We start from the raw sequence: 54,431 nt of genomic DNA on the forward strand, positions 1-54,431 counted from the left end.
GTCCATTGCAGAAAAACTCAAGCTCGCGGCCGATACTTTCCGAGCAGTGAAATCCGACAGCCAGGCGACTCAGACGCTTGCTCTGCGTGACAAGGCTCTGCGCATTGCTGCACAGATGGATTCGATTTACCTGGAGGACGCAGCATGAACTGGATCCTAACCTCCACCGGCAAGCGCTTTGACCTGTTCGAACCTGACGCCGACATGATTGATCCACGGGACATCTCGCACTCACTGGCCCAACTGTGCCGCTTCAACGGACACACCCGCGAGTTTTACAGCGTGGCCCAACACAGCTGCATCGTCGCCGAGCTGGTGCCAGAAGAACACAAACTCGCGGCCTTGCTCCACGACGCGCCAGAGGCGTACCTGGGTGACATGACCAGGCCACTCAAACAGTGGATCAGCGCCTATCAACACTTCGAGGACTGTATCTGGTGGCGGGTTTGCGACCGGTTCGACATCGCCCCAGAACTCCCCGCCTGCATCTACAAAGCTGACCTGATTGCTCTGGCGACCGAACGCCGCGACCTCATGCCAACCGATCCGGCTATCTGGGATTGCTTGGTCGGCATCGAGCCCATGGTTGAAACCATCCGCCCATGGCCTGCAGCAGAAGCCCGCAACACTTACCACCAGCGTCTGATGGACCAACTCGCTATTGAACACCGGAGGAAAGCGGCATGAAGACTTACCAGGACAACACCAACACCATGCCCGCTTTGCTCCGCACTAGCGATGGTGTCGACACGCTAGAAACGAACAGTCTCTGCTGCGCAGCAGCAGGCATTATTGCTCCTTCCAGCGCCACCGCGGAGGCACTTATACCCCACGAAAAGCTGCGCAGGGCAGCGCTCGTTGATGCCACGCTAAACGCTCAGGAATGCCCGCTCGCGCAGCCTGTCGTGGGGTATAAACAACTTCGATCAGTGGCTCGCGAACTCCATGTTTATCAAAACATTCGTAGCAATGCTGATCTTTTGGGAGCTATGGCCCAGTACAGTTGCGCACCTCATCCTGTCCACATTGGGCTCGGAGAGGAGCCGGGCCATAACTGTGGCCTTCTCCAAGGCACCACGCATAGCCATGAACGGTTCGACCATATCCGGCAGAGGGAGATCGACCGGGTTAACAGCCCTCATAGCAATCAAATGTTCTTCGGCCTCTGTGAGCACCTCAACTCGCTTGGCTATATCGGTCTCATGCAACGAATCGAAATTTACGAACAGCACATGGCTGACTTCGGAGGCTCGCCTGGCAATACCGCAGACAAGTCGAAATATAACTTCATCTCTCTGCCGGCGAGCTCGGGCGGTATCTCTCGCCTGTCTGTTCCCAATATAAAAAGCCGCGCCTACAGCCGCGATGCCTCCGAGAGCCTGAACCCACGCTGCTGCACTCTCCCTAGACCAACCAGTGAGAACCAGCGTAATTACAACTCCAACACAAAGGGCTCCAGGAGGAGACAGGAGGACTTTGCACACCGAACTGGTGTTGAACTTGATCTCTGTGGACCACATAAATGGCTCCCAGCCACTACACAAAAAAGGAGTTTGATCACTTTCGCCAACGCAGTCCATGAGGATAAAAGTCCAGCTCATTCTTTCTTTAGTAACGGACATTCCTCCCATTTACCCATGTTCTGCAATGGTAGGGAGATCGCTATATGAGCGCCGCCGAGAAACTTGACTTCCACATCACGCCCGGCGCTTGGTTTCGACAAGACCTGCTTTACCCCGTGTTCGGCCTGAGCACAGAGGCCGTCCGTAAATATCGCACGCGCGGGCTATGGCTTGAGGGCAAACACTGGCGTTACGACCCTGCCAACGTGATTGTATACAACCGTGCGGCCATCGAGCGCTGGATGGAAGGGAAGCCATGATCAACAAGATGCCGACCGGCGTTGAGATGAACGGTAAACAGTTACGCATCTGGTTCATCCTCAACGGCCAACGGTGCCGTGAGCCACTGGAGGGGATCGCAAAGGTCAACAAGGCTGCAATCGCCTATGCTGACAACAAGCGCCGCACTGTGCTCGCAGAGATCAAAGAGGGTCGCTTCGATTATGCGGCCCACTTCCCTAACTCACCTAGGGCTGTCATGTTCACGGGCACAGGAGGCCCCTCACTGAAACGCACCGTGAAGGAAGGCATTGACCGATGGTTAGAAGTCCAGCGAGCACTCAAAGCGTCAAGTACTGTGATCAACTACGTAAGCAAGGCTGGACACGTCGAAAAGAAGTTCGGTAAACGCCGAATCGTCGACATCAGCAAGAGCGATATCGAGTTGTTCCAGGCGCAGTTGCTCAAGCAAGGGTTAGCCCCAAAAACGGTGAATGATATTTTTACCGTGGTCCGAGGGGTTTGGGCTGACGCCTTCGGTGATGGGATCCTGAAAGCTAACGCTCTAGATAGGATCAGTAACGTCGGGGCCGACGTAGACCTTGAACACGCCGACCCATTCAGCCGCACAGAGATTGAAGCCATTGCTAAAGCAGATCCCGTTCGGCGGGCTGATGCCAGGATGATTGAGTTCAACTGCTGGGCAGGGCTTTCGCTATCCGAACTCATTGCACTTGCGATCGAGGATATCGACCTTGATGCAGGCCTGGTGCACGTGCGCCGGGCTCTTGTTGTAGGCGAGTTCAAGGTGCCCAAAGAAAGACCCAGGGTACGAATCGTCGAGCTGATTGATCCCGCGCTCGAACTGATGCGAGAGATTGTAGCTGCCGCTAACGAAAGCCCCGTTTCAGAAATTGCGGTGATTCAACGCGACAACATTACATCGAAAAAGATGAACGTCAGATTTCTTTTCCACAGCTCAACCAGCGGCTTGCTATGGAACAGCAAGACTTTGAGCAACTGGTTCACCGCTCACCTGAAGAAGGCGGAAGTTCGACATAGAGGCGCAAACCAGTGTCGTCATACCTTCGCCAGTCAGATGCTCTCCAGTTATGTACCTGTCGAATGGGTAGCCCGCCAACTCGGTCACGCTGATACCACGATGGTAAGAAAGCACTACGGGAGGTGGATACCGAAGGACACCAAGAGCATGGCGGGTATGGTGTCAAAGATGCTGGGGTTTAGAGAAGCGTGAATCGAGAGGGGGGGCTCCCCCCTCAATTAAGAAGGCTAACGATTGTCGGGATGAACCGCTTCGCTTATAACTTGAATGATTTCATCAGCATCCATGGTGCGCATCACGATATCGCGACGCATCGAATCAAATGCAGCATACATTCGCGCATACCGCTCAACGGACGGGCAGTGAGAGTTTCGGTTAGCGATCCCTTTAAATTCCGAAAACCGATCCAGTCGCTCCACCATGGTGTGGGCAATGCTCATGTAACGGCCTTCATTGTTCCCATCGTATCCTGCGAACGAAAGCCAAGCCGCCGCATGAGAAGACGACACGTCGACACGTTTTTTGTCTTCAGGAGATAGCTCGGCATACCCCGCTCCAATAAAAGAGAACATGTCGAAAACGTCCCCGACGAAAGCCACTTCGTCTGGAGTAGTAATTTCCGGAAACATCATTGGGTATGCCCAACCTAATACCCACATATCGTCGCAACTAACAGCTTGTTCTACGAGTACGGGATCCAACCCATCCTCAATGCCAAGCTTCGAAGAAATTTGGCAAAGCATGGTGATCGTGAGCTTTTCCATTGTTGTCGGCTTCAATTCCTATACTCCCTGTCGTTCAATTGAATGATGTCTCTGCACCACTCCAGAGCATCATCCAGGCATCATGCACAAAAGCAATTGAGATAGGAATGATTCGGCGCACTTACTTGAAGATAGAGTTGGCCCAGAACGGCTTGCCAGGCAAAGTTTATGCCCTAAAAATGCCCTAAACTAAAAGGCAAAAACGAAAAAGCCCCTGAAATTTTCAACCATTTCAGGGGCTTATTCGTATCTAATAATGGCGGAGAGATAGGGATTCGAACCCTAGGTACCGGTGAAGGTACAACGGATTTCGAATCCGTCCCATTCGGCCACTCTGGCATCTCTCCAACGGCGCGCATCATAACAGTGTGTTTCTCGGAAGCAAACCCCAAATGCGATTTTTTTCCGTGCTATCAGATGCTTGCGTCGATTAAAGCGGTACGCCCAGACGGTTGGCGACTTCTTCGTAGGCTTCGATCACGTCACCGAGGCCCTGGCGGAAGCGGTCTTTGTCCATCTTCTTCTTGGTGGCCTTGTCCCACAGGCGGCAGCCGTCCGGGCTGAATTCGTCACCCAGGACGATGGAGCCGTCGTGGAATACGCCGAATTCCAGTTTGAAGTCCACCAGCAGCAGGCCGGCGTCGTCGAACAGTTTGCTCAGAACTTCATTGACCTTGAGGGACAACTCTTTCATGCGCGCCAGTTGCTCAGCGGTGCCCCAGCCGAACGCCACCACATGGGATTCGTTGATGAACGGGTCGCCCTTGGCGTCGTCCTTCAGGAACAGCTCGAAGGTGTAAGGGTTGAGCTTGAGGCCTTCTTCAACGCCCAAACGCTTGACCAGGCTGCCGGCGGCGTAGTTACGCACGACGCATTCAACCGGGATCATGTCGAGCTTCTTGACCAGGCACTCGTTGTCGCCCAGCAGTTTGTCGAATTGGGTCGGAACACCGGCCGCTTCGAGCTTCTGCATGATGAAGGCGTTGAACTTGTTGTTCACCATGCCTTTACGATCAAGCTGTTCGATACGCTTGCCGTCGAACGCCGAAGTGTCGTTGCGAAACAGCAGGATCAGGCGGTTGGCGTCGTCGGTCTTGTACACCGACTTGGCTTTGCCGCGGTAGAGTTCTTCACGTTTTTCCATGATGGGCTCCGCTTGCTAAATGGTGGGCTAGGCGATGTGTCGCCAGTCGAGCCCTGAATCTTGATCGGCCAGTTGCAGCCAGTCCGGGTCGCACCCAAGGGTGTCGACAAAACATTGCCGGGCAAGCGCCGGCAGGTTGTTCTTGCTGCTCAGATGGGCCAGGACCAGGTGTTGCAAGTCTTGCCAGCCCAACTCATACACCAGGTACGCCGCCTGGTGGTTGTTCAAATGTCCCAGCTCGCCGCCCACCCGCTGCTTGAGAAAGAAGGGGTAGTGACCGCGCGCCAACAAGTCCCGGCAGTGGTTGGACTCGATCATCAAGGCATCGAGGTCGCGGTAACCGTCCAGCACTTTGGAGCAATAGGAACCCAGATCGGTGAGCACGCCGAAACGCCGTTCACCATCGCTGAACACGTATTGCGTCGGTTCCTGGGCGTCATGCGCCACGGCAATCACGTCAATGCTCAAGGCACCGATTTGAAGCTGTTCGCCACCGGCCAGGAAACCTGCAGGTTCAATGGGTTTGCGCATCCCGCGCAGAGTGCCGCGACTCAGGTACACCGGAAGATTGTAGCGCCGAGACAGCAAACCCACGCCATGCACGTGGTCGGCATGTTCGTGGGTCACCAGAATCGCGCTCAACTGCGCGGGGTGAACCCCCAGACGCAGCAGGCGCCGCTCGGTTTCTTTCAACGAGAAACCACAATCCACCAGCACGTACGTGTCGTCATGTGCGACCAGCGTGCCGTTCCCTTGGCTACCGCTGCCGAGAACGGCAAAACGCATCGGATCAGCCCAGGTTGTCCTGAATCACGCCCAACACTTTGCGCGCTGTATCAGCCGGCGCAACGGTGTTGATGTTCTTCTCGACGGTAACTTGTACGCTTTCGCCAACCTTGCTCAAACGAACCTGGTAACGCTCGGCACGGGTTTCGATCTCTTCCTTGGTCGGCGCGCTGCCGAACAATTTACCGAAGAAGCCTGGCTCGTCGTCTTTCTTCACGGCCTTTTCAGCCACGTTGATGTAGTACAGGCCCAGGCTGCGGTTAATGTCTTCAACACGCCAAGGGCCTTTTTCCAATGCGCGGCCGACGCTGGCCCAGGCACGGTCAAGGTCCTCACCCAGGTTCAGGACCACGTTGCCGCTGCCGTCTTCGGTGAGGCTGACGCGGTTAGGCGTGTCGTAATCACGTGCGGCGAGCAGGGAAACCGAACCACCCTTCTCGGAGATACGGCTCATGCTGGCGAGCATCTCGTCGACCAGCGCGGCGTCAACGCCCAGGTTGACCGAGCGCGGTGTGAAGTCGACATTGGCAGTGCTGCCGGCAGGACGCTCGGCGCTGACCACGTAGACTTCACTGGTGTTGCGCTGCACGCCGGGCTCGATGCGCACACGCACACGCGCTTCGCTGTCAGCCGCTACGCCGCCAGCCTGCAGGCGCTGGGCCATGTTGGCGGACAGTTCGCTGCCACGCTGCCAGGCAGTGGTGAACTCGCCGGTCTGCGGGTGCTGCTGGTCAATGCGAAAACCGTTGTCCTGGAAGAACTGCAGCGCCACAGGCCAGACTTCGGCAGGTGGGCGCTGAGCAATGATCCAGCGGTTGTCGCCGCTCTTCTGCAGGCTGTAATCGCTGGCATCCGCTACCGCCGAAATCGGCTGCGGGCGGGGCACCACGTACTCGCCCTTGGCGGTATCGTCGGCGACGTTGCGCGGAATCGGCAGCAACGGGTCAAGGCGCTTGGCGACATTGACGTCCGGCGGCAGTTGCATCGGTTTGGTTGCTTGCGCTTCCAGGTAATCGCTGCCGCGGTCACGGAAGTAGCCTTCCGGGCCCCAGATCCAACCGCAGCCACTGGTGCTGGAGATAATCAAGGCAAGTGCGGAAAGTCCGGCCAATCGCTTCATGCGTAGTGCTTCCTCAATTAAACCAGGACGCCGGACTGGCGCAGGGCCTGTCGCAGCGGTTCGTGACAGGCTTCGCTGAGACGGGTGAGCGGCAGACGGATACCGTCCGGCATCAGGCCCATCTCGAACAGCGCCCGTTTCACGGGGATAGGGTTGGATTCGATAAACAGTGTTTTGTTGAGCGGCATCAGCTTTTCGTGGATTTCACGGGCTTTTGCAGCGTCACCGGCGATGGCGGCGGCGCACATGTCGCTCATGGCGCGCGGGGCGACGTTGGCAGTCACGGAAATGTTGCCCTTGCCACCCAGCAGGATCAACTCGACAGCGGTGGCGTCGTCACCGGAATACAACAGGAAATCGCTGCTCACGCCGGCCAGGATGTCCTTGGCTCGCTGCAGGTCGCCAGTGGCTTCCTTGATGCCGATGATGTTCGGCACGGTGGACAGGCGGATCACGGTCGCAGCCTGCATGTCGCAAGCAGTGCGGCCAGGCACGTTGTAGAGGATCTGCGGGATGTCTACGGCTTCGGCGATGGCGCGAAAATGCTGGTACAGGCCTTCCTGGGTCGGTTTGTTGTAGTACGGGGTCACCAGCAGGCAGGCGTCGGCGCCGGCCTTCTTGGCGTTTTTGGTCAGCTCGATCGCTTCACGCGTCGAGTTGGCGCCCGTACCGGCGATCACGGCAATACGGCCCGCAACACGCTTGACCACGAATTCGATGACCTGAATGTGTTCTTCCACATCGAGGGTGGCCGATTCACCTGTGGTGCCGACCGCCACGATGGCGTTGGTGCCCTCTTGCAGGTGGAAGTCCACCAGTTTGCCCAGGCTATCCCAGTCGAGATGACCTTGTGCATCCATGGGTGTGACCAGTGCCACCATACTGCCCGCAATCATGCAACCGCTCCTGCCGGAAAAAGAGAGCCGTAATGGTACTGGCGCCAAGATGCTTGTACAAGCGAAGTACCGCGCGAGGATGCGTTCTGAACCAACTAAACGACGGGCAATGCCATCATTGGGCCAAAGCCTGGCTTGAAGCACGCTGAAATCAGACCGATCGCGTAATGAAAACGCCACCTCCTAGCCCTTGGCGACGCTTTTCGCTACCCTTCATCCTTTGATCGATACAGCCCACACGGTATCGACCGCTCATCGCTTTAGGAAGGCTGCATGTCCACCCCCACAGTTCGCGAACAATTCCTTGTTATCAGTGCCCTCGGCGCCAACCCCATGGAGCTGACCAACGTCCTGTGCCGCGCCAGCCATGAGAACCGCTGCGCCGTCGTGACCTCCCGCCTGACCCGCCATGGCGAGTGCAGCGCACTGGTCCTGCAGATTTCCGGCAGCTGGGACGCCCTGGCGCGCCTGGAAACCGGCTTGCCGGGCTTGGCCAAGAAGCATGATTTCACCGTCAACGTGGTGCGCAGTGCCGCGTTGGAAAACCGCCCGCAGGCGCTGCCTTATGTTGCCTACGTCAGCTCGGCCTACCGTTCGGACATCGTCAACGAGCTGTGCCAGTTCTTTATCGACCACAATGTCGAGCTGGAAAACCTGACCTGCGACACTTACCAGGCCCCGCAAACCGGCGGCACCATGCTCAACGCCACGTTCACCGTGACCTTGCCGGCCGGCGTGCAGATCAGTTGGCTGCGCGACCAGTTCCTGGATTTCGCCGATGCGCTGAACCTCGACGCACTGATCGAGCCATGGCGCCCACAGAACCCAATGTAAGGAAGTTTTCATGGCTGTAGTCATCGACACACCGGTAGCCGACTTCGAAGCCCAGGCCACCAGCGGCCAGACCTTCAGCCTGGCAGGCCTCAAGGGCAAGCAAGTGGTGATCTACTTCTACCCGAAGGACAGCACCCCGGGTTGCACCACCGAAGGCCAGGGTTTCCGCGATCAGTACGCTGCGTTCAAGGCGGCGAACACCGAAGTGTTCGGCGTGTCGCGCGACAGCGTGAAATCCCATGAAAACTTCAAGGGCAAACAGGCCTTTCCCTTCGAGCTGATCAGCGACAAGGACGAAGCGGTTTGCCAGCTGTTTGATGTGATCAAGCTGAAGAAACTGTACGGCAAGGAATACCTGGGCGTGGATCGCAGCACTTTCCTGATCGACAAGGATGGCGTGCTGCGCCAGGAATGGCGTGGCGTGAAAGTGCCGGGCCATGTAGATGCGGTTTTGGCCGCGGCGCAGGCGCTGCACAAGGCCTGAGTTCGCCCCGCAGCAGCTTGTTGTGGCGAGGGGCTTGCTCCCGCGGGGCGCGTAGCGGCCCTGAAAAACGGGAGCGCTTCGCACTCCAGCGCGAGCAAGCTCGCTCGCCACAATTGGATTGCATTACAACAATGGCGCGACGACGGGCTCTTGCCGTGGCCACGCATCGAGCACTGCCTTGAACAGCGTCGCCAGGGGAATCGCAAAGAACACCCCCCAAAATCCCCACAACCCACCAAACAACAACACCGCGCAGATAATCGCCACCGGGTGCAGGTTGACAGCCTCCGAGAACAGCAGCGGCACCAGCACATTGCCATCCAGCGTCTGAATAATGCCGTACACCGCCATCAGGTAGATGAACTGGTCACTCCAGCCCCACTGGAACAACGCGATCAGCATCACCGGCACCGTCACCACCACCGCACCGACATACGGCACCACCACCGACACGCCCACCAATAACGCCAGCAGCGCTGCGTAGTTCAGCCCGAGCGCAACGAAAGCAATGTAGGTGACGCCGCCACAGATGACGATCTCAATGACCTTGCCACGGATGTAGTTGGCAATCTGCCGGTTCATCTCCTCGGCCACGCGGGTGATCAACGCTCGTTCACGCGGCAGGTAACCGCGCACCCAGCGGCCGATCATTGCGCGGTCCTTGAGGAAGAAAAACACCAGAATCGGCACCAACACTAGATAGATCATGATGTTGACCAGCAACGGTAGGCTGGACAGAGAAAAGGTCAGCGCCCATTGCCCGAATTTTCCGATCTCACCGCGCGCAACATCGATGGCCTGCAGCACCTGCTCGTCCGACACCAGATGCGGATAGCGTTCCGGCAACAACAGCAACAAGGATTGCCATTTGGCGAGCATGCCCGGCAACTCGTTAAACAAGGTAATTAACTGATGCCACAACAACGGCAACACCACCACGATGAACACCACCAGCAAGCCCATGAACAAGGCAAATACCAACCCCACCGCTACCCCGCCCGGCAAGCGCAAACGCTCAAGCGTGGTCACCAGGCCCTGCATCAAATACGCCAGCACCATCCCCGCCAGCACCGGCGCCAGCATGCCCCCCAAGGTAAGCACGGCGGTAAAGGCCAGGAATAGCAGGACAGCCAACACCACAGCTTCTTCATCGGAAAAGTAGCGCTGAATCCAGTCTCGTAACACTTTGAACATCAATCAACCTCGGACGGTGAGTGCAAACGGTTCAGGCCTTGCGCAACCAATATTGGTAAACACCGGCGGCGTCTTCTTCGTGCAACAACGTGTGGCCGGCCAGCTTGGCGAAGGTGCGGAAATCACGCTGGGAGCCTGCGTCCGTGGCAATCACCTTGAGCACGGCGCCACTGGCCAACCGATTGAGTTCCAGCTTGGCCTTGAGCAGTGGCAACGGGCAGTTAAGGCCGCTGGCATCGAGTTCGGCATCAAAGGCTACAGCGTCGGTCATGGTTTTACTCCGGGCATGCATTTGGGCTGCTTAGAATATCTGGTCCGAAGCTCAGTGTCCGGCTACAGTAAGCTCTTTGTCGAAAGGCTCTGTGCATGACTTTTTTGCGCCCTACCCTGCTGACGCTGGCTTGCCTGCTGGCCTCTCCAGGCTTCGCTGACGACCTGCCGTCACTTGGCGACGCCAGTTCTGCCATTGTCTCGCCACAACAGGAATTTCAACTGGGTCGCGCGTGGCTGGCGTACCTGCGCGGCCAGGTCTCGCAACTCAATGACCCGCAGCTCAAGGATTACGTCGAAACCAGCGTGTACAAACTGGTCGAGACCAGCCAAGTCAATGACAGGCGCCTGGAGTTCATCCTGATCAACAGCCCGCAGCTCAACGCGTTTGCCGCACCGGGCGGGATTGTCGGGGTCAACGGCGGTTTGTTTCTGAATGCACAGACCGAAGGCGAATATGCCTCGGTACTCGCCCACGAATTGGCTCACTTGTCCCAGCGCCACTTTGCCCGCGGCGTGGAAGCGCAGTCACGCATGCAAATCCCGATGATGGCGGCTCTGTTGGGCGGCATCATCGCCGCCGCTGCTGGCGCCGGGGACGCGGGTATTGCTGCGATTGCCGGCTCGCAGGCGGCCGCAATCCAGGAGCAACGCAGGTTCTCCCGACAGAACGAACAGGAGGCTGACCGTATCGGCATCCTCAATCTGGAAAAAGCCGGTTACGACCCTCGCTCAATGCCGACCATGTTCGAGCGCCTGATGCGCCAATACCGTTTTGACGCCAAGCCTCCCGAGTTCCTGCTGACTCACCCGGTAACTGAATCGCGAATTGCCGACACCCGCAACCGCGCCGAACAAGCCAAACCTGGCGGCAAGGAAGACAGCCTGCGCTATCAACTGATTCGCGCACGCGTGCAATTGCAATACGAAGATACGCCAGGCCTCGCCGCCAAACGCTTCCAGGCGCAGCTGGACGAGAACCCGAAAAGCGATGTAGCGCGCTATGGCTTGGCTATCGCCCAAATAAAGGGAACAAAGCTCAAGGAAGCACGGGAAACCCTGGCACCGCTGCTGGCCAAAGCGCCCAATGACATCACTTACAACCTTGCACAGATCGAGTTGGACATCACCAGCAATCGCTTGCCCGATGCTCAGCAGCGCACTGATCGAATGCTCACTCAATATCCCGGCAACTATCCGCTGAATCAGGTGCGCGTGGACTTGCTGCTCAAGCAAAACCGTACCGCCGATGCGGAGAAGGCGTTGGACGGTTTGCTTAAATCCCGCCCTGATGATCCGGATGTCTGGTATCAAGTTGCAGAGACACGTGGCTTGTCCGGCAACATCATCGGCTTGCATCAGGCCCGCGCTGAATACTTTGCGCTGGTGGGCGACTTCCAGCAGGCCATTCAGCAACTGGACTTCGCCAAGCGTCGGGCGGGCAACAACTTCCCGTTGTCCTCACGTATCGACGCACGTCAACGTGAGCTGATCGAACAGGAACGCCTGGTAAAAGGCATGATGAGCTAAACCCATCGCCCACAAAAAAGCCCCGCCTTCGTCTATCGAATGCGGGGCTTTTTGTTGGATCAGACTAGCGGATTACTCGGCCAGCTTGAAGGTGATGAAGCTTGCACGCCCTTGACGCAACACGCGCATCGATACCGAGCGATTCTTCGGCAGCGCCTTGGCGATGTCGGTGAACTGCTTGGTGGAGTCGATGGCCTGATTGTTCAGGTGAGTGATGACATCGCCTGGCTGCAGGCCGATCAGGGACGCAGGGCCGTCCTGCACTTCCTTGATGACCACACCGCTTTTGAGGTCGAAGCTCTTCTTCTGCTCATCGGTCAGCTCGACAACAGCGATGCCCAGGCGGTTGCTGCTGCGCTCGGCACCGGGTTTGGCGTTGCCCAGAGCGTCCAGGGTTGCGCCTTCTTCCGGGATGGCGCCTACAGTCAGCTCAACCGTCTGGCGCTTGCCATCACGGATCACTTCCAGTTTGGCTTTGCTACCGGCCTTGAGTGCGCCAACCAAATGCGGCAGGTCAGCAGACATGATGATCGGCTGGCCGTTCATGCTCAGAATCACGTCACCGACTTGCAGGCCACCTTTGGCAGCCGGGCCATCGTCCTGGATCTGAGCGACCAGCGCACCGGCTGGCTTGTCGAGACCGAAAGACTCAGCGAGGTCCTTGTTCACTTCCTGAATCACTACACCCAACCAGCCACGGCTGACTTTGCCGCCGCTTTTCAGTTGGTTGGACACGTCCATGGCCACGTCGATCGGGATAGCGAACGATACGCCCATGAAACCGCCGGAACGGGTGTAGATCTGCGAGTTGATACCCACCACCTCACCCGCCAGGTTAAACAGTGGGCCACCGGAGTTACCCGGGTTGATCGGCACGTCGGTCTGGATGAACGGCACGTAGTTTTCATTTGGCAGGCTGCGGCCAATGGCGCTGACGATGCCCTGAGTCACGGTATGGTCAAAGCCAAATGGCGAGCCGATTGCGACGACCCACTGCCCGGCTTTAAGGTCTTGGGATTTACCCAGCTTCAAAACCGGCAAGTCTTTGCCTTCGATTTTCAGCAAGGCCACGTCGGAACGCGGGTCAGTACCCACCAGCTTGGCTTTCAGCTCACTGCGATCAGCCAGGCGCACAAGAATTTCGTCAGCATCGGCGATCACGTGATTGTTGGTAAGGATGTAGCCATCCGGCGAAATGATGAAACCCGAGCCCAGGGACTGTGCTTCACGCTGACCTCCACCGCCACCACGCGGCGCACGCTGCTGCGGCATGCCACGTTCGAAGAACTCGCGCAGCATCGGCGGCAGGCCTTCCAGGTCGGGCATCTGCTGGTTCGAGACTTTACGGTCCGGCAGTTTCTGCGTGGTACTGATGTTCACCACGGCAGGCGATGCCTGCTCAACCAGCTGGGTGAAATCAGGCAGCTCGGCCGCTTGCGCGGACACGGCCTGACCCAGCACCAGCACCGTGGCGACTATGGATAGGTAAGACTTCAAGCGTGGTATCGACATACAGCTCCCGTTACGACGAGCAGGGTTGAGCGACAGGGTTCAAGAAACGCCGAAAACTGCGACCGACATCTTTGTTCCGCGAACAAAACAAGGCCAGGGCCGACAAGCCCTGACCTATAAAAAACATGGGGATTATTTGCAAGTGAAAATGCTGATCCAGACATTTCATGCTCTCGGCAGCCAACCTGGCATGGGCGTAGGTTGAAAGGTCAAGATGAACATAGGATTAACGACTCACGGCTTGGCGACGGGCTTTTCACCGCGCACTGACAGCGCGATGCGTTCAGCCGTACCGATGGGTATTTCGCCGACGACGGTTACCATCACTTCGCCATCTACCGTATTCAACCGCCGGGATACAGCAACTGTAGGGCCGAGCTGAGTGCGGGTTTCCGTCACGCTCGCACCGTCGGTCGATTCAAGAAACACCGAAAATCGTGCAAGCCCGTCGTCATACATCAGGCTGTCGACAGTAGATTTGGTTTGGGCGTCTTTTCGGGAAACGCTGTTGGTCAGCTGGAAGCCAGGCGGTAGCCAATCCAGATGCCACGCCTGGGTGGCAGGCACTTGCGGGGCTTTGTTGCTGGTCAGGGCAATGGGTGTGCATTCGCCACTGGGCTGCAAATCGCGATCAGTCAGCGCTGCGGAAGTGTTCAAGCGCGTGAATTGGAAGCGCTCCAGCAACTGCCCCTGATCATTGAGCAGAAGAGACTTCAGCGGCAAGCCGGTTTCACGATCAAGATGCAACTCAAAGCCATAACGGTATTGATCACGCGGCGTAATCGACACGATCACTGCATTACGACCGGCCACACGCGATTTGCCGATAACGGCCAATTCGTAAAATTGAGTGAGTTTTTGCGGATCAAGTGCACGCGAGGGCGCATCCGGCGAATTACCGATGCCGGCAACGAGGGTGCCACTGACGCATCGGGTGCGACCGTCGACCCGGACAACTTCCTGAGCAGAGCCGTCGAGCTGCAACAACCGCTCGCTAACCTGACCATTCTGGACACGATGCCAGATGTCATGGGTAGAAAAACTGCCATTACGTTCGTAAACGAACGTGCCTTCGAAGCTTTGCTGCTGCTCTGCACGCCCAAGTCGATTAAGCCAGTCCTGCGCTTCATCGGCATGGGCGGATAGTGCAAACCAACTACTGAGCAAAAGCGTAAGGAGCGGTATGGCGCGCATAGGGCCCCTTAGCGGTTCAGCGGTTTTCCAGGCTTGCAGCACGAGCGTATGGCAGGGCGCTTTCAGTGCCTTTCAAAGCTGATTCCTGTGCGTGTTGGCGCAGGTAGCCTGGAAGACGCTGATCTTGCCAGCCGGATTGCCCCTGGAGTACACCATTGGCCATGGGGCCGGTGGTATCCGAGCTTTCCTTGTAGCCGGCCAATACCGCTGGACCTTTGACTTGCGGACCGGCCATGACCGGTTGCTGAGTCTGCTGAGCCAGTTCGGCGCCCGCGATTTCGTCCTGGTTGTACAGGCGAACACCCGCCAGCACAGCCACAGTCACCGAAGCAGCGACCGCCAAGCGACCCAGGCTACGCCATGGACCACGAGCAGCTTTTGCCGGAACGGCTTCATCAGCCAGCGCAGCAGAAACGGCCGCAGCAATATCCAGACGAGGGATTAGTAGATCCTTGTGCATCACCGCCCGAGCGACTTGGTAACGAGACCAGGTATCACGGGTTTCGGCATCATCAAATGCATTGAGCACTCGACGAAGTTCCAGTTCATCCGCTTCGTTATCCATCACTGCGGACAGCGATTCCTGCAGGGCATCACGACTCATGGCGGTTCCTCTCTTGGCTGTCGCCGCTGTCTTTAGTTTTCCTGCAACAACGGTTGCAAGGCTTTATCGATGGCTTCCCGGGCCCGGAAAATCCGTGACCTTACAGTCCCCACCGGACACTGCATGACGCTCGCAATGTCTTCGTAACTCAGACCATCGAATTCACGTAAAGTTAACGCTGTACGCAAATCTTCTGGCAGTTGCTGAATCGTGCGATGAACGGTGCCTTCGATCTCGTCGCGCAGCAATGCACGCTCCGGCGACTCGAGATCCTTGAGGCCGTGATCACCATCATAAAATTCTGCATCTTCTGAACTGACATCACTATCCGGTGGGCGGCGACCGCGAGAGACCAGATAGTTCTTCGCCGTATTAATGGCGATGCGGTAGAGCCACGTATAAAACGCACTGTCACCGCGGAAATTGCCCAGTGCACGGTACGCCTTGATAAAGGCTTCCTGTGCAACGTCCTGCGCTTCATGGGTGTCGTGCACAAACCGCACGATCAACCCGAGAATTTTGTGCTGGTATTTCAGCACTAGCAGATCAAATGCTCGCTTGTCGCCGCGTTGAACGCGCTCGACCAGCTGCTGATCCTCTTCCTGGGTTAGCATGAACACTCCTCGTTGTACTTGAAGGAGGCTTGCATAACTAAACGATCAGGCTTGCAAACATAGACTCGGACTTTTCGCAAAAGTTCTCCCCCTTCAAGCAAGTTTCCGGCACGCACTGATTTGGCACACACGAAAAACGCAGCGCGGGCGAAGCCGGCTGCGCGAATAATCTTGTCGCCGGTTTTCTGACGCGTCCGATGCTCCCGACGGGCCAATAAACTCAACGTTTTCCCAGCTTTCGGGCAACCTGCTATTGAGTCGGGGCTTATGCAAAAAGTTCCCGCGCCAACAACTGGCCGACTTTATCCCGGCTGTGCACCGTAATCTCACATTGCCACGAATGCCCCGCTATTGTGCCGCTCCCCCCCTCTATATACTAGTGGCCCGTGTGACCCTTTGATTCGCCGATCCAGGCGTCCTGTTTGCGCCACCCCTTCGGATCGCTTTTTGCGGAATCCCTCAAATGAGCCAACAGTTTCAACACGATGTCCTGGTGATCGGTAGCGGCGCAGCCGGATTGAGCCTGGCGCTGACCCTTCCCAGCCATCTGCGCATTGCAGTCCTGAGCAAGGGCGACCTGGCTAACGGCTCGACGTTCTGGGCCCAGGGCGGCGTTGCGGCGGTGCTGGATGACACCGACACCGTGCAGTCTCACGTCGAAGACACCCTCAACGCCGGCGGCGGCCTGTGCAACGAAGAAGCCGTGCGCTTCACCGTCGAGCACAGCCGCGAAGCCATCCAGTGGTTGATCGACCAGGGTGTGCCATTCACCCGCGATGAACACGCGGGCAGTGACGACGGCGGGTTCGAATTCCACCTGACCCGCGAAGGCGGCCACAGCCATCGACGCATCATCCATGCCGCTGACGCCACCGGTGCCGCCATCTTCAAGACCTTGCTCGATCAGGCGCGCCAACGCCCCAACATCGAACTGCTGGAGCAGCGCGTTGCCGTCGACCTGATCACCGAAAAACGCCTGGGCCTGGACGGCGAACGCTGCCTAGGCGCCTACGTGCTCAACCGTGCCAGCGGCGAGGTTGACACTTATGGCGCGCGCTTCACCATTCTCGCCTCAGGCGGCGCAGCCAAAGTCTACCTCTATACCAGTAACCCCGACGGCGCCTGCGGCGACGGCATCGCGATGGCCTGGCGCTCGGGCTGCCGGGTGGCCAACCTGGAGTTCAACCAGTTCCACCCCACCTGCCTGTACCACCCGCAAGCCAAGAGTTTTCTGATCACCGAAGCCCTGCGTGGCGAAGGTGCGCACCTGAAGCTGCCCAACGGCGAACGCTTCATGCAGCGCTTCGACCCACGGGCCGAGTTGGCCCCACGCGACATCGTCGCCCGCGCCATTGACCACGAAATGAAGCGCCTGGGTATCGACTGCGTCTACCTGGACATCAGCCACAAACCCGAAGCCTTCATCAAGACGCACTTCCCCACCGTCTACGAGCGTTGCCTGACCTTCAATATCGACATCACCAAAGGCCCGATTCCCGTGGTGCCAGCTGCGCACTACACCTGCGGTGGCGTGATGGTGGACAAGAACGGTCGCACCGATGTGCCCGGCCTGTACGCCATCGGCGAAACCAGCTTCACCGGCCTGCACGGCGCCAACCGCATGGCCAGTAACTCGCTGCTCGAGTGTTTCGTCTATGCCCGCTCAGCCGCCGCCGACATTCTCGAACACCTGCCACGCGTCCCCGTCCCCGCCGCCCTGCCCCGCTGGGACGCCAGCCAGGTAACCGATTCGGACGAAGACGTGATCATCGCCCACAACTGGGACGAGCTGCGCCGCTTCATGTGGGACTACGTGGGGATTGTGCGCACCAACAAGCGCCTGGCGCGGGCGCAGCATCGGGTGCGGTTGCTGCTGGATGAGATTGATGAGTTCTACAGCAACTATAAAGTCAGCCGCGACCTGATCGAGCTGCGCAACCTGGCGCAAGTGGCCGAGTTGATGATCCGCTCAGCCATGGAGCGCAAGGAAAGCCGAGGCCTGCATTACACCCTCGACTACCCGCAGATGCTGCCCGAGGCGCGCGACACTATTCTGGTGCCAGCCACCTACGGCGACTGAACTTCAGGCGAACCCGCAGGCGCCGATGCAGATCGGCAGCCTGCGAATCCCTCGGCACACAGATCGACCGCACACGCCATTCGCCCGGCAGGCGGTAGCGCAGCACGATGATCAGCGGCAAGGCCAGGCTGTCGGGACGCAACTGCACGCTATGCCAACCCCGATCACCACTGAACAACTGCCAGCCATCTTCGTCCCGGCGCAGGCCACGAATCGACGAACGGTGGGTCAGCAGGATATGTCGCGGCAAGGCCCACGCGGCATGCGCCAGGCACAACAGACTACCCAGGCTTGAATAAGGCAGATCGACAACAAACAAGGCACCCAACGCGAACAGCTGAGCGAGCAGATACGCCGCCAGCAACAGCCCGGAGGCCTGCCAGCGGCATTCAAACGTATTACTTGGGCTGAACACGGTCCAGAATCATCCGAACCATGCGCTGCAGCTCCGGGTCTTCGGACTCGGCGCGCTCCATGAACCAGCCGAACATGTCCTGGTCTTCGCAAGTCAGCAGCCTGACGTAGAGATCGCGATCCACCTTGTTAAGCGTCGCGTACACCTCTTTAGTGAAAGGCACCAGCAACACATCAAGCTCAAGCATGCCGCGGCGGCTGTGCCAGTAGAGACGATTGATTTCTACATCTTCGACCATGGAGCGCTCCTCAAATAGGCGGCAAGTATACAGACCCGACGGCACCGCAACACTCGGCTTTGGTCGCCCCACATGGAAACTATCCATTTACCGGGCGCCCCTCTATGATGCACCCATCACTTTTTTACCTGCGATGAACCATGGCTGACTCTGCTTTCTTCTGCCCCCTGTCACACGAAGGCGCTCTCGCCGTCCGCGGCTCCGACGCCGCCAAGTTCCTGCAAGGGCAACTGACCTGCAACCTCAATTACCTGAGCGAGACCCGGGCCAGCCTGGGTGCGCGCTGCACGCAAAAAGGGCGCATGCAGTCGAGCTTTCGCATTGTGTTGCAAGGTGATGGCGTGCTTCTGGCCATGGCCACCGAACTGCTCGAACCGCAGTTGGCGGACCTGAAGAAATATGCAGTATTTTCCAAATCCAAACTCACCGACGAAAGCGCCGGTTGGGCACGCTTCGGTCTGGCCGATGCGGATCAAGCCCTGGCCAGCCTCGGCCTTGAACTGCCGGCTGAAACCGACAGTGTCGTACGCACCGACACATTGATCGCCATTCGCGTCTCCCCCGGCCGCGCCGAACTCTGGGTGCCTGCCGATCTGGCCGAAACGACACGTAACCAACTGGCCGCGCAGTTGAAAGAAGCCGACCTGAACGCTTGGCTGCTGGGCCAGATCCGCGCCGGTATCGGCCAGGTCATGCCGCAAACCCGCGAACTGTTCATCCCGCAGATGCTCAACCTGCAAGCCATCGGTGGCGTCAGTTTCAAGAAGGGCTGCTACACCGGCCAGGAAATCGTCGCCCGCATGCAATACCTCGGCAAGCTCAAGCGTCGCCTGTATCGCCTGCGCCTCAATGCCGCTGAATTGCCCGAGCCAGGCACCCCGCTGTTCTCACCCAGCCATAACAGCTCAATCGGCGAAGTCGTGATCGCCGCAAAAGCTGACCAGTCGATTGAACTTCTGGCCGTGCTGCAAGCCGAAGCTGCCGACAGTGGCGACGTGCACTTAGGCACCCTGGAAGGCCCCGGCTTGCAACTGCTTGACCTGCCCTACCAACTGGACCGTGATCGAGAGATCCAGCGTTAATCGCCGTACCTTTTTTGCAGCACCCTAGAGAGCATGAATGAACAAGCTGGCGGAAAAAGTCCAACAGGCTTTGGTAACGGCCATCGATAACGATGACCTGGTTCTGCCGACATTACCGGAAGTGGCCCTGAACATACGTCAGGCCGCCGAAGATCCGGATATCAGCATCAGCCACTTGAGCAAAGTGATCGGTCGCGATACCGCCCTGTCGGCGCGCCTGATCAAAGTGGTCAACAGCCCTTTGTTGCGCGCCACTCAGGAAGTCACCGACCTGCACACCGCAATCACCCGCTTGGGCACCAACTACAGCAGCAACCTGGCAATCGGGCTGGTGATGGAGCAGATCTTCCACGCCCGCTCCGAAGCCGTTGAACAGAAAATGCGCGATGTATGGCGCCGCAGCCTGGAAGTGGCTGGCGTCAGCTACGCCTTGTGCCGCAGCCACAGCCAACTCAAGCCAGACCAGGCAGCGCTGGGTGGCCTCGTGCATCAGATTGGCGTTCTGCCGATCCTCACGTATGCCGAAGACCACTACGAGCTGCTGTCCGACCCGGTCAGCCTCAACCATGTGATCGACAGCATTCACCCGATACTGGGCGACAAGTTGTTGGGCGGTTGGGATTTTCCGGAAATGCTGGCGAATCTGCCGGGGCAATACCTGAACCTGGAGCGCGATTCTCCAAGCCTGGACTACATTGACCTGGTGCAAGTCGCGGTTCTGTATTGCCACCGAGGCACCAGCCACCCGCTAGCGGGCGTGGCGGTTTCCACGTTGCCCGCCATCAAAAAACTGCGTGTAGACCCTTACAGCGAAGCCCTGCGTGCCGAGCTGGATGAAGCCCGGTCGATGTTTTACTGATCAGCCGGCGATAAAACTCACACGCACCTTCAACCCCGCCAACTCACCATCGTGCAGGCTGATCTGTGCCAGATGCGCGCGGCAGATTTCGCCGACAATTGCCAGCCCGAGCCCCGACCCCACACCCTGCTGGCTGCGCCGATAGAACCGCTCAAACACCCGGTCACGCTCATCCAGGGGGATGCCCGGGCCGTCATCTTCGACTTCAAGAACAGCCGGCGCGGTGACCCGCAAGATCACATTGCCGCCGGGGGGCGTGTGGGCCAGGGCGTTATCCACCAAGTTGCTCAGCAGTTCATTCAGCAAAGTAGGCTCGCCACGCAACCACACCGGCTCATCCGCTTCCAACGCGAGGGCGACGCCACGCGCGTGGGCCAGCGGTGCCATCGCCATGCCGAGTTCGCGGGCCAGCTGGCTGAGGTCAAGTAACTGCGCGCCGCCTTCGGCAATTGCCCGGGCGCCGTTTTCAATACGCGCCAGGGACAGTAACTGATTGGCCAGATGGGTCAGGCGGTCGGTGCCCTGCGCAGCGGTTTCCAGAGTGCTGCGCCAGGTAGCCGGATCTTCGGCGCGCAAACCAAGCTCCAGGCGCGCCTTGAGCGCGGCCAACGGCGTGCGCAGCTCGTGGGAAGCGTCGGCAATAAACTGCGCCTGGCGCTCGAACTGGCCGCGCAAACGCTCGGTGAAGTGATTGAGGGAACGCACCAGCGGGCCGAATTCGTGCTGCACCTCCACCAGCGGCAAAGGCCGCAGGTCGTCAGGCTGGCGTTCTTCCACCGCCGTGCGCAGGCGCTCCAGCGGTCGCAGTGCCGCGCTCACGGCAAACCACACCAGCAACAACGCGCCGATGGCCAGCATGCCGAGGCGCAACAAAGTGTCAGCCATCAAGCTGCGCGCCATGCTTTCGCGCGCTTCGTCGGTTTCCGCCACGCGAATTTCCGCCATGCCATTCATGTTCGGCTCGGAAACCGCCTTGAGCAGGCTGACCACGCGTACTTGCTGGCCCTGATAGGTGGCGTTGTAGAACCGCGCCAATGCCGGGTAATCATCGGTGCGCGGCGTGCCGGGCGGAGGGCCGGGGAGGTTTTCGTAGCCGGAGATCAGCTTGCGGTCGATGTCATTGACTTGGTAATAAATGCGCCCGGCGCTGTCGTAGGCAAAGGTGTCGAGGGCCACATACGGCACGTTGGCGCTCAAGGTGCCATCCACCTGAGTGAGGCCAGCGGCGATGGTCCGTGCCGAGGCCAGCAATGTGCGGTCGTAGGCTGTGTCGGCGGCTTCGCGGCCGTTCCAGTAGGCGCTCATGCCGCTGGCCAGCATCAACACCACCAGCAACAGTGCCAGGTTCCACAGCAGTCGCCAGCGCAGGCTGCTGGGCTTATGCATCGCGGGCTTCCAGCAGGTAGCCCAAGCCACGGAAGGTCACGATGGCAATGGGCTGGCCATCAAGCTTCTTGCGCAAGCGGTGCACGTAGATTTCGATGGCATCGGGGCTGGCTTCTTCATCCAGCCCAAACACCTGGGAGGCTAGCTGCTCCTTGCTCATCACTCGGCCAGGACGAGCGATCAAGGCTTCCAACACCGCTTGCTCGCGGGAGGTCAGCGTCATCAGTTCACCGCCCACGGTGAAACGTCGAGTGTCGAGGTCGTACACCAGCACACCGCAGGCTTGCTGGCGCTCGCCACCCAGCACACTGCGGCGCAACAGCGCCTTGACCCGTGCTTCCAGCTCCGTCAGTTCAAAGGGCTTGGCCAAGTAGTCGTCAGCCCCCAGGTTCAGGCCGTGCACGCGGTCTTTCACATCACTGCGCGCGGTCAACATCAACACAGGCAGATTTTTCCCACGCGCCCGCAACCGCGCGAGCACCTCGAAACCATCCATGCGCGGCAGCCCCACATCGAGTACCACCGCCGCGTATTCCTCGCTGCTCAAAGCCAGGTCGGCGGCCACGCCGTCGTGCAGCACGTCGACGGTCAAACCCATGCCCTTGAGCGCCTGGGCGACACTTTCGGCAAGTTGCGGATGGTCTTCAACCAAGAGGACACGCATGGATGTTCACCTCATTCGGGCATGGTCGGCGCCACGCTTTGCCGGGCAGTTTACAGGCGCCGACTGCCCTGTGAAGCCCGAAAACATTGAAAGACAACTGAAAGGTTAGTGAAAGCTTCGCCCTTTAGCATCCAGCGACGGTGGGTAATGCCCGCCCAGCTGCCTGATCCGCAGCGCCCGAAAAACGCCTCGACGCGTTTTCGCCAAAATAAGAACAATAACGGAGTACGCAACGATGCTGTCGACCCAGCCCCAGGCCCGCCCGCCTGCTCGTTTTTCCCGTCTGTCCCAGACCGCCCTTGCCAGTGCCGCCGCCCTCGCCGGCTTTTCGCCGCTCAGCCAGGCTGCCTTTTTCGAAGACAGCAGCGGCACCCTCGAAACCCGCAACATGTACTTCAACCGCGACTTTCGCGACGGCACCAGCGCGCAACAATCCAAGCGCGATGAATGGGCCCAGGGGTTCATGCTCAACCTGCAATCGGGCTATACCGACGGCACCGTCGGCTTCGGCGTGGACGCGCTGGGCATGCTCGGCGTCAAGCTCGACTCCAGCCCCGACCGCACCGGCACCGGCCTGTTGCCGACGCACGACGATGGCCGCGCCGCCAACGAATACTCCAAGCTGGGCGTGACCGGCAAAATGAAAATCTCCGCCACCGAGTTGAAAATCGGTGCGCTGATCCCCGAACTGCCGATCCTCAAACCCAATGACGGGCGCATCCTGCCGCAGACTTTCAATGGCGGCCTGCTGACCTCCAAGGAATTCAAGAACCTGGTACTCACCGGCGGCCGTCTCGACAAGGCCAAGGACCGCGACGACACCAATTACGAAGACATCGCCCTCAATAACAAAAACGGTCGTTTCCTCAGCGGTGCCACCGGCAAGCACTTCAACTTCGGTGGCGCAGACTACAAATTCGCCGACAAGATCACCGGCAGCTACCACTTCGCCCAACTGGACGACGTGTACCGCCAGCACTTCCTCGGCCTGGTCGCCGCCCGGCCGATGGGCCCGGGCACCTTTGGTGCCGATGTACGCCTGTCCATCAGTGACGACACCGGCTCTGCCCGTGGCGGCAAGATCGACAACAAATCCTTCAGCAGCCTGTTCAGCTACGGCCTCAATGGCCATAAGCTCAGCGCCGGCTACCAGCGCATGTTCGGTGACAGCGCGTTTCCGTATGTGGATGGCAGCGACCCGTACCTCGTCAACTTCGTGCAGATCAACGATTTTGCCGGCGCCGAAGAGCGTTCCTGGCAGGCGCGTTACGACTACGACTTCGCCAAGCTGGGCATTCCCGGTTTGAGTTTCATGAGCCGTTACCTGTCGGGTGACAACATCAAGCTCAAGAACGGCGAGACCGCCAAGGAGTGGGAACGCAACAGCGAGGTCCGCTACGTGGTGCAAAGCGGCACGTTCAAGGACGTGGCCTTTCGCCTGCGCAACGCCACCTACCGCACCAACTATTCGGCGCGTGATGCAGACGAGGTTCGTGTACTCGTCAGCTATAGCGTCGCACTGTGGTAAGTGCACTCAGGCAAGCAGCAACTCATAACAACAAAGACGGAGATAACCATGACCTTTTCACTGCGTAAACTGGCCCTCGCCGCCGGCTGCATGATGTTCGCCGGCCAGTTGCTGGCCGCCGAAGAACCCAAGCGTCCCGAGTGCATCGCCCCCGCCTCCCCCGGCGGTGGTTTTGACCTGACCTGCAAACTGGCGCAAAGCGCGCTGGTCAACGAGAAGTTGCTGAGCAAGCCGATGCGCGTGACCTACATGCCTGGCGGCGTGGGTGCGGTGGCCTACAACGCGGTGGTTGCCCAGCGCCCTGCCGACGCCGGTACGTTGGTGGCCTGGTCCAGTGGCTCGCTGCTGAACCTGGCCCAGGGCAAATTCGGCCGCTTCGATGAAAGCGCGGTACGCTGGCTGGCGGCCGTCGGCACCAGCTACGGTGCCATCGCGGTGAAAAGCGATTCGCCTTACAAAACCCTCGACGATCTCGTCAAAGCCCTGAAGAAAGATCCGGGCAGCGTGGTGATCGGTTCCGGCGGCACCGTCGGCAGCCAGGACTGGATGCAAACCGCCTTGATCGCCAAGGCCGCCGGGATCAACCCGCGCGAGCTGCGTTACGTGGCCCTCGAGGGCGGCGGCGAAATCGCCACTGCCCTGCTCGGTGGTCACATCCAGGTCGGCAGTACCGACATCTCCGACTCCATGCCGCACATCCTCAGCGGTGACATGCGCCTGTTGGCCGTGTTCGCCGAAGAGCGCCTGGACGAGCCGGAAATGAAAAACATCCCGACCGCCAAGGAGCAAGGCTACGACATCGTCTGGCCAGTGGTGCGCGGCTTCTACCTCGGGCCAAAAGTCAGCGATGCCGACTACGCCTGGTGGAAAGAAGCGTTCGACAAACTGCTGGCCTCCGAAGAGTTCGCCAAGCTGCGTGACCAGCGCGAGCTGTTCCCGTTCGCCATGACCGGCCCGGAGCTGGACACCTACGTGAAAAAACAGGTGGCTGACTACAAAGTGTTGGCCAAAGAGTTCGGCCTGATCCAGTAATCGCCCCTCTTTTGCGCGGCCGCGCCCTCTTGAACAGGGGGCGCGACCCAGGAGTTCCACATGCTCTTACAACGCATTTTCGCCTCGGTGATGCTGCTGGTCTGCGCCGGTCTGGCGCTGATGGCCTGGCCGTATCAGGCGTCGTTTTCCTACGAACCCGTCGGCCCCCGCGCCTACCCGCTGCTGATGCTCGGGCTGATGAGCCTGGGCCTGATCTACATGCTGTTTCGCCCACAGCCGACCAAACACACCGAAGAAGAACCCGCGCTGGACCGCGAAACCCTGATCAAGATCGGCATTTGCGTGGCGCTGCTGATCGTGTTCGCCGGCACCTTCGAACCCCTGGGCTTCATCCTCAGCAGCATGCTGATCGGCATTCCAATGGCGCGCCTGTATGGCGGCCGCTGGTTACCGAGCGTGGTGATCGTCAGCCTGATGGCCATTGGTCTTTACCTGCTGTTCGACAAAGCCATGGATGTACCGCTGCCCCTCGGCCTGCTCGACGTTCTGGAGAACTGACATGGATACTTTCAGCTATTTGGGTCAGGGCTTCGGCGTTGCACTCTCCCCTTACAACCTGGTGACCGCCCTGTGCGGCACCCTGATCGGCACCGTGGTTGGCCTGTTGCCGGGCCTGGGCCCGATCAACGGCGTGGCACTGTTGATCCCCATCGCGTTCGCCCTGGGCCTGCCGCCGGAGTCGGCGCTGATCCTGCTGGCAGCGGTGTACCTGGGTTGCGAATACGGCGGACGTATCAGCTCGATCCTGCTCAACATTCCGGGCGAAGCGTCCACCGTGATGACCACCCTCGACGGCTACCCAATGGCCCGCAAAGGCTTGGCTGGTGTGGCCCTGTCGCTGTCGGCGTGGAGTTCGTTCATCGGCGCATTTATCGCCACCTGCGGCATGGTGCTGTTTGCACCACTGCTGGCCAAATGGGCGATTGCCTTCGGCCCGGCGGAATATTTCGTACTGATGGTGTTCGCGATTGTCTGCCTCGGCGGCATGGCGGGCGACAAACCGTTGAAAACTTTTGTTGCGGCATTGATCGGCCTGTTCCTTTCGGCTGTGGGCATCGACGCCAACAGCGGCGTCTACCGCTTCACCGGCGACAATATCCACCTCACCGACGGCATCCAGTTTGTGGTGTTGGTGCTGGGCTTGTTCTCCATCAGCGAAATCCTCTTGCTGCTGGAAAAAACCCACCGTGGTCAAGAAGCGGTAAAAGCCACCGGGCGGATGATGTTCAACCTGAAGGAAGCGTCTGCGGTCTTCGTGGTAAATATCCGTTGCGGCCTGCTTGGCTTCATCATGGGCGTGCTGCCAGGCGCCGGTGCCACACTTGCGTCGGCCGTTGCCTACATGACCGAGAAACGTCTGGCCGGTGCCAGCGGCAAGTTTGGCCAGGGCGACATGCGCGGCCTCGCCGCTCCAGAGACCGCCATCGGCGCGTCCGCCTGCGGTGCCCTCGTACCGATGCTGACCCTCGGCGTACCCGGTTCGGGCACCACAGCGGTGATGATCGGCGCCCTGTCGCTGTACAACATCACCCCTGGCCCGCTGCTGTTCCAACAGCAACCGGACATCGTCTGGGGCCTTATCGCCTCGTTGTTCATCGCCAACATCATGCTGGTGATCCTCAACATCCCGATGATCCGCATCTTCACCCGCATCCTCGCCGTGCCGAACTGGGCGCTGGTGCCGGTGATCGCCATCATCACCGCGATCGGTGTGTACGCGGTTCACGCCACCACCTTCGACCTGTTCCTGATGGTCGGTATCGGCATCTTCGGTTACATCCTGCGCAAGCTGGACTTCCCGCTGTCGCCGGTACTACTGGGCTTTATCCTTGGCGGTTTGATGGAGCAGAACCTGCGCCGCGCGCTGTCGATCTCCAACGGTGACCTGCAGATCCTCTGGTCGAGCCCGATCACCTTTGGCGTGTGGGTGCTGACCGCGCTGATGCTGGCCTTCCCGCTGGTGCGCATCTACCGCAAACGTGCCCTGCAGCGTCGTGCCGTGGCCGATGTCTGACGTCACCTTTAAACAATGGTGGGGAACACCGCTGGTCGGCTTGGCCGGCGGTTACCTGGCCAGCCTTGTCGGCTGGCCTTTGCCGTATATGGTCGGTTCGTTACTGGCGATTATCTTGGTGCGCTGCCTGACGCCGTGGCAATTGGCGGAGATTCCCGGTGGGCGCAAATGCGGCCAATGGGTGGTGGGTATCGGCATTGGCCTGCACTTCACTCCGGTGGTGATCGAGCAGGTGATGAGCCACTTCGGGCTGATTTTCTTCGGTGCGCTGATCACCAGCTTGTCGAGCATTGTGGGCGTGTGGTTGATGCGCCGCAGCGGTGAAGACCGCGCCACTGCGTTTTTCTCCAGCATGCCGGGCGGTTCCGGTGAGATGGTCAACCTCGGCGCACGCAATGGTGCGGTACTCAGCCGTGTCGCGGCCGGGCAAAGTTTGCGGGTGTTGGTGGTGGTGCTGTGTGTGCCGGCGATCTTCAAGTATTTGCTTGAAGGCGGCACACCACAGTTTCATCCGGCGCCAGTGAGCTGGGCGTGGCTGGCGCTGTTGTTTGCGCTGGGCGCGCTGGTGGCGTGGGGCTGGCAGCGCTTGCGGCAGCCGAACCCGTGGCTGTTCGGGCCGTTGTTGGTGAGCGCGACGGCGAGTGTTGTCTGGGACTTGCACATCGGCCTGCCCGATGGTGGCAGCCAGATCGGCCAATGGTTGATCGGCAGCGGCTTGGGTTGCCACTTCAATCGTCAGTTCTTTCGCCGGGCACCCGCTTTCATGGGGCGCACCTTGATCGGCACGGCCTTGACCATGGCGCTGGCGACGCTGGCGGCGGTGGGTTTGAGCGCGTTGACGCAGCTGGATTTGCGTTCACTGACGTTGGGCATGATGCCAGGCGGCATTGCCGAGATGAGCCTCACGGCGGAGACCCTGCAACTGTCGGTGCCGTTGGTGACGGCGATGCAGGTGATGCGGTTGTTGTTCGTGTTGTTTCTTGCGGAGCCGTTGTTCAGGCACTGGAATCGCCAGCCCGAAAATAATTGAAGCCTTGTCAGGATCCAAATGTGGGAGCGGGCTTGCTCGCGAAGGCGGTGTATCAGTGCCAGATTTGCTGTCTGACACTCCGTCTTCGCGAGCAAGCCCGCTCCCACATAGGATTGTGGTCACCCGCTAGAGCGGCGGCAACCGCCACTCAATCGGCGTCTCGCCATTCTGCTCAAGAAACTTGTTGGTGCGGCTGAAATGCCCGCAGCCCAGAAAGCCGCGATACGCCGACAACGGCGAAGGATGCACCGACGTCAGCACCAGGTGCTTGGTCGCATCCACCAACTTCTGCTTGCCCTGTGCATGGGCGCCCCACAGCAAAAACACCAAGTGTGGCTGATGCTCGCTGACCACTTCGATAATCCGGTCCGTAAAGTGCTGCCAGCCTTTGCCTGCATGGGCGTTGGCATTGGCACGCTCCACGGTCATGGTGGTGTTGAGCAACAAAACGCCCTGATCGGCCCAGCTTTGCAGGCAGCCATGGCTGGGGATGTCGATATTCAGGTCGCGCTTGAGTTCTTTATAGATATTGACCAGCGACGGCGGCGTCGGCACGCCCGGCTGCACCGAGAAGCACAAGCCGTGGGCCTGGCCCGGGCCGTGGTAGGGGTCCTGGCCGAGAATCACCACTTTGACCTTATCCAGCGGCGTGGAATTAAGGGCGTTGAAAATCAGCGGGCCCGGCGGGTAGATCTCTTTGCCGGCGGCATGTTCCTGGCGCAGGAATTCGCGCAACTCAGCCATGTAGGGCTTATCGAACTCATCGCGCAGGGCGTGCTTCCAGCTGGGTTCGAGTTTGATACGGTCGCCTTCGGTCATGGTGGGGTCATCGTGTAAAAAAGAATGGGCGAACCCTAGGAAAGCCGACCCCGCTTGTCAATTGATCTGACACACAACCGCCACTTTCCTGCGAAGCGATCATACTGAACCTTCACTGTCTCGATTGAGGTCACGATGAACCTGCACTTCGAAGAGCTGACCGGCAGCGACGGTGCCCGCTTGGGCATCGCCAGCCTGGACGCTGAAAAGTCCCTCAACGCACTGTCCTTGCCCATGATTCTGGCCTTGAGCGAACGCCTGGACACGTGGGCCAAAGACCCCAACATTACGTGCGTGTTGTTGCGGGGTAACGGCCCCAAGGCGTTTTGCGCCGGTGGCGAAGTGCGCAGCCTGGCCCAGGCCTGTCGCGAACAGCCCGGCGTCGTACCGCCGCTGGCCGCGCAATTTTTTGCTGCGGAATATCGTCTCGACTATCGCCTGCACACTTACCCCAAGCCGCTGATCTGCTGGGGCCACGGTTATGTGCTGGGGGGTGGTATGGGCCTGTTGCAAAGCGCGGCAGTACGCATCGTCACGCCGAGCAGCCGCCTGGCGATGCCCGAAATCAGTATCGGCTTGTACCCGGATGTGGGCGCCAGCTGGTTTCTGTCACGCCTGCCCGGCAAGCTCGGTGTATTCCTGGGCCTCACCGGTGCTCACATCAACGGGCGTGACGCCCTGGACTTGGGCCTGGCTGACCGGTTCCTGCGTGACGACCAGCAGGACGAACTGATCGAAGGCCTGCTGCAGCTGAATTGGCAGGAACAGACCGCCATGCAACTCAACAGCCTGCTGAAGGCACTGGCGCAGGAAGCCGTCAGCCAACGGCCCGAACCGCAATGGCTACCGCGTCGCGCGCAGATCGACGAGTGGCTGGATGTGGGAGATGTGCGCTGCGCCTGGCGCGCCTTGAGCCTGTTGCGCGACCACGCCGACCCGCTGTTCAGCCGCGCTGGCAAGACCCTCAGTGAAGGCTGCCCGCTGACTGCGCACCTGGTGTGGGAACAAATCCAGCGGGCGCGGCATCTGTCATTGGCCGAAGTGTTTCAGATGGAGTACTCCTTGAGCCTCAACTGCTGTCGCCACCCGGAATTCAGTGAAGGGGTGCGCGCGCGATTGATCGACAAGGACCAGACGCCCCGCTGGCATTGGCCGGACATCAACACGGTGCCTGAAGCGGTGGTGCAGGCACATTTCAACAAGGCGTGGGAAGGCAGGAGTCCTCTGGCAGATCTTTCCGATTACTGACAGATCATCAATGCTTTCCCTCAACGGTGAATGGACAATTGATGGTCAGGTTGTCCCGGCAAATGTAAACGTTCTCTCCCAACGGGCCGATCATGGGCTCCCAGAACAGGGAGTCCTTCAGGGATATGGCGTTGACTTTCTCCGGTGCACCGTAACGCAACGACACGGTTTGCCCACTTCCCAAGAGATAAACGCACCTTTCGAGAAAACCGTTTTTGCGCTCCTTGTCCTTGCCTGGCATAAACAGAGCACCGATAAACCGATCAGCAAAATCATGAGACTCGACCTTCGGGCTTTGCCAGAGGGTCTTTCCGGCAGTGGCTTGGTAATGACCGTCTACGTAGTGGATCGCGGAGGGAAAGGGGCAGCTCTCATCTGCCTTCGCCTGCGTGAAGCTTGCTGCTACCAGGATAAATAAGCACATCAGTTTTGTGATCATAACGAGCTAGTTCCATTGACCCACTGATTCACGAAGTACACGCAACGGCTCAACTCCATTGAGGCCCGGTTGAAACACCAATGATAGCTGTCAAATATGACAGTGCCGACAAACGGTACAAAAAAAGCGGCGCTGTAAGCGCCGCTTTAATTCAACAAGTGTCAACGATGACCGCCGCCGCGCCCTCCTCCATGATCGGAGCCGCGACCTGGCCCACCATTACCCCAGTGCCCGCCCCCCCAGCCTTGGTTCGGGTACGGTCGGTAAGCGGGCCGTGGGTAGTAACGTGGCGCTGGCTGATAATAGCGCGGCGATGAGTAGTAACGCGGTGGCGGCGCATAGTAGCGAGGTGGCGCGTAGCCGCGGCCATACTGATAGTAAGTGGGGCCGCCGTAGTAATAGGCGGGCGCCGGAGCGGTGTAGACCTCGGAGCGATAGTACGTAGCACCTCCATCGTAATAGGGCACGCAAGCGCTGAGGGTCAGGCCGAGTAAAACGGTGAGTAGCAGTCGTCGATACATGGCGGCCTCCTGGACCGCGAAAGAGCACCACCAGCGACGCTGGGGAGCGGCATTCAGATTTCACCGAATGACGAAATATCTGACATCACAAACCGAATCCGGTGCGTTTTTGACACAGGTTGAAACATGTGTTTCAGACGAGCTGAACGCCTCTTTGCAGTGCACCCCCGCACCAGCGCAAAGCACACCTACCGATCGGGCCACCGTCCTCACCGCGCAAACCCGCGAGCTACGCAGCTTCGTCCCAGTTGGCACGACTCTCGCTTTGCCAACCCTGTGCAGGATTCATCACAGGTTCGCGGCACCACAATTTGCAATGGCCGACTAGGGTTCCGGCTCGCTTGACGCGAGTGGCTGGTCCGAGAGTTGGCGACCTCCAGTTGAGGTTACACGGCGGGATAAAAGCCCGGGAGACAAGCCACCGTTCACGGTGCCGCGTTGCTCCCTGCTCGCCCACGATCAACTGGAGAAGCCCCATGCCATCACCCCGTTTACCCGCCCTGCTCGCCGCCGCCTTCGCTGCCGTGTTGAGCTTCCAGACCCAAGCCGCCGCCAAAGACCACTTCAGCGTGTGCTGGACGATTTACGCCGGCTGGATGCCCTGGGAGTACGCTGGCAGCCAAGGCATCCTCGACAAGTGGGCCAAGAAATACGGCATCAAGATCGACATGGTCCAGCTCAATGACTACGTCGAATCCATCAACCAATACACCGCCGGCCAGTTCGACGGCTGCACCATGACCAACATGGACGCCCTGACCATCCCCGCAGCCGGAGGCGTGGACAGCACCGCGCTGGTGGTCAGCGACTTCTCCAACGGCAACGACGGCGTGGTCATCAAGGGCAGCGGCAAGACCGTGGCCGACCTCAAGGGCATGAACGTCAACCTGGTGGAACTATCCGTGTCCCACTACCTGCTGGCCCGCGCATTGGAGTCGGCCGACCTCACTGAAAAAGACCTGAAGGTCGTCAACACCTCCGACGCCGACATCGCCGCGGCCTTCAATACCGACCAGGTGCAGGCCGTGACCACCTGGAACCCGATGCTGTCCGAGATCAAAGCCAAGCCGGGCGTAACACAGGTGTTCGACTCCAGCAAAGTACCCGGCGAAATCATGGACATGATGGTGGTCAACACCCAAACCCTCAAAGACAACCCGGCCCTGGGCAAAGCCCTCACCGGTGCGTGGTTTGAAGTGGTCGCGCTGATGAACGCCAACAACGCTGCCAGCACCGCAGCCCTGGAACATATGGCCAAGGCGTCGGGCACCGACCTCAAGGGGTTCCAGGCGCAACTGGACACCACCAAGCTGTTTGCCACCCCCAAGGAAGCCCTGGCCTTCGCCACCAGCGCGCAATTGCCCGCCACCCTGCGCAAGGTGGCCGAGTTCTCGTTTGAACACGGCCTGCTCGGCGAGGGTGCCAAGGACAGCAGCGCCGTGGGCATGAGTTTCGCCAATGGCGTGACCAGTGGCGACACAGCCAACCTCAAGCTGCATTTCGACCCCAGCTATGTACAGATGGCCGTCGACGGCACGTTGTAAGAGGACCCGGCCATGCGCCTGATCAACCGTCGCCCGGAACGCTCCAGCCGCCTGCTGCTGGTGCTGCTGCCATTCGCCCTGCTGCTGTTCTCCTACTTCGTGGGTTCGGCCGAGCGCTTGGCGCAAAACCCCAACGACAAGCTGCTGCCCAGCGCCGTGCAAATGGGCGACGCGGTAAAACGCCTGGCGTTCAGCGCCGACGCGCGCACCGGTGAATACGTGCTGTGGCAAGACAGCGCATCGAGCCTGCGCCGCTTGGCGATCGGCCTGGGAATAAGCGCCCTCGCCGGCCTGTGCCTGGGCATCGCAGCCGGCACCTTGCCGCTGTTTGGCGCGCCGCTGTCGCCGCTGCTTACCGTGTTGTCGATGGTGCCACCGCTGGCAATCCTGCCGATTCTGTTCATCGTGTTTGGCTTGGGGGAATTGTCCAAGGTGATGCTGATCGTCATCGGCGTCACCCCGGCACTGGCGCGTGACCTGGAACAGCGGGCGCGGGAGATTCCCGTCGAGTTGCTGGTGAAAGCTCAAACCCTCGGCGCCTCCACCTGGACCTTGATGCTGCGTGTGGTGTTGCCGCAATTGTTGCCGCGCCTGCTGATCTCGCTGCGCTTGATGTTGGGCTCCGCGTGGCTGTTCCTGATCGCCGCCGAGGCCATCGCCTCCACCGACGGCTTGGGCTACCGGATCTTCCTGGTACGCCGCTACCTCGCGATGGACGTGATCCTGCCCTACGTGGTGTGGATCACCCTGCTCGCCTGGCTGATGGATTGGGGCCTCAAAACCCTGACCCGGCGCGCGTTCCCCTGGTACGAAGGAGCGCGGGCATGAGCTTTATCAGCGTCAACAATGTGTGGCAGCGCTATAGCGACCAGGTGGTGCTCGAAGGCCTCAACCTGCAGGTTGCCGAGGGTGAGTTCTGCACCCTGGTCGGCACCTCGGGCTGCGGCAAGTCCACCTTCCTGCGCCTGCTGCTGGGCCAGGAAACCGCAAGCAAAGGCCAGATCCTGCTGGGCGGCCAACCGCTGGCCGCTGAGCCGGATGCCAGCCGTGGCGTGGTGTTCCAGCGTTACTCGGTGTTCCCGCATTTGACCGTGCTGGACAACGTCGCCCTGGGCCTTGAATTGCCCCGCTCACGTTTGCTTGGGCGGTTGCTCGGCAAGGCCAAACAAGATGCCCGGGAACAGGCCGCCACACTGCTGAACAAAGTCGGCCTCGGCCACGCGCTGGGCAAATACCCGGCGCAACTTTCAGGCGGCATGCAACAACGCCTGGCCATCGCCCAGGCACTGATCATGAAACCCCGCGTGTTGCTGCTGGACGAACCTTTCGGCGCCCTCGACCCCGGCATTCGCAAAGACATGCACCACTTGCTGTTGGAGCTGTGGCGCGAAACCCGGTTGACGGTGTTCATGGTCACCCACGATCTCAGCGAAGGCTTCAGCCTCGGCACACGCCTGTTGGTCTTCGACAAGGTTCGCGTCGATCCCCACGCCCCCGGCGCCTATGGCGCCCGCATCACCTACGACATCCCTTTGAACAGCGAGCGCCGCAAAGCGCTCGCCGCCGAACTTGGAGCCACTTGCAAATGACCGATTCGACTCAACTGTTCCCGCCCTTCGCCGAGGAAATGCTACCCGGCGGCGGCCACCGTTCTTTCGTGCTCAAGCGCGGCCAACTGCTGCGGCTCACCGACATTCGCGGCGGCGCCAACGTCAGCCTGACCCTGCTGAACGCCAATGAAAAAACCGAGCGCCTGAACCTGCCCGACAGCCTCAAATGCCAGCACACCGCCAAACTCACCACGGGCCATTGTTTGTATTCAGACATGGGCCGCGTGCTCGCGGCGATCACCGCCGACACCTGCGGCTGGAGTGACAGCATCGGCGGCGTGTTGTGTGCCTCTGAAGTGGCCGAGAAGTACGGCCAGGGGCGCTATCAGGAACTGCGCAACGGCTTCTTCCGCAACGGCACCGACAATTTGCTGGTGGAACTTGGCAAGTGGGGCCTGGGCCTGTCCGACCTGCTGATGACCCTCAACCTGTTCAGCCGCGTCAGCGTGGATGGCGACGGTGGCTTGCACTTCGTGCCCGGCAACTCCCGGGCCGGCGACTACATCGAACTCTACGCACCGATGGACACGCTGGTGGTGCTTACCGCCCTGCAACACCCGATGGACCCCAACCCCGACTACGCGCCGCAGCCGCTGAAACTCAGCTGGATGAACGCCGATAAAAGCGTCGCCGAACACTGCCGCACCTCGCGCCCGGAAAACGAGCGCGGCTTTATCAACACCGACCGCCTGTTCGCCTGAGGAGCTGCCATGTCTATTGCACTGAAACAACCTGACACCGCGGTGTACCGCGCAACCATTCCTGCCGGCGAGCCATGGCTGATGGAGGTCAAGGCCGGCCAGACCTTGCGCATCCTCGACCTTGAGGGCAACCAGGCTGTGGATACGCTGTTCTACAGCCTGAAAAACCCGCGCGAGCGCTATGACGTGCAACGCACCTTGCGCCGGCAAAACAGCGTTTACCTGAGCACCGGCAGCGTGCTGTATTCCAACCTCGGCCAGCCGATGCTGACCATCGTCGATGACACCTGCGGGCGCCACGACACCCTCGGCGGCGCGTGTGCCCAAGAAAGCAACACCGTGCGTTACGCCCTGGAAAAACGCTACATGCACAGCTGCCGCGACAACTACCTGCGCGCCTGTGCCCACGACGGCCGACTGGGCAAAAGCGACATCGGGCCAAACATCAATTTCTTCATGAACGTGCCGGTCACGGCAGACGGCGGGCTGACGTTTGAGGACGGCATTTCCGCCCCGGGCAAGTACGTCGACCTGCGCGCAGAGATGGACGTCATCGTGCTGATTTCCAACTGCCCGCAACTGAACAACCCGTGCAACGCCTACAACCCGACACCTGCGGAGTTACTGGTATGGAACTGAAGTTCAAGCGCCTGCGCCTTTGGTTGTTCACCTTGTGCCAATCCAGAGCCGGGCAATGCCTTAACAAACAATGAAGCTCCAAATGTGGGAGCGGGCTTGCTCGCGAATGCGGTGGTTCAGCACGTGCATCTGTCACTGACAAACTGCTTTCGCGAGCAAGCCCGCTCCCACCTTTTTGGATCTCCACTGCTTTCGGAATGTGCGCTGCGGACGACCGTAGCGTTACCCCCTTTTGCGGGACGGCCCGCAGGGTTTTGCCATGTTCGAAAAACTCTTGATCGCCAACCGGGGCGCCATCGCCTGCCGCATCCTGCGCACCTTGCGTGAGCTGCACGTCAAAGGCGTCGCCGTGTACGCCGAGGCCGATGCCGCCAGCCTGCATATCCGCCAAGCCGACGAGGCCTACAGCCTCGGTGAAGGCGCAGCGGCCAGTACCTATCTGGCAGTGGAAAAAATCCTCGCCACAGCCAAAGCCTGTGGCGCCAAAGCGATTCATCCCGGCTATGGTTTTCTATCGGAAAATGCCGCCTTTGCCGAGACCTGTGAAAACGCCGGGATTGCCTTCGTCGGGCCAACCCCGCAACAGCTTCGCGTATTCGGCCTCAAGCACACCGCGCGAGCCTTGGCCAAACAGCATCGGATACCGCTGCTGGAAGGCACCGAGCTGCTCGACAGCCTTGATGCGGCGTTGTCGGCTGCCGACCACGTGGGCTATCCGGTCATGCTGAAAAGCACAGCCGGCGGCGGCGGTATCGGCATGCGTGTGTGCCGCAGTGCCGTGGAGTTGAGTGACGCCTTTGAGGCCGTCAAACGCTTGGGTCAGAACAACTTCAGTGACGCCGGCGTGTTTATCGAGAAATACATCCAGCACGCTCGGCACCTTGAAGTGCAGGTATTTGGCGACGGCGCCGGTGAAGTCATCGCCCTGGGCGTGCGCGACTGTTCCGTGCAGCGGCGCAACCAGAAAGTCCTCGAAGAAACCCCGGCACCGAACTTGCCCGACGGCATGGCAGAGGCGTTGTGCTCGGCGGCGATCACGCTGGCCAAAGCCGTGAATTATCGCAGCGCCGGCACCGTTGAATTTATCTACGACAGTGCCGATGGGCGCTTCTACTTCCTGGAAGTGAACACCCGTTTGCAGGTGGAGCACGGCGTCACCGAGCAAGTGTGGGGCGTGGACCTGGTGCGCTGGATGGTGCAACTGGCCGCGGGTGAATTGCCGCCGTTGAGCAGGCTGGCGTTGCAACCCCAGGGGCATGCGATTCAGGCACGGCTGTACGCGGAAGACCCGGGCAAGGATTTTCAGCCAAGCCCCGGCCTGCTGACCCGCGTGGACTTCCCGGTTGCTCAAGGCCTGCGAATCGACACCTGGGTCGAAGCCGGCTGCGAAATCCCGCCCTACTTCGACCCGATGATCGCCAAGCTCATCACCTGGGCACCCACCCGCGAGCAGGCGCGCCTGGGCTTGCACCAGGCCCTGAGCGACAGCCACCTCTACGGCGTGGAGACCAACCGCGATTACCTGCGCCAGATCCTGCTCGCAGCACCGTTCGCCAGTGGCCGACCCTGGACACGCTGCCTGGAAGATCTGGCCTACACCGCCAACACCTTCGAGGTGCTCAGCGCGGGCACGCAAACCAGTGTGCAGGATTACCCTGGCCGCCTCGGTTATTGGGCCGTCGGCGTGCCGCCCTCGGGCCCGATGGACAGCCGCGCGCTGCGCCTGGGCAATCGCCTGCTGGGCAACAGCGAAGGCGCGGCCGCACTGGAAATCACCATGACCGGGCCATTGTTGCGCTTCAATTGCGCAGCGGTGGTGGCGGTGACCGGGGCCGACATTGCGCTGCAGCTCAATGACGAACCCGTACCGATGAATACCGCGCTGCTGATCAAGCCGGGCTCGACCTTGAGCGTTGGCGCTGTCGTCGCAGCCGGCACGCGCAGCTATCTGTGTGTACGCGGTGGGCTGCAAGTGCCGGACTACCTGGGCAGTAAAAGCACCTTCACCCTCGGCCAGTTCGGCGGGCATGGCGGGCGGGCCCTGCGCGCCGGGGATGTGTTGCATCTGTTGCCATTGGTGGACGCCAACGCCGGTCAGCAATTGACCCCGGAACCGCTGGCACAGGTGCGCACGTTACGCGTGATCTATGGCCCGCACGGCGCACCGGAGTACTTCAAGCCCGAGTACATCGACACTTTCTTTGCCACGCACTGGGAGGTGCATTTCAACTCCAGCCGCACCGGCGTTCGATTGATCGGGCCCAAGCCTGCGTGGGCGCGAACTGACGGCGGTGAAGCGGGCCTGCATCCATCGAACATCCATGACAACCCCTACGCCATCGGCGCCGTGGATTTCACCGGGGACATGCCGGTGATCCTTGGGCCAGACGGGCCGAGTCTGGGTGGGTTTGTATGCCCGGTGACGGTGATCGAGGCAGACCTTTGGCAGCTCGGGCAACTCAAAGCGGGCGACAAAATCCGTTTTGAACCTGTTGACCTCACCACCGCCCGATCCCTTGCCCTGAAATGGGACCAGTGTGGGAGCTGGCTTGCCTGCGATACGGGCAACTCGGTCCTTCAGACAGACCACAGTGATGCCATCGCGGGCAAGCCCGGCTCCCATATTGATCTCCATTCACTTCAGATCGAGTCGCCAGTGGTATTGGATGTAGGTCAAAACGACACTCGCCTGGTAGCCCGCCTTGCAGGCGACACCCACCTATTGCTGGAAATCGGCGCCGCCGAACTCGACCTGGTCTTGCGCTTTCGCGGCCATGCCCTGATGCAAGCGCTCGAGGCCCGCGCCTTGCACGGCGTGATCGACCTGACCCCTGGCATCCGCTCGTTGCAAATCCACTATCAGCCCGAAGCACTGCCGCTGGCTGATCTGTTGCCGCTGATCACCCGTGAATGGTCCGCCGTGTGCGCCACGCAAAACCTGCAAGTGCCCTCGCGCATCGTGCACCTGCCGCTGTCCTGGGACGACCCGGCCTGCCAGCTCGCCATCGAGAAATACATGACCACCGTGCGCAAGGACGCGCCCTGGTGCCCGAGCAATCTTGAGTTCATCCGCCGCATCAATGATCTGGCAAACCTCGACGAAGTGCGCCACACGGTGTTCGACGCCAGCTACCTGGTGATGGGCCTGGGCGACGTTTACCTGGGCGCACCGGTGGCCACGCCGCTGGACCCACGCCACCGTTTGGTCACCACCAAATACAACCCGGCGCGCACCTGGACCGCCGAAAACTCGGTGGGCATCGGCGGCGCCTATTTGTGTGTGTATGGCATGGAAGGCCCCGGCGGCTACCAGTTTGTAGGGCGCACCTTGCAGATGTGGAACCGCTATCGGGAAGTCGCGGCGTTTGATGGCAAGCCGTGGTTGCTGCGGTTTTTCGACCAGATCCGGTTCTATCCGGTGAGCGCCGATGAGTTGGTCAAGATACGGCGAGATTTCCCGCTCGGGCGCTTTGAATTGAGCATCGAACACGGCCAGCTGAACCTGGCGGACTATCAGGATTTTCTGGCGCGGGAAGCATCAAGCATCGGTGCGTTTCGTGAGCATCAGCAGCACGCTTTCAATGCCGAGCGCGAACGCTGGATTGCCAGCGGCCAAGCGCATTTTGACAGCGAGGAACAAGCGCCTCCCTTGAGTGATGACACGCCATTGCGTGCCCATGAATGCAGCATCGACAGCCCGATCGCCGGCAACCTTTGGCAGGTGCAGATTGCGCTGGGCGAGCAGGTCAAACCCGGTGATGTGCTGGTGGTCCTGGAGTCAATGAAGATGGAGATTCCCGTGCTCGCGCCCTTCGCCGGCACCGTGAGCGAGATCCCCGTGCAACCCGGCAGCAGCATTGGCGCCGGGCAACGCGTCGTGGTGCTGGAACGTGACTGACTTTTCTTTTTCGACAGGCGGACAAGCCATGAATCTGCAACTGGACACCCTGCGCAAGGCCTACCTCGGCGGCGACACCACGCCACGCGTCGTGCTGCTGCAACTGCGTGAAAAAGCCGCGCAGTTGAACCCTGACTATCATCTGTTTATCCACCTGCTCAGCGTGGCGGAACTGGAGCCGTACCTGCTGGCACTCGAAGGTCGTGATCCCTCGCAATTGCCCCTGTACGGTGTGCCGTTTGCCATCAAGGACAACATCGATCTGGCCGGCATTCCCACCACGGCAGCCTGCCCGGCGTTTGCTTATGTGCCGCAGCACAGTGCAACGATTGTCGAGCAGTTGATCACCCTCGGCGCGGTGCCGCTGGGCAAGACCAACCTGGATCAATTTGCCACCGGGCTCAACGGTAGTCGCTCGCCCTACGGCGCCTGCCCCAACAGCGTGTTGCCTGATTATCCGGCGGGCGGTTCCAGTGCGGGGTCATCGTTGGCGGTCGCGCTGGGCGTCGCGAGTTTTGCGTTGGGCACCGACACCGCCGGTTCCGGGCGTGTGCCGGCGGCGTTGAATAACCTGGTGGGGCTCAAGGCGAGCAAGGGGTTGATCTCCACGGCGGGCGTGGTGCCGGCTTGCCGCACGCTGGATTGCGTCACCACATTTACCCGCACGGCACGGGAGGCCAGCCAGTTGCTGGCGCTGACCGCCAGGCTGGACCCGCGGGACGCCTACAGCCGCCAGAACCCGGCATGGAATGACGCTTCGGCGTTTGGCGCGCCTAGGCCGTTTCGCTTTGGCGTGCCGCGTCAGGAGGATCTGGAGTTCTTCGGCTGCGAACAAGGCCCACCGCTGTTTCAGCAGGCCATCGCGCGCATGATTGCACTGGGCGGCGAACCGGTCGCGCTGGACCTGTCGCCCTTCCTTGAAGCCGCGCGCCTGCTCTATGAAGGGCCGTGGGTGGCCGAGCGCTACAGTGTCGCGGGCGAGTTGATGGAGCGCGACCCCGAAGCCGTGCTGCCGGTGATTCGCGCAGTGTTGGCCAAAGCCCCGGCGGTCACGGGCGTCGACACCTTCCGCGCGCACTACCGTTTGCAAGTCTTGAAAGCGCAGTGTGACCGCTTGTTGGAAGGCCTCGATTGCGTACTGACACCGACCATCGGCCGCCCGGTGACCCTGGCAGAATTGCAGGCAGAACCGGTGCTGCGCAATGCCGAACTGGGCTACTACACCAACTTCATGAACCTGCTGGACTATGCCGCCGTCGCAGTACCCAGCGCGATGATGAGCAACGGTTTGCCCTGGGGCGTGACGCTGTTCGGCCGCGCATTTACCGACCAATACCTGCTCGGCGTGGCGGACGCCTTGCAGCGCCAGCAGGAGGCGTCATTCAGCGTTCCCGCAGGCATCGCCAGCCATGACGGCACGCGGTTGGTGGTGTGCGGCGCGCACCTGCAAGGGCTGGCGCTCAATGGCCAGTTGCTGCGCCGGGGGGCGCGCTTGCTGGAATGCACCCACAGCTCGGCGGATTATCAACTGTTCGCCCTGGCAGGCGGGCCGCCGTATCGGCCAGGCATGCTGCGGGTCAGCGAAGGTGGCGTGGCGATCGAAGTGGAAGTGTGGGAATTGCCAAGCCGCGAGTTGGGTTCTTTCCTCACGGGCATCCCTGCGCCCCTGGGGCTGGGCAAGGTGCAACTGGCGGACGGGCGTTGGGAAACCGGTTTTATCTGCGAACCCTATGGCCTGAGCGGCGCCGTGGATATCAGCCACTTCGGCGGCTGGCGTGGCTACCTGCGAAGCTTGCAATAGCGGGGCGGCGCTGTATCGTGCAGGGAACTCCGGGGCCCTGCCCGATGCCTGCCTGAACCGAACGATGACCACGCCAACCCTTTGCCCCGCCTGCGGCGCCCGCAACGACTGCGCCCTGGCCGACCCGCGCACCGCCGCCCAGGCCTGCTGGTGCTTCAGCGTCACCATTGAGCCGGCCGTGCTCCAAGCCCTGCCGGACGAGCTGCGCAACAAAGCCTGCCTGTGCCCGCGTTGCGCCCGGGTGGATGCGCAATTGCGTGAGGCTCAACAGCCGTAATGCGCGTAGATCGTTTTCTCAGCAACCTGCCGCGTTTCAATCGCCAGCAGGTGCGCCTGTTGCTGGTCGAACGGCGGATCACCGTTGATGGCATCGCCGTCAGTAATCCGCACCATGAAGTCCGCGAATTCAGCCGCGTGTGTGTCGACGAGGAGGTGCTGCAAGCCGGTAAACCCGCGCGGTATTTCATGCTGCACAAACCTCAAGGCTGTGTGAGCGCCACCGCCGACCCGGTGCATGCCACCGTGCTCGATTTGCTTGCGGAACCGGACAAGGGCGAACTGCATATCGCCGGCCGCCTGGACTTCAACACCACCGGGCTGATGCTGATCACCAACGATGGCCAATGGTCGCGGCGCCTGACGCAGCCGCAGACCAAATTGCCCAAGGTCTACCTTGTGGACACAGAGCAGGACATTACCCCGGACTATGCGGTGACCTTCAAGGCTGGCCTGTATTTCGCCTTTGAAGACCTCACCACCCAACCTGCCGAGCTGGAACTGCTGGGCCCCCGGACCGCGCGTTTGAGCATCATCGAGGGCCGCTATCACCAGGTGAAGCGCATGTTCGGGCATTTCGATAACAAGGTTATCGGCCTGCATCGCGAACGAATGGGGCCTCTGGTGCTGGATGCCACGCTGGCGCCAGGCGAGTACCGGGCGTTGACTGACGACGAAATACGACAGGTCTGACGACCGTTCGGCCGGTGATGGCAAAAAACCTGCCCGGCGCCTTGCGGGGTAGCATATCGGCTGCTTGAATCCATCTTGCCAGCCAGATTATGACTGGCGAGTCGCCTATAACCTCCAAGAAACACCTTGCCCCGCCCGCGCTTGATCTACGGGCCTCTCAGGCAAACAGCCCGCCATAACAACACCCGTCGGCCAGCCGCTATCGGACCGGCATGGGCGCTCATCTTCCAGGCGTATGCCTACCTGTCACAAAGCTCGTGCAGAGTGATCTGCGCGCACTACCCGCTTGCCAGGAGTCTTACGACATGAGGCCAGAAATCGCTGTGCTGGATATACAGGGTCAGTATCGGGTTTACACGGAGTTCTATCGCGCGGATGCAGCTGAAAAGACCATCATCCTGGTCAATGGCTCGATGGCCACCACGGCATCCTTCGCCCAAACCGTGAAAAGCCTGTACCCGCAATTCAACGTGGTTTTGTACGACCAGCCCTACGCTGGCCGCTCCAAAATCCACAACCGTCATGAGCAGATGCTGACAAAGGAAGTCGAAGGCCAGATTCTTCTGGAACTGATCGACCACTTTGCCGCCGAACACGTGCTGTCATTTTCCTGGGGCGGTGCCGCCACCCTGGTCGCCCTCGCCCACCGGCCACGCCGCGTGGAAAAGGCGGTGATCAGCTCGTTCTCGCCGGTGATCAACGCGCCCATGCGTGACTACCTCGAACGCGGCGTCGACTACCTCGGCAACCTTGATCGCCACAGCGTCGGCCACCTGGTCAACAGCACTATCGGCAAGCACCTGCCGTCGCTGTTCAAGCGCTTCAACTACAAGCATGTGAGCAGCCTGGCCGAACACGAATACGGGCAGATGCACTTTCACATCAGCCATGTGCTCCACGGCGATCGGCTGTGCTACCTCGCGGCAGCGAAGCAAATCGACATTCCGGTGTTGTTCCTGAATGGCGAGTGGGACGAATACACCAGCGCAGGCGATGCCAAGCTGTTTGGCCAGCACATCGCCAAAAGCAGCTTCAGCACCATCCAGGCGACCGGGCACTTTCTGGACATGGAGCACAAGGCCGCCTGCCGGGACAGCCGGGACGCGGTGGTGGGCTTTCTGAAACCGCAGCGCCAAGTCAGCCGGTTGAGGTATCAGCACGGCCAGACGCAGCATGCCTTTGCCATTTGAAATCAAGGTTTGGAAACCCATCCGCTTCTGTGGGAGCCGGGCTTGCCCGCGATACAGGCGCCTCGGTGTGCCAGCCACACACTGCTGAAGCCATCGCAGGCTAGCCAGCTCCCACACAAGCTGGCGCCAGGCTTGATAAGCGTAACTCACACATTTTTGAAGAAAAACTTCAAATCCCGGCGAACATCTGGTACAAAGTCAGCCGCTCTGAGCGGGTATAGTTTAATGGTAGAACAGTAGCTTCCCAAGCTTCCGACGAGGGTTCGATTCCCTCTACCCGCTCCACTCAGATTCTGCTTTCACGTCAAGTTTGCTTTTGACGCGAAGGCACAAAAAACCGGCCCTTGGTGGCCGGTTTTTTTATGGACGGGATTTGATGTATTGGCTGTTCGCTTCGCGAAACCTGTACAAATCAAAGTTTCCCTACAAGCATCAGTGCTGGCGCTACCGACTTAGCCAGCCGGTGGACGATGATGCCAAACCACTGCGAATTGGCTCCACCACGCATTTGCGCGACCTGTTGAAACGGGTGCCGCCGTTTCCCGGTGTACTGGTGCAGCACTGTGTGCACGATGAAATGTGCGGCGTGCGTGAAGGGCCCATCGGTGCGTTGCGCATTCCGTTTTCGCTGGCTTCGTCGCTTTAAAATGCTGTGCTTGGCTCCCCTTCCCCTTGGTATGTGCGGCCTGGGAAGGCAAGCCTGTTGCAGTACGCGGGCGAAGTTACGCGGCGCGGTCCACGCGGTCTTGCGCCGCTTCTACCAGCATCATTCCTAGCTCAATCATTTGTTGAATGGCCAAGGCCAGGTAGCGGTGTTGAGTGGGCAGGCTTTCGGCAAACTCGCCGGTCATGGCGCCAGCGCCGGCGATGGTTTCGTAGGCGTTGGCGAGCAACGCTTCGGTGTTGGCTTCAGGGCGGACGCTGAACAGGTTTGTGGAAGGGTTGATCGAATCGGTACACATCTGTTGATCCTCGGTAAGGACCACCACTCAAAGGGTAAGGGTGGCAGCTGTACGCAGGTTAGTAGACCGGGAAAATTAATCCGAAAACCGGCGCGCCCGAAGACGCCCTGCGCACAGCTACCAATAAGCACAGGCATGAAAATACCTGACAGCAAGGACAGCCGTACGCCGGATTAATTTTCAACGGGCTACTAAACCCGACCGCTGATGGGCAGCGGCAGACGAACCTTAAAGAGGTCGCCCAAGGCGCACAACTCAGACGATTCTGAGCTTGGTGTAGGCAATGGCGCAAGGCTTCAGACCGCCCCTACCCTCCCCTTCCGTGCCGCAACTTTTGGCAATAGGAAAACCCTGAAGAACGTTTGAAAACGACACGCCCCTCGCATCATTCTCCCTGGCCTTCGACACAGTCATTTTTCTTGCCAATAAGTATCCACATGGATACAGTGAATTCCTGTGAGGCCCAGTGAACCATTTGATCCAGCAAACCCGGACCTTCACCCAATGGCACTCAGCGATACGTGACCTGCGAGCAAAAATCGCCATTGCTCGGCGTATCGACAGAGCCAGCCTGGGTAACCTGGGCGATTTCAAGACGCTGGGCGGCGGCATTTCAGAAATGCGTATAGACGTGGGAGTGGGCTATCGCGTGTATTTCATCCTGCGAGGCAGGAAGATCGTCATATTGCTGGCCGGTGGCGACAAGTCTTCACAAGATGCCGACATCCGGCGGGCAAAAAAATTAGCAAAAGAGGTGTGACAATGAACCAAACACTGACGACATTTGACATGGCCGCACTGCTCGACAGTGATGAAGCGATCAGCGAATACCTCTCTCAGGTGCTGGCAGACGGCGACAACGACGAGTTTCTTCGAGCCATCGGCTACGTGGCCAAGGCCCGTGGAATGGCGAAGATCGCCACTGAGGCAGGTGTGGGCCGCGAGAGTTTGTACAAGGCATTTGCCCCAGGCGCCAAACCTCGATTTGAAACGGTGCTCAAGGTACTTCACTCACTTGGCATTGACCTGTTGGCTCGACCTGTACGGTGCGCCCCTCACTGATCCTGAAAGGCGCAAACCTGCTGCACCACCCACGCCAACGGCAACGTCAACAGCAACATCCCCGCCAACACCATCAACGCGACCGGAACGCCCAGCGCATCGCCCACTCCACCAAACACCACGGGCGCCAGCGCTCCGCCGCCAATCGTGCCGGTGTAAAACACGGCGAAGGCCTGCTCGCGTTTCCCCGCGCCGGCCAGGTCCGGCACAGCACCATACAACACCGACGACGTGCCATTGAGCACCAGCCCCAGCACCGGCAACATCACCATCAACCCAGTCAGGGGTAAGTACACCGCTGCAACGATCAGCAGAGCCGTGGACGTTTCGGTCAGCCACACGGTTCTCATCATGCCGATGCGCACACCGAGGTAGCCGCAGAGCAATTTGCCGAACGCGCCGCCGATGAACAGCATCGTCAACGCCAGGCCAATGCCAGCAGTGCCCGCGCCTTTGGCTTGCAGCAGGAACGGCAGAAAAGTCAGAAACCCCATGCGCACGGCGCTGTCGAGGGTGCCGGTGAGGATCAGGGCGCGCAGGCCGGTCGCAGAGCCGTTTCCGCTGAGGGGTTTGGCGTTTTTAGTGGAGGACGATTCGGATGATTGTGTAGGCACCAGCCACCACAACAGCCCCGCCGCTGCAAGCCCGAGCAACCCAAGCAGGGTGGCGCTGGCACGCCAGCTGATCACAGTGAGCAGCAGGCCGACCAGGCCCGGGATCAGGGTTTTGCCGATGTCACCGGAGAAGTTGTACTGCGACAACGCTTGTTTGACCCCGCCGCCTTTCTCATAAGCATCCGTGATCATCGAAGACGCCAGCGGATGTTGAGTGCTGGCGCCCAGGCCGCCCAACACCAACGCCATCAACAACAGGCCCCATCCCGTGGCTTGCCCCACCAACAAGTAAGCAACGCCCGCCAGCGCGGTGCCGCCCACCAGCATCGGCACGCGGCCCCACCGTTTGGCGGCACGACTGGCCATGAGCTGGAACACCGCCATCATCCCGGAGTAAGCGCCGCGCAAAAGGCCGATCTGGGCGTAGGACAATGCGAACTGCGCCTGCCAGATCGGCAGCAACACGTAGATCACATCGGTGAGCCCATCGTGCACCGCATGGGCGCTGCAGCCCGCGATGAGGGCACGACGGCGAGAAGAGGGTTCAGAGGCAGGCACGGCGACGGTGTCGGTCATGGGGTTGGAATCAGCTCAGGTTTAAGGGGCTTCCAGCCCGTCAGGGCGATCAGCAGCGTCAGCAGTTGAAAACCGATAATCAGCGCCACGCAGCCTGCCCAGCCCCAACGCGTCCAGATCAACGCCGGGAGAATGGCGCCACAGCTGCCGCCCAGGTAATAGCACGTGAGGTAAACACCTACAGCAGCTGCTTTGTTGTCGCGGGCGTTGGCGGCGGTGAAGGCGTTTGCAGCGGCTTGAGCGAGAAATACACCGGTGGAGCTGAGCGCCAGGCCTGCCACGATGCACCACAGGGACGGCAGCAAGGTCAGCGCCGAGCCGGTCACACCGAGCACGGCGGCGAGGGTCAGCAGTTCGGCATGGGGCCTGGCTTTGCTGAGGCGACCTGCGACAGGAATCACCACCAATGCCAGCAAAAACACCATGTAAAGCGCGCCCAAAGCTGCAGGGCCGAGGCTGAACGGAGGTAAGCCCAAGTACAAACCAGCGTAGGTAAACGCTGCGACCTGGGAGAACAGCACACAAAATCCTACGGCGTATGCAGCGAGCAAGGGTTTGCGAAAAATACCCGTCGAAGCCGTTTTAACGGCTGGCGTTTGCCGAGGGTTGGCCGGCAACAAAAACTGAATAAACCCACCGACCATCAGGCTCAATACCGCGAGCAACTCAAACGCTTCACGCCAGCCCACATACTCGGTCATCACCCCCGTGACAAAGCGCCCGGCGAACCCGCCGAGTACCGTCCCCGCCACATACAGGCTGGTGACTTCGGTCACTGTTGCGCCACGCCAGCGGTCGCCGATGTACGCCACGCTGGTGGCAAACACCACCGGGATCAGCATGCCTTCGACAAATCGCCACACCAGCACTTCGGCAAAACTGCCGGCATAGGCGGTCATCAATGCGGGCACCGCCAGCAGCAACGCCGCTACGGCGATCACCGTGCGTTGCTCAAAACGCACGGTGAGTCGGCTGACAAAGGGTGCCGTCATCGCCACTGCCAGCGTCGTGACCGTGATGCTCCAGCCCGCCGCATTGGCGCTGATATGAAATTGCGCGGCAAAGGTCGGCAGGATGCTCTGGGTGGCATAGAGGTTGAGAAACGCCGCGCAGCCACACAGGAACAGGGCAAGACGGGCACAATGCAGGCGCGGTTTCATGAAACCTCTCGTTTTATTTTGTGAGGTCTTTATAGAATGGCGGGCGGGTCTTGAACCAATACCGATTTCGGACCGATCGATACCCCAGGGACCAGGATGCTCGACCTACGCAAGCTGCGATACTTTCTGACGGTCGCCGAAGAATTGCACTTCGGCCGCGCGGCCATTCGCCTGCACCTGGCGCAGCCGCCGCTGACACGACAGATTTCGGCGCTGGAAACAGAGTTGGGCTTCAAGCTGTTTGATCGCACCAGCCGCACGGTGACCCTTACCGCTCAAGGCCGTTCGTTTCTGCCCTATGCGCGCAGTGTGCTGGAGCAGGTGGAGTTGGCGCAGGTAATCGCCGGCAAGCTGGCCGCAGGCACTGCCGGGCAACTGGCGCTGGGGTATGTCAGCTCGATTGCCCTGTCGGATTTGTTCAGCCAGGCCATCCAGGCGTTTGCCCAGCGCTTCCCCGAAGTGCAACTGACCCTGGTGGAATGCGCGTCCGGCAGCCTCGGCGCGCAGGTGGCGGATGGACGCCTGGATATCGGCTTGAGTCGCTTGTTGCCGCCCAACGACGAGGTGCGGGCATTGTCGCTCGGAGAGGAGCGCCTGGTGGCCGCGATATCCAGTGACAGCCCTCTGGCAAGCCAGCCGCACGTCAGCCTGGCGCAGCTCAGTGCCTACCCGCTGATCCTGTTTCCATCGGACTACGGATCGGGCCTGAACCAGTCCATCGAACAGCTTTACCGGCACCACGGCCAGCCGCTGCGTCCCGGGCCAACCGGCCGGCAAATCACCTCGATTATCGCGCTGGTTGCCGCCGGGCAAGGCGTGGCGCTGGTGCCGGAATGCACCCAAAGCCTGATGAACAAGGGCGTGACCTATCGACCTTTGGCCGAGGCCGATGCACGCGCACAGTTGTTGGTCCTGACCCCGTTTGAAACAAAAAGTGTGCTGGTGGATGCCTTCCTCGCCGTCATTACCGAGGCGTTACACACCCGGTAACAGCACCGCAAAACCTCGCAATACCTCTGCCCGACGCCATTCCCGCGCACTCATACACTTCAATCACTCGCCAGCGAAATACCGGCCATCGACCGTCGGTAGGTAGAGTGTTGATAATTTATTTTCAGTGGTTATAGTCACCACCAACACACACCACAAGGAGGTGCTGTGGATAGCCGATATTTGATAGGACACATCGTTGCAGACGGCTGGTACCTGGTGCGCACTCGCGGCAGCCATCATCATTTCAAGCACCCGACCAAACCGGGGCTGGTGACGATTCCCCATCCGAAAAAGGACCTGTTGGACAAGACCGCCAAGAGCATTTTGAAACAGGCTCTGTTGAGTTAATCGTCCCTGGAGGACAACAGACATGCTTTACCCCATCGCAATTTCAACCGGCGACGAAGATCACGCCTGGGGCGTGGAAGTCCCCGATATTCCTGGCTGCTACTCGGCTGGCGATGACCTGGACGACGCCATGGCCATGGCGCGCGAAGCCATCGAAGGGCACTTCGAAATTCTCGCGGAAGATGGCGCGCCAATTCCAGGCGCGCAAAAAGTCACCCTGCATGCGGCCAACCCTCAGTACGCAGGCTGCACCTGGGCAGTGGTCGACATTGATGTCACCAAATACCTGGGCAAGGCGCAGAAGCTCAATATCACACTGCCCGGCTATCTGCTGAACCGTATTGATGAATATGTGCTGAGCCACCCGGAAGAAAAAAGCCGTTCGGGCTTTCTGGCTTCGGCGGCGCTCAAAGTCTTGCAGCAAGACCGCTGACCGAATTCCACCGCAAGAAACGTAGTTTTCAATCGGGAGCGCTGTTCTAGAGTTGAACAACATTGGAACAACGCCCCCCAACAGGAGCCCGCTCATGGCCTACGAATACAAACTCATGCCCTCCCCCGTCGGCCAACTCACCCTGGTGGCACGCGACGACAAGCTCTGCGCGATCCTGTGGGAACAAGAGCGGGCCAACCGCGTGCGGCTTGGCCAGTTGTACGAAGCCAACGACAGCGCAGTGCTGCTTGAAACCGAGCGCCAACTGAAAGAGTACTTCGCCGGCACACGCAACCACTTTGAGGTGGAACTGGACTTCGCGGGCACCGACTTCCAGAAACAGGTCTGGCAGGCGCTGCTGACCATTCCTTTCGGCGAAACCCGCAGCTACAGCCAGATTGCGCATCAGATCGGCAACCCGAAAGCCGTACGTGCCGTCGGAGCCGCCAACGGGCGCAACCCCATCTCGATCATTGCGCCATGCCATCGCGTGATTGGTGCATCCGGGGGCCTGACCGGGTTTGCCGGTGGGCTGGAAGCCAAGCAGTATTTGCTCGCCCTGGAAGGCCCGGACCAGACAGAGCTGGCCTTTTAAAAGGGGCCACCGACAAAACGCATACCTGCGCTCATCGGGCTAATTGTAAAAAGAAATTTCAGAACAACCCTGCGGTCCATACTTTCATCACCCTCCCTTTCAAGGAAAACGGTCATGAAATTTTCCGCAGTCTCGCAATCCCTGTCCCGCTGGGCAGGCAGCCCCCGCACTTTCTACGCCGCGGTGGCGTTGATTCTGGTGTGGAGCCTGAGCGGGCCGTATTTCCACTACAACGACACCTGGCAACTGATCATCAACACCTCGACCACCATCATCACCTTCCTGATGGTGTTCCTGATCCAGAACACGCAAAACCGCGACAACGACATCCTGCACATCAAGATCGACGAACTGCTGCGCGTCTCCAAGGACGCGCAAAACGCAGTGCTGAGCCTCGATGGCCTGGACCGCAAGGAACTGGAAAAACTGCGCCAGGAATACCGCAGCATCGGCAGCACCGGCACCGTGAGCCTGAACAGCAGTTGTGGCGCGTCGGTCGACGATGCGGCGCAGGCCAAGACCGATTTGAACCAGGCATAAAAAAACGGCGGTTGGATACATTCCAACCGCCGTTTTTGCTTAACCAAATGCAATCAACCGTCGCCTTGATGACCTTTGCCGTAGCTCGATGCCAGGGCACGAGCTTTCTGCAAACGTTCTTCCAGCTTGGGCAACGTCTCGTCCACCAGCGCCTTTATCTCCGGCACATCCGACGCCGCGCCTTCCTGTTTGAACAGGGCAATGGCGTCTTCATTTTCCTTGACCTGTTGTGCGGTGTAGGCGGCGTCAAAGGAGTCGCCGTCCTTGAGTTCGGGCATCAGGGTTTCAGCCTTGTCGACGATCTTCTCGCGCGGCGCCACCGGCAGGTCGAGCTTCTTGGCGATGGCCGCCAAGTGCTGATTGGCCAAGGTGCGTTCGTTGATCACCTCGATGGTGTAGTCCTTGATTTCCTGGGACGAGGTCTTGGCGTGGGCCATGCGGCTGGTTTCGATGTCGGCCATCCCTTTGGCCGAAGCTTGCTCGATGAATTCAGCCGGCGACTGGGCGAAAGCATTGCTGGCGCCGAGGCCCAGCAGCATCGCGAAACTGGCGGTGCGTAACCGGATAGCCATACGGCTCATGATGGGTTCCTCCAGGGCAAAAATAAGATCGGAGGGATTTACCCCCGCCCTGAATTCGAATTTTCAGGGCGGCAAAGGTTTAGAAAAAACTCGCCAGTGCGACGAACGGTCATCGCCAGGTCAGGCCGGTTTGCTGCCAAACAGGCCCGGTAGAGCGTGTGCCAGAGCGTTGATGGCAAAGCCGATAAACATCACGCCGCAAAGTTTGGTGATCAGGATTTCATGGCGCTGATACACCGTGCGCACGCGCTGGGCGCCGACCACGCCAATCAGAATCGCGTAAGCCAGCAAACCGCCGATAAAGCTCAGGAAAATCAGCGAAGGCAACATTGCCCAGGTCAACAACTCTGCACGGCTGGACAGCAACGCCGTGAAGGTCGCGACTGCCACCGGGTACGCCTTGGGGTTGGTCAGGCCGAACAAAATACCGTGCCAGAACGGGTGCCGCGCGGCGCCTTGTGGCGCATCGCTGCTGCGACGCTGGGTGCGAATCGCGCGCCAGCCAAGCCAGAACAGGTACAGGCCACTGAGCACACCCAGCACGTCAAAGGCGCTGCTGCCGACCTCCCGCGCGCCGACAATCGCAATCAGCGCGGTACTGCACCACACCACATCCCCCAGCAAATGCCCGCACAAAAAACCTGCCCCGGCACGACGGCCACGCGCGGCGCCAATGCCGAACACCGCCAACACGCCCGGACCAGGCGTAATACCGTAGATAAAACCCGAAGCGAGGACGGCGAGCAGCAAGGATGGGGTCATGGGCGCGACTCTGACAGACGGTTGAATGGTGGATGGATTCTGCACGTTATGGCGCTACGGGTAAAACTTCATTCCTGCATAGGGCTTGGCACGACAGGCTTGCAGGCGCGAAGCCAGATCACCGACATGCGCTTCCAGCTTGTGGCCATCAGGGTCGAGAAAATAGAACGACGCACCTTCGCTGTGGTTGTCGCGCCATTCCTGCACGCTGGCGGCGCGCAGGCGGGTGACCAGCGCGGTGAAATCAACGGCATCGACGCTGAAGGCATAGTGGGTGTAATCGGCAGCCGGGGTTAAACAGCGCAACGGGTCCAGCGACAGGCACAACCACAGGCCGGGCAATGACAGGTAGGCGCCATTGTCCCATGTGGCGTCCAGTTTCAACTGCAACAGTTCATGGTAGAAGCCGACGCTGCGGTGCAAATCGGTGACGGCCAGGGTCAGGTGGTTGAGGCCTGAGAGCATGGTGTTTTTATCCTGTTAGCGTGGGTCTTCGGACAATACACCCTGCACCCGCCCAATCAACCATTGCAACCCCGCATCCCCGCCCCGCCGCACATGCCACGCCAGCTCAACCGCAAACGAGGGGATATGAAACGGCGCAGGTACGGCCACCAGTTGCTGATGATCAATGTTAAGCAAGCCCCGCGACGATACCGTCAGGACCAAATCCGTGCCCTGGATCAACTGCGGCGCCACGCCCCAGTGCGGCAGGCTGATCGCCACGTGCCGCCGTTCACGAATCGCGGTCAATGCCCGCTCGATTTCCGGCGTGCCGCTGCCACGCATTTCCAGCAGCACATGGGGCCGTGACAGGTAGGTAGGCAAATCGAGCACGCCGCTTTCCGGCAGGCTGTTGCGGTCCACCAGGCAGGTGTAATGCTCTTCGAATAACGGCATGGTGCGCAGTTCAGCGGGCATGTCGGGGAAGACGCCGGCGGCCAAATCAAGATCGCCATTGAGCACGCCGTCGACCATGCCTTCGCGGCTGGCCTGGATGATTTGCAGGTCGATACCGGGCGCCTCGCGGCGCAACATGCGCACCAGCTCCGGCAGGAAAATCGCCGCACTGTAATCCGACATCGCCACGCGGAATCTGCGTTTGGCGGATGCCGGATCAAACCGGTTTGGCGCCAGCAATGCCTGCACCTGGGCCAGGGCTTCGGCCAGTGGCGCGGCCAACTCCAATGCTCGCGCGGTCGGCACCAGGCTGCCGCGCTGACGAACCAACAGCGGGTCTCCCAGCACATCCCTCAAGCGTGCCAGCGCATGGCTGACCGCTGGCTGGCTGAGGTGCAGGCGTTCGGCAGCACGGGTCACGTGTTGCTCCGCGAGCAAGGCGTCGAGGATCACCAGCAGGTTGAGATCGATGCGGCGCAGATCATTCATCGGCTGCATGCCTGGCATAAGAATTTGGAATTTAAATGTGCGCGACGAATAGCCTAGAGTCCAGAAAAACCTCTGGGAGACTCAAAATGACAACGTTGCATTGGGCAGGTTTATGGGTGCTGGCAGTCATCGCCGGGGCGGTGGTGCCGTTTCAAAGTGCGATCAACGCCAACCTCGGCCGTGGGCTCGGCCACCCGCTGTGGGCCACCCTGGCCTCGCTGCTGGTGAGCATTATTGTGTTGTTGCCGGTGATTCTGGCCCTTCGTTTGCCGCTGCCGAGCCTGGCGTTTATCACCAAGGCGCCGCTGTGGATGTGGGCCGGTGGCGCCTTTGGCGTGTGCTTTATCTCACTGGCGTTGATGTTGCTGCCCAAGCTCGGCGCTTCCGGCTTTATCGCCCTGGCGATGGCCGGGCAGATTCTAGCCTCGCTGGCGCTCGACCACTTTGGCCTGTTTGGCCTGGTGGAACGCCAACTGACAACGCCCCGGGTGCTGGGGGCGTTGTTGTTGATCGGCGGTGTGGTGTTGATTCAATTCAGCACCACTCCCGCCCGCGCACTGGCTACGGCGGGCTGATCAACCCTTGTCCAGCGTGCGCAGCTTGTGCGGCAAGCCCCACAACAGCAGCGCCGCCGCCAACAATGCGCACACGCCGATCACATACAGCGCAGGGGTGGTGCTGCCGGTGAGGTCCTTGATCCGCCCCACCATCACCGGGCTGACAATGCCGCCGAACTGCCCCAGCGTGTTGATCACCGCGATCCCGCCCGCCGCGCCTGCCCCGGCGCCGGCCAGCAACTTGGGTGGCAAGGTCCAGAAGGTCGGAATCGAGGCGATGA

At 60.1% G+C, this 54,431-nt stretch carries 63 protein-coding genes, 2 tRNA genes and 1 riboswitch (2 of these 66 cut by a window edge); of the genes, 38 read left to right on the forward strand and 27 right to left on the reverse strand.

The annotated features are described in order from the left end of the window. The 5 genes in view from AB4P94_RS30030 to AB4P94_RS30050 are tightly spaced (each overlapping or abutting the next) and all read left to right on the forward strand, a layout consistent with a single transcriptional unit that may run on beyond the window. A protein-coding gene (locus AB4P94_RS30030; protein WP_395608685.1) for a hypothetical protein crosses the window boundary here: on the forward strand, positions 1-148 show its end. 251 nt of this gene lie to the left of the window's left edge; the window shows 148 of its 399 coding nt (coding positions 252-399); its start codon lies beyond the left edge, outside the window; its stop codon occupies positions 146-148. Next, a complete protein-coding gene (locus AB4P94_RS30035) occupies positions 145-687 on the forward strand; it encodes a phosphohydrolase (protein WP_395608686.1) in 543 nt (180 codons plus the stop codon). Before AB4P94_RS30030 ends, AB4P94_RS30035 begins: the two co-directional genes overlap by 4 nt. Further along, a complete protein-coding gene (locus AB4P94_RS30040) occupies positions 684-1,670 on the forward strand; it encodes a hypothetical protein (RefSeq protein WP_395608687.1) in 987 nt (328 codons plus the stop codon). The genes AB4P94_RS30035 and AB4P94_RS30040 overlap by 4 nt, the downstream gene beginning before the upstream one ends. Next, on the forward strand, positions 1,667-1,882 hold the full coding sequence (gene xisR / locus AB4P94_RS30045; RefSeq protein ID WP_008036021.1) for an excisionase family protein: 216 nt from the start codon (positions 1,667-1,669) through the stop codon (positions 1,880-1,882). Before AB4P94_RS30040 ends, xisR begins: the two co-directional genes overlap by 4 nt. Beyond that, complete coding sequence (locus tag AB4P94_RS30050) at positions 1,879-3,096, forward strand: Arm DNA-binding domain-containing protein (RefSeq protein WP_395608688.1); 1,218 nt, start codon at positions 1,879-1,881, stop codon at positions 3,094-3,096. Before xisR ends, AB4P94_RS30050 begins: the two co-directional genes overlap by 4 nt. Before the next feature lie 35 nt (positions 3,097-3,131). On the opposite strand, the gene AB4P94_RS30055 is transcribed toward AB4P94_RS30050, so the two are convergent. From AB4P94_RS30055 to dapA, 6 genes are all read right to left on the reverse strand, one after another. Further along, complete coding sequence (locus AB4P94_RS30055; RefSeq protein WP_395608689.1) at positions 3,132-3,683, reverse strand: YfbU family protein; 552 nt, start codon at positions 3,681-3,683, stop codon at positions 3,132-3,134. 242 nt (positions 3,684-3,925) lie between these two features. Next, positions 3,926-4,015 (reverse strand) — tRNA-Ser (locus AB4P94_RS30060). Positions 4,016-4,098: 83 nt separating this feature from the next. After that, a complete protein-coding gene (purC, locus tag AB4P94_RS30065; RefSeq protein WP_008055992.1) occupies positions 4,099-4,812 on the reverse strand; it encodes a phosphoribosylaminoimidazolesuccinocarboxamide synthase in 714 nt (237 codons plus the stop codon). A gap of 27 nt (positions 4,813-4,839) precedes the next feature. Then, positions 4,840-5,598, reverse strand: a complete 759-nt coding sequence (locus AB4P94_RS30070; protein WP_395608690.1) for an MBL fold metallo-hydrolase — start codon at positions 5,596-5,598, stop codon at positions 4,840-4,842. Positions 5,599-5,602: 4 nt separating this feature from the next. Then, on the reverse strand, positions 5,603-6,718 hold the full coding sequence (gene bamC / locus AB4P94_RS30075; RefSeq protein WP_395608691.1) for an outer membrane protein assembly factor BamC: 1,116 nt from the start codon (positions 6,716-6,718) through the stop codon (positions 5,603-5,605). A 17-nt stretch (positions 6,719-6,735) separates the two neighbouring features. Further along, a complete protein-coding gene (gene dapA, locus AB4P94_RS30080) occupies positions 6,736-7,614 on the reverse strand; it encodes a 4-hydroxy-tetrahydrodipicolinate synthase (protein ID WP_395608692.1) in 879 nt (292 codons plus the stop codon). Between the two features lie 273 nt (positions 7,615-7,887). Between dapA and AB4P94_RS30085 the strand changes: the two genes are divergently transcribed. Together AB4P94_RS30085 and AB4P94_RS30090 are read left to right on the forward strand one after the other, a co-directional pair. Further along, on the forward strand, positions 7,888-8,448 hold the full coding sequence (locus tag AB4P94_RS30085) for a glycine cleavage system protein R (RefSeq protein WP_003189463.1): 561 nt from the start codon (positions 7,888-7,890) through the stop codon (positions 8,446-8,448). A 10-nt stretch (positions 8,449-8,458) separates the two neighbouring features. After that, a complete protein-coding gene (locus AB4P94_RS30090; protein WP_395608693.1) occupies positions 8,459-8,932 on the forward strand; it encodes a peroxiredoxin in 474 nt (157 codons plus the stop codon). A gap of 123 nt (positions 8,933-9,055) precedes the next feature. On the opposite strand, the gene AB4P94_RS30095 is transcribed toward AB4P94_RS30090, so the two are convergent. Then, a complete protein-coding gene (locus tag AB4P94_RS30095; RefSeq protein ID WP_395608694.1) occupies positions 9,056-10,126 on the reverse strand; it encodes an AI-2E family transporter in 1,071 nt (356 codons plus the stop codon). A gap of 31 nt (positions 10,127-10,157) precedes the next feature. Beyond that, on the reverse strand, positions 10,158-10,397 hold the full coding sequence (locus AB4P94_RS30100; protein ID WP_078741284.1) for a sulfurtransferase TusA family protein: 240 nt from the start codon (positions 10,395-10,397) through the stop codon (positions 10,158-10,160). 95 nt (positions 10,398-10,492) lie between these two features. Between AB4P94_RS30100 and AB4P94_RS30105 the strand changes: the two genes are divergently transcribed. Further along, the gene (locus AB4P94_RS30105; protein ID WP_395608695.1) at positions 10,493-11,926 is read left to right on the forward strand and encodes a M48 family metalloprotease; all 1,434 of its coding nucleotides are present in this window, start codon (positions 10,493-10,495) and stop codon (positions 11,924-11,926) included. A gap of 72 nt (positions 11,927-11,998) precedes the next feature. Here AB4P94_RS30105 and AB4P94_RS30110 read toward each other — a convergent pair whose 3' ends face one another. Continuing rightward, the gene (locus AB4P94_RS30110) at positions 11,999-13,438 is read right to left on the reverse strand and encodes a DegQ family serine endoprotease (protein ID WP_395608696.1); all 1,440 of its coding nucleotides are present in this window, start codon (positions 13,436-13,438) and stop codon (positions 11,999-12,001) included. 25 nt (positions 13,439-13,463) lie between these two features. On the opposite strand from AB4P94_RS30110, the gene AB4P94_RS30115 reads away from it, so the two are divergent. Next, positions 13,464-13,643: a hypothetical protein gene (locus tag AB4P94_RS30115; RefSeq protein WP_395608697.1), complete on the forward strand. Its 180-nt coding sequence runs from the start codon at positions 13,464-13,466 to the stop codon at positions 13,641-13,643. Between the two features lie 29 nt (positions 13,644-13,672). Here the strand turns inward: AB4P94_RS30115 and AB4P94_RS30120 are convergent, their stop codons facing one another. From AB4P94_RS30120 to rpoE, 3 genes are read right to left on the reverse strand one after another with little or no spacing between them, the layout of a single operon-like run. After that, complete coding sequence (locus tag AB4P94_RS30120) at positions 13,673-14,632, reverse strand: MucB/RseB C-terminal domain-containing protein (RefSeq protein WP_395608698.1); 960 nt, start codon at positions 14,630-14,632, stop codon at positions 13,673-13,675. A gap of 16 nt (positions 14,633-14,648) precedes the next feature. Further along, positions 14,649-15,236: a sigma-E factor negative regulatory protein gene (locus AB4P94_RS30125; protein WP_003172479.1), complete on the reverse strand. Its 588-nt coding sequence runs from the start codon at positions 15,234-15,236 to the stop codon at positions 14,649-14,651. 32 nt (positions 15,237-15,268) lie between these two features. Further along, entirely contained in the window at positions 15,269-15,850 is a 582-nt protein-coding gene (gene rpoE, locus AB4P94_RS30130; protein WP_003172477.1) for an RNA polymerase sigma factor RpoE, read from the reverse strand. A 463-nt stretch (positions 15,851-16,313) separates the two neighbouring features. Here rpoE and nadB point away from each other — a divergent pair, with 463 nt between their 5' ends. Next, entirely contained in the window at positions 16,314-17,930 is a 1,617-nt protein-coding gene (gene nadB / locus AB4P94_RS30135) for an L-aspartate oxidase (protein ID WP_395608699.1), read from the forward strand. Here nadB and AB4P94_RS30140 read toward each other — a convergent pair. Continuing rightward, on the reverse strand, positions 17,899-18,345 hold the full coding sequence (locus AB4P94_RS30140; RefSeq protein ID WP_395608700.1) for a protein YgfX: 447 nt from the start codon (positions 18,343-18,345) through the stop codon (positions 17,899-17,901). The genes nadB and AB4P94_RS30140 overlap by 32 nt on opposite strands. Continuing rightward, positions 18,329-18,583, reverse strand: a complete 255-nt coding sequence (locus tag AB4P94_RS30145) for a succinate dehydrogenase assembly factor 2 (protein ID WP_010212215.1) — start codon at positions 18,581-18,583, stop codon at positions 18,329-18,331. The genes AB4P94_RS30140 and AB4P94_RS30145 overlap by 17 nt, the downstream gene beginning before the upstream one ends. Positions 18,584-18,723: 140 nt before the next feature. On the opposite strand from AB4P94_RS30145, the gene AB4P94_RS30150 reads away from it, so the two are divergent. Then, positions 18,724-19,665 carry a YgfZ/GcvT domain-containing protein gene (locus tag AB4P94_RS30150; protein ID WP_395608701.1) on the forward strand — a complete coding sequence of 314 codons (942 nt, stop codon included), beginning with the start codon at positions 18,724-18,726 and terminating at the stop codon, positions 19,663-19,665. Between the two features lie 37 nt (positions 19,666-19,702). Then, positions 19,703-20,524 (forward strand): HDOD domain-containing protein, encoded by an 822-nt coding sequence (locus AB4P94_RS30155; protein WP_395608702.1) that lies wholly within the window; start codon positions 19,703-19,705, stop codon positions 20,522-20,524. On the opposite strand, the gene AB4P94_RS30160 is transcribed toward AB4P94_RS30155, so the two are convergent. Continuing rightward, positions 20,525-21,910 carry a sensor histidine kinase gene (locus tag AB4P94_RS30160; RefSeq protein WP_395608703.1) on the reverse strand — a complete coding sequence of 462 codons (1,386 nt, stop codon included), beginning with the start codon at positions 21,908-21,910 and terminating at the stop codon, positions 20,525-20,527. Beyond that, positions 21,903-22,574: a response regulator gene (locus AB4P94_RS30165; protein ID WP_395608704.1), complete on the reverse strand. Its 672-nt coding sequence runs from the start codon at positions 22,572-22,574 to the stop codon at positions 21,903-21,905. The genes AB4P94_RS30160 and AB4P94_RS30165 overlap by 8 nt, the downstream gene beginning before the upstream one ends. Before the next feature lie 235 nt (positions 22,575-22,809). Here AB4P94_RS30165 and AB4P94_RS30170 point away from each other — a divergent pair, with 235 nt between their 5' ends. From AB4P94_RS30170 to AB4P94_RS30190, 5 genes are read left to right on the forward strand one after another with little or no spacing between them, the layout of a single operon-like run. After that, the gene (locus tag AB4P94_RS30170) at positions 22,810-24,102 is read left to right on the forward strand and encodes an OprD family porin (RefSeq protein WP_395608705.1); all 1,293 of its coding nucleotides are present in this window, start codon (positions 22,810-22,812) and stop codon (positions 24,100-24,102) included. 48 nt (positions 24,103-24,150) lie between these two features. Beyond that, a complete protein-coding gene (locus tag AB4P94_RS30175) occupies positions 24,151-25,134 on the forward strand; it encodes a Bug family tripartite tricarboxylate transporter substrate binding protein (RefSeq protein WP_395608706.1) in 984 nt (327 codons plus the stop codon). Between the two features lie 60 nt (positions 25,135-25,194). Next, on the forward strand, positions 25,195-25,653 hold the full coding sequence (locus AB4P94_RS30180) for a tripartite tricarboxylate transporter TctB family protein (protein ID WP_395608707.1): 459 nt from the start codon (positions 25,195-25,197) through the stop codon (positions 25,651-25,653). Position 25,654: 1 nt separating this feature from the next. Further along, complete coding sequence (locus AB4P94_RS30185; protein WP_395608708.1) at positions 25,655-27,169, forward strand: tripartite tricarboxylate transporter permease; 1,515 nt, start codon at positions 25,655-25,657, stop codon at positions 27,167-27,169. Further along, positions 27,162-28,199: an AbrB family transcriptional regulator gene (locus AB4P94_RS30190; RefSeq protein ID WP_395608709.1), complete on the forward strand. Its 1,038-nt coding sequence runs from the start codon at positions 27,162-27,164 to the stop codon at positions 28,197-28,199. The genes AB4P94_RS30185 and AB4P94_RS30190 overlap by 8 nt, the downstream gene beginning before the upstream one ends. Before the next feature lie 126 nt (positions 28,200-28,325). On the opposite strand, the gene ung is transcribed toward AB4P94_RS30190, so the two are convergent. Beyond that, positions 28,326-29,018, reverse strand: a complete 693-nt coding sequence (gene ung, locus AB4P94_RS30195) for a uracil-DNA glycosylase (protein ID WP_395608710.1) — start codon at positions 29,016-29,018, stop codon at positions 28,326-28,328. Between the two features lie 135 nt (positions 29,019-29,153). Here ung and AB4P94_RS30200 point away from each other — a divergent pair, with 135 nt between their 5' ends. Beyond that, positions 29,154-30,266 carry an enoyl-CoA hydratase/isomerase family protein gene (locus AB4P94_RS30200; RefSeq protein WP_395608711.1) on the forward strand — a complete coding sequence of 371 codons (1,113 nt, stop codon included), beginning with the start codon at positions 29,154-29,156 and terminating at the stop codon, positions 30,264-30,266. Between the two features lie 7 nt (positions 30,267-30,273). Here AB4P94_RS30200 and AB4P94_RS30205 read toward each other — a convergent pair whose 3' ends face one another. Both AB4P94_RS30205 and AB4P94_RS30210 read right to left on the reverse strand, forming a co-directional pair. Beyond that, a complete protein-coding gene (locus AB4P94_RS30205; RefSeq protein ID WP_395608712.1) occupies positions 30,274-30,705 on the reverse strand; it encodes a DUF3757 domain-containing protein in 432 nt (143 codons plus the stop codon). Positions 30,706-30,866: 161 nt separating this feature from the next. Next, on the reverse strand, positions 30,867-31,226 hold the full coding sequence (locus tag AB4P94_RS30210) for a hypothetical protein (RefSeq protein ID WP_395608713.1): 360 nt from the start codon (positions 31,224-31,226) through the stop codon (positions 30,867-30,869). A 313-nt stretch (positions 31,227-31,539) separates the two neighbouring features. After that, positions 31,540-31,641: riboswitch (guanidine-I (ykkC/yxkD leader) on the forward strand. 61 nt (positions 31,642-31,702) lie between these two features. On the opposite strand from AB4P94_RS30210, the gene AB4P94_RS30215 reads away from it, so the two are divergent. The 12 genes from AB4P94_RS30215 to AB4P94_RS30270 all read left to right on the forward strand — a co-directional run bounded on the left by AB4P94_RS30215 (position 31,703) and on the right by AB4P94_RS30270 (position 44,224). Further along, positions 31,703-32,770, forward strand: a complete 1,068-nt coding sequence (locus AB4P94_RS30215; protein ID WP_395608714.1) for a putative urea ABC transporter substrate-binding protein — start codon at positions 31,703-31,705, stop codon at positions 32,768-32,770. Between the two features lie 12 nt (positions 32,771-32,782). Beyond that, on the forward strand, positions 32,783-33,598 hold the full coding sequence (locus AB4P94_RS30220) for an ABC transporter permease (protein WP_395608715.1): 816 nt from the start codon (positions 32,783-32,785) through the stop codon (positions 33,596-33,598). Continuing rightward, positions 33,595-34,359, forward strand: a complete 765-nt coding sequence (locus AB4P94_RS30225) for an ABC transporter ATP-binding protein (protein ID WP_395608716.1) — start codon at positions 33,595-33,597, stop codon at positions 34,357-34,359. Before AB4P94_RS30220 ends, AB4P94_RS30225 begins: the two co-directional genes overlap by 4 nt. Next, positions 34,356-35,081: an urea amidolyase associated protein UAAP1 gene (locus tag AB4P94_RS30230; protein ID WP_395608717.1), complete on the forward strand. Its 726-nt coding sequence runs from the start codon at positions 34,356-34,358 to the stop codon at positions 35,079-35,081. The genes AB4P94_RS30225 and AB4P94_RS30230 overlap by 4 nt, the downstream gene beginning before the upstream one ends. Positions 35,082-35,090: 9 nt before the next feature. Continuing rightward, the gene (locus AB4P94_RS30235; RefSeq protein ID WP_395608718.1) at positions 35,091-35,720 is read left to right on the forward strand and encodes an urea amidolyase associated protein UAAP2; all 630 of its coding nucleotides are present in this window, start codon (positions 35,091-35,093) and stop codon (positions 35,718-35,720) included. A 259-nt stretch (positions 35,721-35,979) separates the two neighbouring features. Further along, positions 35,980-39,618 (forward strand): urea carboxylase, encoded by a 3,639-nt coding sequence (gene uca, locus AB4P94_RS30240; protein ID WP_395608719.1) that lies wholly within the window; start codon positions 35,980-35,982, stop codon positions 39,616-39,618. A gap of 28 nt (positions 39,619-39,646) precedes the next feature. Continuing rightward, entirely contained in the window at positions 39,647-41,419 is a 1,773-nt protein-coding gene (atzF, locus tag AB4P94_RS30245) for an allophanate hydrolase (protein WP_395608720.1), read from the forward strand. A 64-nt stretch (positions 41,420-41,483) separates the two neighbouring features. Beyond that, on the forward strand, positions 41,484-41,696 hold the full coding sequence (locus tag AB4P94_RS30250; protein ID WP_395608721.1) for a cysteine-rich CWC family protein: 213 nt from the start codon (positions 41,484-41,486) through the stop codon (positions 41,694-41,696). Beyond that, positions 41,696-42,388 (forward strand): 16S rRNA pseudouridine(516) synthase, encoded by a 693-nt coding sequence (locus AB4P94_RS30255; RefSeq protein WP_395608722.1) that lies wholly within the window; start codon positions 41,696-41,698, stop codon positions 42,386-42,388. The genes AB4P94_RS30250 and AB4P94_RS30255 overlap by 1 nt, the downstream gene beginning before the upstream one ends. A gap of 305 nt (positions 42,389-42,693) precedes the next feature. Further along, positions 42,694-43,578, forward strand: coding sequence for an alpha/beta fold hydrolase (locus tag AB4P94_RS30260; RefSeq protein ID WP_395608723.1), 885 nt, complete (start codon positions 42,694-42,696; stop codon positions 43,576-43,578). 211 nt (positions 43,579-43,789) lie between these two features. Then, positions 43,790-43,863 (forward strand) — tRNA-Gly (locus tag AB4P94_RS30265). 91 nt (positions 43,864-43,954) lie between these two features. After that, positions 43,955-44,224: a DUF6482 family protein gene (locus AB4P94_RS30270; protein ID WP_395608724.1), complete on the forward strand. Its 270-nt coding sequence runs from the start codon at positions 43,955-43,957 to the stop codon at positions 44,222-44,224. Positions 44,225-44,300: 76 nt separating this feature from the next. Here the strand turns inward: AB4P94_RS30270 and AB4P94_RS30275 are convergent, their stop codons facing one another. After that, entirely contained in the window at positions 44,301-44,540 is a 240-nt protein-coding gene (locus AB4P94_RS30275) for a DUF6124 family protein (protein ID WP_395608725.1), read from the reverse strand. A 466-nt stretch (positions 44,541-45,006) separates the two neighbouring features. Between AB4P94_RS30275 and AB4P94_RS30280 the strand changes: the two genes are divergently transcribed. Both AB4P94_RS30280 and AB4P94_RS30285 read left to right on the forward strand, forming a co-directional pair. Next, complete coding sequence (locus AB4P94_RS30280) at positions 45,007-45,300, forward strand: type II toxin-antitoxin system RelE/ParE family toxin (protein WP_395608726.1); 294 nt, start codon at positions 45,007-45,009, stop codon at positions 45,298-45,300. A gap of 2 nt (positions 45,301-45,302) precedes the next feature. Further along, positions 45,303-45,602, forward strand: a complete 300-nt coding sequence (locus AB4P94_RS30285) for an addiction module antidote protein (protein ID WP_395608727.1) — start codon at positions 45,303-45,305, stop codon at positions 45,600-45,602. On the opposite strand, the gene AB4P94_RS30290 is transcribed toward AB4P94_RS30285, so the two are convergent. Further along, positions 45,596-46,792 carry an MFS transporter gene (locus tag AB4P94_RS30290; protein WP_395608728.1) on the reverse strand — a complete coding sequence of 399 codons (1,197 nt, stop codon included), beginning with the start codon at positions 46,790-46,792 and terminating at the stop codon, positions 45,596-45,598. The genes AB4P94_RS30285 and AB4P94_RS30290 overlap by 7 nt on opposite strands. Continuing rightward, a complete protein-coding gene (locus tag AB4P94_RS30295) occupies positions 46,789-47,952 on the reverse strand; it encodes an MFS transporter (RefSeq protein ID WP_395608729.1) in 1,164 nt (387 codons plus the stop codon). The genes AB4P94_RS30290 and AB4P94_RS30295 overlap by 4 nt, the downstream gene beginning before the upstream one ends. Positions 47,953-48,048: 96 nt before the next feature. Here AB4P94_RS30295 and AB4P94_RS30300 point away from each other — a divergent pair, with 96 nt between their 5' ends. From AB4P94_RS30300 to AB4P94_RS30320, 5 genes are all read left to right on the forward strand, one after another. After that, positions 48,049-48,942, forward strand: a complete 894-nt coding sequence (locus AB4P94_RS30300; protein WP_395608730.1) for a LysR family transcriptional regulator — start codon at positions 48,049-48,051, stop codon at positions 48,940-48,942. Between the two features lie 168 nt (positions 48,943-49,110). Then, positions 49,111-49,293, forward strand: coding sequence for a type II toxin-antitoxin system HicA family toxin (locus AB4P94_RS30305; RefSeq protein WP_017736377.1), 183 nt, complete (start codon positions 49,111-49,113; stop codon positions 49,291-49,293). A gap of 22 nt (positions 49,294-49,315) precedes the next feature. Continuing rightward, the gene (locus AB4P94_RS30310) at positions 49,316-49,726 is read left to right on the forward strand and encodes a type II toxin-antitoxin system HicB family antitoxin (RefSeq protein ID WP_395608731.1); all 411 of its coding nucleotides are present in this window, start codon (positions 49,316-49,318) and stop codon (positions 49,724-49,726) included. Between the two features lie 94 nt (positions 49,727-49,820). Next, positions 49,821-50,321 carry a methylated-DNA--[protein]-cysteine S-methyltransferase gene (locus AB4P94_RS30315; RefSeq protein ID WP_395608732.1) on the forward strand — a complete coding sequence of 167 codons (501 nt, stop codon included), beginning with the start codon at positions 49,821-49,823 and terminating at the stop codon, positions 50,319-50,321. A 114-nt stretch (positions 50,322-50,435) separates the two neighbouring features. After that, positions 50,436-50,861, forward strand: coding sequence for a low affinity iron permease family protein (locus AB4P94_RS30320; protein WP_395608733.1), 426 nt, complete (start codon positions 50,436-50,438; stop codon positions 50,859-50,861). Between the two features lie 53 nt (positions 50,862-50,914). On the opposite strand, the gene AB4P94_RS30325 is transcribed toward AB4P94_RS30320, so the two are convergent. The 4 genes from AB4P94_RS30325 to AB4P94_RS30340 form a co-directional block, all read right to left on the reverse strand. Further along, entirely contained in the window at positions 50,915-51,442 is a 528-nt protein-coding gene (locus AB4P94_RS30325; protein WP_395608734.1) for a DUF4142 domain-containing protein, read from the reverse strand. Positions 51,443-51,562: 120 nt separating this feature from the next. Beyond that, a complete protein-coding gene (locus AB4P94_RS30330) occupies positions 51,563-52,204 on the reverse strand; it encodes a LysE family translocator (protein ID WP_094951029.1) in 642 nt (213 codons plus the stop codon). Positions 52,205-52,258: 54 nt separating this feature from the next. Continuing rightward, positions 52,259-52,669 (reverse strand): fosfomycin resistance glutathione transferase, encoded by a 411-nt coding sequence (fos, locus tag AB4P94_RS30335; protein ID WP_395608735.1) that lies wholly within the window; start codon positions 52,667-52,669, stop codon positions 52,259-52,261. Positions 52,670-52,684: 15 nt separating this feature from the next. Next, complete coding sequence (locus AB4P94_RS30340; RefSeq protein ID WP_395608736.1) at positions 52,685-53,602, reverse strand: LysR family transcriptional regulator; 918 nt, start codon at positions 53,600-53,602, stop codon at positions 52,685-52,687. Positions 53,603-53,679: 77 nt separating this feature from the next. Between AB4P94_RS30340 and AB4P94_RS30345 the strand changes: the two genes are divergently transcribed. After that, the gene (locus AB4P94_RS30345; protein WP_395608737.1) at positions 53,680-54,168 is read left to right on the forward strand and encodes a DMT family transporter; all 489 of its coding nucleotides are present in this window, start codon (positions 53,680-53,682) and stop codon (positions 54,166-54,168) included. Here the strand turns inward: AB4P94_RS30345 and AB4P94_RS30350 are convergent, their stop codons facing one another. Further along, on the reverse strand, positions 54,169-54,431 hold the 3' portion of the coding sequence (locus AB4P94_RS30350) for an MFS transporter (RefSeq protein WP_395608738.1). Its footprint extends 1,069 nt past the window's final position; the window shows 263 of its 1,332 coding nt (coding positions 1,070-1,332); its start codon lies off the right edge, out of view; its stop codon occupies positions 54,169-54,171. It abuts the gene before it with no gap.

Origin of the sequence: Pseudomonas sp. B22129, from assembly GCF_044218875.1 — a bacterium.
Classification (GTDB): Bacteria; Pseudomonadota; Gammaproteobacteria; order Pseudomonadales; family Pseudomonadaceae; genus Aquipseudomonas.

Coding starts and splice junctions, on each gene's coding strand:
- AB4P94_RS30035 (WP_395608686.1), top strand. CDS start 145: ATGAACTGGATCCTAACCTCCACCGGCAAGCGCTTTGACCTGTTCGAA.
- AB4P94_RS30040 (WP_395608687.1), top strand. CDS start 684: ATGAAGACTTACCAGGACAACACCAACACCATGCCCGCTTTGCTCCGC.
- xisR (WP_008036021.1), top strand. CDS start 1,667: ATGAGCGCCGCCGAGAAACTTGACTTCCACATCACGCCCGGCGCTTGG.
- AB4P94_RS30050 (WP_395608688.1), top strand. CDS start 1,879: ATGATCAACAAGATGCCGACCGGCGTTGAGATGAACGGTAAACAGTTA.
- purC (WP_008055992.1), bottom strand. CDS start 4,812: ATGGAAAAACGTGAAGAACTCTACCGCGGCAAAGCCAAGTCGGTGTAC.
- AB4P94_RS30070 (WP_395608690.1), bottom strand. CDS start 5,598: ATGCGTTTTGCCGTTCTCGGCAGCGGTAGCCAAGGGAACGGCACGCTG.
- bamC (WP_395608691.1), bottom strand. CDS start 6,718: ATGAAGCGATTGGCCGGACTTTCCGCACTTGCCTTGATTATCTCCAGC.
- dapA (WP_395608692.1), bottom strand. CDS start 7,614: ATGATTGCGGGCAGTATGGTGGCACTGGTCACACCCATGGATGCACAA.
- AB4P94_RS30085 (WP_003189463.1), top strand. CDS start 7,888: ATGTCCACCCCCACAGTTCGCGAACAATTCCTTGTTATCAGTGCCCTC.
- AB4P94_RS30090 (WP_395608693.1), top strand. CDS start 8,459: ATGGCTGTAGTCATCGACACACCGGTAGCCGACTTCGAAGCCCAGGCC.
- AB4P94_RS30095 (WP_395608694.1), bottom strand. CDS start 10,126: ATGTTCAAAGTGTTACGAGACTGGATTCAGCGCTACTTTTCCGATGAA.
- AB4P94_RS30100 (WP_078741284.1), bottom strand. CDS start 10,397: ATGACCGACGCTGTAGCCTTTGATGCCGAACTCGATGCCAGCGGCCTT.
- AB4P94_RS30105 (WP_395608695.1), top strand. CDS start 10,493: ATGACTTTTTTGCGCCCTACCCTGCTGACGCTGGCTTGCCTGCTGGCC.
- AB4P94_RS30110 (WP_395608696.1), bottom strand. CDS start 13,438: ATGTCGATACCACGCTTGAAGTCTTACCTATCCATAGTCGCCACGGTG.
- AB4P94_RS30120 (WP_395608698.1), bottom strand. CDS start 14,632: ATGCGCGCCATACCGCTCCTTACGCTTTTGCTCAGTAGTTGGTTTGCA.
- AB4P94_RS30125 (WP_003172479.1), bottom strand. CDS start 15,236: ATGAGTCGTGATGCCCTGCAGGAATCGCTGTCCGCAGTGATGGATAAC.
- rpoE (WP_003172477.1), bottom strand. CDS start 15,850: ATGCTAACCCAGGAAGAGGATCAGCAGCTGGTCGAGCGCGTTCAACGC.
- nadB (WP_395608699.1), top strand. CDS start 16,314: ATGAGCCAACAGTTTCAACACGATGTCCTGGTGATCGGTAGCGGCGCA.
- AB4P94_RS30145 (WP_010212215.1), bottom strand. CDS start 18,583: ATGGTCGAAGATGTAGAAATCAATCGTCTCTACTGGCACAGCCGCCGC.
- AB4P94_RS30150 (WP_395608701.1), top strand. CDS start 18,724: ATGGCTGACTCTGCTTTCTTCTGCCCCCTGTCACACGAAGGCGCTCTC.
- AB4P94_RS30155 (WP_395608702.1), top strand. CDS start 19,703: ATGAACAAGCTGGCGGAAAAAGTCCAACAGGCTTTGGTAACGGCCATC.
- AB4P94_RS30160 (WP_395608703.1), bottom strand. CDS start 21,910: ATGCATAAGCCCAGCAGCCTGCGCTGGCGACTGCTGTGGAACCTGGCA.
- AB4P94_RS30165 (WP_395608704.1), bottom strand. CDS start 22,574: ATGCGTGTCCTCTTGGTTGAAGACCATCCGCAACTTGCCGAAAGTGTC.
- AB4P94_RS30170 (WP_395608705.1), top strand. CDS start 22,810: ATGCTGTCGACCCAGCCCCAGGCCCGCCCGCCTGCTCGTTTTTCCCGT.
- AB4P94_RS30175 (WP_395608706.1), top strand. CDS start 24,151: ATGACCTTTTCACTGCGTAAACTGGCCCTCGCCGCCGGCTGCATGATG.
- AB4P94_RS30180 (WP_395608707.1), top strand. CDS start 25,195: ATGCTCTTACAACGCATTTTCGCCTCGGTGATGCTGCTGGTCTGCGCC.
- AB4P94_RS30185 (WP_395608708.1), top strand. CDS start 25,655: ATGGATACTTTCAGCTATTTGGGTCAGGGCTTCGGCGTTGCACTCTCC.
- AB4P94_RS30190 (WP_395608709.1), top strand. CDS start 27,162: ATGTCTGACGTCACCTTTAAACAATGGTGGGGAACACCGCTGGTCGGC.
- ung (WP_395608710.1), bottom strand. CDS start 29,018: ATGACCGAAGGCGACCGTATCAAACTCGAACCCAGCTGGAAGCACGCC.
- AB4P94_RS30200 (WP_395608711.1), top strand. CDS start 29,154: ATGAACCTGCACTTCGAAGAGCTGACCGGCAGCGACGGTGCCCGCTTG.
- AB4P94_RS30205 (WP_395608712.1), bottom strand. CDS start 30,705: ATGATCACAAAACTGATGTGCTTATTTATCCTGGTAGCAGCAAGCTTC.
- AB4P94_RS30210 (WP_395608713.1), bottom strand. CDS start 31,226: ATGTATCGACGACTGCTACTCACCGTTTTACTCGGCCTGACCCTCAGC.
- AB4P94_RS30215 (WP_395608714.1), top strand. CDS start 31,703: ATGCCATCACCCCGTTTACCCGCCCTGCTCGCCGCCGCCTTCGCTGCC.
- AB4P94_RS30220 (WP_395608715.1), top strand. CDS start 32,783: ATGCGCCTGATCAACCGTCGCCCGGAACGCTCCAGCCGCCTGCTGCTG.
- AB4P94_RS30225 (WP_395608716.1), top strand. CDS start 33,595: ATGAGCTTTATCAGCGTCAACAATGTGTGGCAGCGCTATAGCGACCAG.
- AB4P94_RS30230 (WP_395608717.1), top strand. CDS start 34,356: ATGACCGATTCGACTCAACTGTTCCCGCCCTTCGCCGAGGAAATGCTA.
- AB4P94_RS30235 (WP_395608718.1), top strand. CDS start 35,091: ATGTCTATTGCACTGAAACAACCTGACACCGCGGTGTACCGCGCAACC.
- uca (WP_395608719.1), top strand. CDS start 35,980: ATGTTCGAAAAACTCTTGATCGCCAACCGGGGCGCCATCGCCTGCCGC.
- atzF (WP_395608720.1), top strand. CDS start 39,647: ATGAATCTGCAACTGGACACCCTGCGCAAGGCCTACCTCGGCGGCGAC.
- AB4P94_RS30250 (WP_395608721.1), top strand. CDS start 41,484: ATGACCACGCCAACCCTTTGCCCCGCCTGCGGCGCCCGCAACGACTGC.
- AB4P94_RS30255 (WP_395608722.1), top strand. CDS start 41,696: ATGCGCGTAGATCGTTTTCTCAGCAACCTGCCGCGTTTCAATCGCCAG.
- AB4P94_RS30260 (WP_395608723.1), top strand. CDS start 42,694: ATGAGGCCAGAAATCGCTGTGCTGGATATACAGGGTCAGTATCGGGTT.
- AB4P94_RS30270 (WP_395608724.1), top strand. CDS start 43,955: ATGTATTGGCTGTTCGCTTCGCGAAACCTGTACAAATCAAAGTTTCCC.
- AB4P94_RS30275 (WP_395608725.1), bottom strand. CDS start 44,540: ATGTGTACCGATTCGATCAACCCTTCCACAAACCTGTTCAGCGTCCGC.
- AB4P94_RS30285 (WP_395608727.1), top strand. CDS start 45,303: ATGAACCAAACACTGACGACATTTGACATGGCCGCACTGCTCGACAGT.
- AB4P94_RS30290 (WP_395608728.1), bottom strand. CDS start 46,792: ATGACCGACACCGTCGCCGTGCCTGCCTCTGAACCCTCTTCTCGCCGT.
- AB4P94_RS30295 (WP_395608729.1), bottom strand. CDS start 47,952: ATGAAACCGCGCCTGCATTGTGCCCGTCTTGCCCTGTTCCTGTGTGGC.
- AB4P94_RS30300 (WP_395608730.1), top strand. CDS start 48,049: ATGCTCGACCTACGCAAGCTGCGATACTTTCTGACGGTCGCCGAAGAA.
- AB4P94_RS30310 (WP_395608731.1), top strand. CDS start 49,316: ATGCTTTACCCCATCGCAATTTCAACCGGCGACGAAGATCACGCCTGG.
- AB4P94_RS30315 (WP_395608732.1), top strand. CDS start 49,821: ATGGCCTACGAATACAAACTCATGCCCTCCCCCGTCGGCCAACTCACC.
- AB4P94_RS30320 (WP_395608733.1), top strand. CDS start 50,436: ATGAAATTTTCCGCAGTCTCGCAATCCCTGTCCCGCTGGGCAGGCAGC.
- AB4P94_RS30325 (WP_395608734.1), bottom strand. CDS start 51,442: ATGAGCCGTATGGCTATCCGGTTACGCACCGCCAGTTTCGCGATGCTG.
- AB4P94_RS30330 (WP_094951029.1), bottom strand. CDS start 52,204: ATGACCCCATCCTTGCTGCTCGCCGTCCTCGCTTCGGGTTTTATCTAC.
- fos (WP_395608735.1), bottom strand. CDS start 52,669: ATGCTCTCAGGCCTCAACCACCTGACCCTGGCCGTCACCGATTTGCAC.
- AB4P94_RS30340 (WP_395608736.1), bottom strand. CDS start 53,602: ATGCAGCCGATGAATGATCTGCGCCGCATCGATCTCAACCTGCTGGTG.
- AB4P94_RS30345 (WP_395608737.1), top strand. CDS start 53,680: ATGACAACGTTGCATTGGGCAGGTTTATGGGTGCTGGCAGTCATCGCC.